We start from the raw sequence: 57671 nt of genomic DNA on the forward strand, positions 1-57671 counted from the left end.
ACAGATGTTGCCATGACCTTTTACAATAGCCTGTCGGGAAAAGTTCGGTATCAATTTATGCATACACTAAATGCTAAAGGTAATCCGGATACTTTATACATTGATCCACTTCAAAACTACGATATTACGATTCATACGATACCCGAAATTCATCGCGACAGCGTATCTATAGTTCCGGGAAAACATACTAAAATTGGATTCGATGCACCTCAGGGAATGTTAAAAATCGTATCGGCTCGCACCACATTATACAAAAACTTAAAAATTCTTGTAAAAAAATCCAATGAGATTATTAACACTCAAGATGTAAATAAAAGTATAAAATACTTAACAGGGAAATATGATTTAGAAATCCTTACCCTTCCAAAAATTATCATTTCGGATATAAAAATTGATCAAAGTAAAACCACTTCTATTATTATTCCACAACCCGGTATTGCCACAATTTTTAAACCTACTACAGGTCCATGCAGTATTTTTGTAGAACACAATGGAAAATTAGAGTGGATTTATAATGTGGATGAAAAAACCTTAAGAGAAACCATAACTCTTCAGCCCGGTATTTATCATGTTATTTTCAGAAATAAAAATGCCTCCCTATCTCAAAATTCGCGCAAAACAAGTTTTGAAATTATATCTGGGAAATCGATTCCTGTTCGTCTTTAATTAAAGGTATATATATTTAATTTAAACTACTTATGTAATTACAAGAGCATTTTTTAGCCTTTTAATTAAGTATCTTCTATTTAGATAAATTTCAACAATGCAAAACAGCCTTTTTTTATATCTTTGCATGCATTAATAAAACCTTACCAAGTTTTTATAATCTAAAATCTCATTTGTTAAAATGGATCTAAAAGAAATGAACAACCAAGCGGATCTGACAGTTACTGACAAGGCGTCGAATAATATTCGTATCCTTGCTGCTGCAATGGTAGAAAAAGCAAAATCGGGTCACCCAGGCGGTGCAATGGGCGGTGCTGATTTTGTAAACGTACTTTATTCTGAATTTTTAAATTTCGACCCTTCGGACAAGAACTGGATTAATCGCGATAGATTTTTCCTTGACCCAGGTCACATGTCACCAATGCTATACTCTATTCTTGCATTAACAGGAAATTATAGCATGGACGAACTAGCAAATTTCAGACAGTGGGGATCTCCAACTCCTGGTCACCCTGAAGTTGATATTACTAGAGGTGTTGAAAACACTTCCGGTCCATTAGGACAAGGACACACAATGGCTGTAGGTGCTGCAATTGCAGAACGATTTTTGGCTGCTCGTTTCGGCGAATGGATGTCTCACAAAACATATACTTTCATTTCCGATGGAGGTATTCAGGAAGAAATCGCTCAGGGTGCGGGTAGAATTGCCGGAACTTTAGGATTAAGTAACCTGATCATGTTCTACGATTCTAACAACATTCAACTTTCTACTAAAGTTGAAGAAGTTACTGTTGAAGATACTGCAAAAAAATACGAAGCATGGGGTTGGAATGTAATTTCAATCAATGGTAACAATGCATCTGAAATTAGAGAAGCATTAATATCAGCTAACAAAGAAACAGAATGCCCAACTATTATTATTGGTAAAACATTAATGGGTAAAGGTGCTGTTACTGCAGAAGGTGAAAGCTTCGAAAATATGGTATCGACTCATGGTCAACCTCTTGGAGCTGCCGGAGCTTCTCTTGATAAAACAATTGAAAATTTAGGCGGAAATCCTGAAGATCCTTTCCAGGTTTTCCCTGAAGTAGAAGAATACTATAAAGAAATTCTTAAAAAGAAAACAGAATATGCTGCTGCTAAAAAAGCTGAACAAGCCGAATGGGCAAAAGCAAATCCGGAGTTAGCTGCTAAATTAGAAAAATTCTTTAGCGGTAATGCTCCTGAAATTGATTACTCTGCAATTACACAAACTTCGGGTACTGCTACTCGTGGTGCTTCTGCTGCTGTACTAGCAGAATTAGCTCTTAAGGCTGAAAATATGATTGTTTCATCGGCTGATTTGAGTAATTCTGATAAAACCGATGGATTCTTAAAAAATACAAAAGCCTTGAAAAAAGGTGATTTCTCTGGAGCATTTCTTCAGGCTGGGGTTGCTGAATTAACAATGGCTGCAATATGTAATGGTATTGCTCTTCATGGTGGATTATATGCTGCCTGCGGAACTTTCTTTGTATTCTCTGATTACATGAAACCTGCAGTTCGTTTATCAGCTTTAATGCAAGTTCCTGTAAAATATATCTGGACTCATGATGCATTCCGCGTTGGTGAAGATGGACCTACTCATCAACCAATTGAACAAGAAGCACAAATTCGGTTGTTAGAACAATTGAAAAATCACTCTGGACAAATGAGTTTATTAGCTCTTCGTCCTGCGGATGCCGATGAAGCTACTGTTGCTTGGCAAATGGCTATGGAGAACACAAAAACTCCAACGGCTTTAATTTTATCTCGCCAAAACATTAAAGAACTTCCGTCAAACGGAAATCGTTACGAAGAAGCTCTTCAAGCTAAAAAAGGTGCTTATATTGTTGAGAAACCTAAATCAACTCCTGATATCGTTTTATTGGCTAGTGGATCGGAAGTGGCTACTTTGGTAGCTGGTGCTGAAATTTTACGCGCTAAAAAAGGATTGAAAGTACAAATCGTTTCTGTTCCTTCCGAAGGCTTATTCAGAACCCAATCTGCTGAATACCAAAACGAGGTAATTCCTGCTGGTATTCCCGTATTAGGATTAACTGCCGGATTACCTGTAACTCTTCAGGGATTAGTTGGTGCAAATGGTAAATCTGTTGGATTAGATCATTTCGGATATTCTGCTCCTGCAGGAGTTCTTGATGAAAAATTTGGTTACACAGCTGAAAATGTTGTAAAAGAAGTAGAAGCATTACTTCAAAAATAACAAGTTCACTATTCAAATATAAATCCGGAATCGAATTGATTCCGGATTTTTTTTATCCTTTAATTAAACCTTTTTAAAAGATTACAGTCATACCTTTCACAATGCAATAACAAATAGTTATTTTTAAACTTTAATAACAGAGTAGATATTAATGGATACTATATCTGACGAAGAAATATTAGCACTTTTTCAGGATAAAAAAACCAGAAGCAAAGCCTTTTCCCTATTGGTAAAAAAATATCAGGAACGACTTTACTGGCAAATTCGAAAAATTGTAATGTCGCATGATGATACCGATGATGTCTTGCAAAATACTTTCATAAAAATATGGAAAGGCTTGCAAAATTTCAGATCAGATGCCAGGCTTTTTACCTGGATGTATAGAATTGCGACTAATGAATCGTTAACATTTCTTGCTGACAAGAAAAAAAAGCATTTTGCTTATGCCAATGGTGAAATAGAAGACTTGCTGCTATCAAATTTAGAAGCCGATGAATATTTCGATGGTGATAATGCTCAATTAGAATTGCAAAAAGCAATCCTAAAATTACCAGAGAAACAACGTCTGGTTTTTAATATGAAGTATTTCGACGAACTAAAATATGAACAAATGTCAGAAATACTGGAAACATCGGTTGGAGCTTTAAAAGCTTCCTACCATCATGCAGTAAAAAAAATTGAATCTATTTTAAGTTTAAACATAGTTTAAATTAAACCAATAGAAATATTCACAGTCTAAAGAATATAGGTAATTATGAATAACCTGTCGAATATGAAAAAAGATAAACCTTTTAAAGTTCCTAACGATTACTTCGATAAGCTTAGTGATCGAGTACAGGAAAGAATCGAAAAAGAAGAAAACCCAACTAAACAAGGAGTTTTTCAACTTGTAAAACCATACTTGTGGATGGCTGCCAGTATTATTGGAATGGCTTTAATTATTAAAATAATTATTACCAATTCGGTTCCTACAGACTATCAAAATCCTCAAATATCACAAATTGAAGATACAAGTACTATTAACAATACAGAGGTAGAGTACGATTTATTTTTTGATAATATGTCAGAAACTACTTCGGATGAAATTATTGATTACCTGACCGATTACGATCTAGAAACAGATGATTTATTGGCAAACCTATAACATTTAAACTATGTATCGAATTATTATATCAATATCAATACTACTAAACTTCTGTTTTTCGGCCAATGCACAACAAGGCAGAGGAGAAAAACGTGGTAGAATGCACAAAGAAATTCAAGCGCAAAAAGTTTCTTATATCACCCAAAAACTTGCATTAACACCTGAGGAAGCCCAAATATTTTGGCCTGTTTATAATGAACTTGAAAGTAAAAAAGAAGCTTTAAGACAAGAAGATAGGTCGTTATTCAAAAAAATGCACTTTGGGTTAGATAATATTCCCAGCAACGAATTGGAAAGTATTAGCGATGCTATGGTTGAATCTCGAATTAAAGATGCTCAACTCAATAAAGAATATCATTTAAAATTTAAAAAAATACTTCCCATTAAAAAGGTACTGAAATTGTACCATTCAGAGAAACAATTTCAGGGAATGCTTCTAAAAAGAATTAAAGAAAAAGGCTTTCGCGAACACAATAAAAATAAACAAAACATTAAATAACACTAAAGGCTGAATCAATTGATTCAGCCTTTAGTATTTCATATTATTCTAGGCTCAGATAATTGCTTCTTGGCCCACAAATCTTCCTTCTTTTAAAAATTCTATTGCCGATTCAATATCCTTGTACATTACACGATCGTGTTCGTTAAAAGTAACTACCTCGCGAAATTGAGACAAGAAATCTTCAATAAATATAGAAGATTTTCCAGGACGACGTAAATCAACAGCTTGAGCAGCATTCATTAACTCAATAGCTAAGATACGTTCTACATTTTCTGCAACTTTTAATGTTTTGGTAGCCGCATTACCACCCATACTTACATGGTCTTCCTGCTCGTTCGACGAAGGAATAGAATCAACAGAACAAGGAGTACACAACTGCTTGTTCTGACTTACAATTGAAGCAGCAGCATACTGAGGAATCATAAATCCTGAATTTAAACCCGAGTTTGCAACTAAGAATTCAGGGTTATCACGATCACCCGAAATTAATCGATAAGTTCTACGCTCCGAAATACTTCCCAATTCGGCCATTGCAATAGCTAAAAAGTCGAGACTTAAAGCCAATGGTTGTCCATGAAAATTACCCCCTGAAAGAATCATATCTTCATCAACAAAAATTGTTGGATTATCGGTAACCGAATTAATTTCAGTTTCAACAACACCAGCTACATAATTAATCGCATCTTTCGAAGCACCATGAACTTGCGGCATACAGCGGAATGAGTATGGATCCTGAACATTTTTCTTTTCATTTTTAATAAACTCGCTTCCTTCCAGAAGAGTTCGAATGTTACGTGCAGTTTCAATTTGTCCACTATGAGGACGAGCCTCGTGAATTGGAGCAAGGAAAGGGTCGATTCTTCCATCGTAACCTTCCAATGATATGCTACCAATAATATCGGCATATTTTACCAGCTGAAATGCTTTTAGCAATGTATAAACAGCATGAGCGCTCATAAACTGTGTTCCGTTTAATAGAGCCAAGCCCTCTTTTGCCCCTAAAGCAAGTGGTTCCCATCCCAATTCGGCTAAAATTTCTTTAGATGGGCGCATCTCGTCTTCATAAATTACTTCACCCTCTCCAAATAAAGGCAGGAACAAATTCGCTAACGGAGCTAAATCACCCGAAGCACCTAAAGAACCTAAGTCACGTACAACAGGCAATACATTCATATTGTACATATCAATAATTCGCTCAACTGTTGCCAATTGAACACCCGATTTTCCCATCGACAATGCATGAGCTTTTAAAAGCAACATCAATCGAATTATATCTTTAGGAATAACATTACCAATGCTACAAGCATGAGACATTACCAAATTGCTTTGTAGCTGACTTAAATCTTCTTCGGATATTGATATTTTACAAAGTGAACCAAAACCAGTAGTTATACCATAAATTGGTTTAGTTGATTTTGCAATGGTTTCATCCAGATAATCTTTCGATCTTTGAATTAAAGTTTTCGACTCATCAGATAATCCTAATTTGTATTTATTCTCTAAAATTTCTTCAATTCTCTCGAAAGTTAATTTTTCCGGAGAAATAAAATGCATGTTAGCCATGTTGATATTGTGTTAAGTATTTGTTGTAAAAATCAAAAATAATGCACCACGAATTAATATCGCAGTTTGCAATCTTAAAATAAGCTATAAACACTCAAGGAAAACGAATGTCTCCCCCAATTGTCTCAATGGGTCTATCTTCTAAAAAAGCAAATATCATTATTAAATTATTTTCTAATACATAAAACCACAATAATAGTTTGTTATAATTTAGATATAAAATCGCCTGTAAAATTTATTATATCTAAATAACCGCAAGAAATTTTAACTACACAAATAGTATATTAAGCTAATTTCTCTATTAACTGATCAGGAGTTAGCTTTGTTTGTTCTCCCGAATCCATGTCCTTTAAACTAACAAGACCTTCCTCCATCTCGCTTTCGCCTACCATAATTACAAAAGGTATATTTTTATTATTAGCATAAGTCATTTGCTTCTTCATTTTCTGCGAAGCAGGATATATTTCGGCATTAACACCATTTTCTCTTAACTTGCCAAGTATTGGCAAACAAAATAGCTCTTCTTTTTCACCAAAATTGATAAATAAAACCTTAGTTGTTGCCGCTGTTTCTTTAGGAAACTTATCCATTTGTTCCAATACATCGTAAATACGATCAGCTCCAAATGAGATTCCAACACCAGAAACATCTTTTAAGCCAAAAATACCGGTTAAATCATCGTAGCGACCACCTCCGGTGATACTTCCAAATTCCATATCTTTCGATTTCACTTCGAATATGGCTCCTGTATAATAATTCAATCCTCGTGCAAGGGTTAAATCTAACTCCACTTCAGTTTTAACATCTAATTTACCCAAGTAAGAAAAAACGGTTTCCAGTTCCCCAATTCCTTTCATACCAACTTCAGAACTAGCTAATAATTCTTTAAGCTTAGCTATTTTTTCGCTATTTGTTCCGGCTAATAAAATTATTGGCTGTAAAGTTTCAATCGCTTTCGCTGATATTCCTTTTTCAACCAACTCTTTATTAACATTATCTAAGCCAATTTTATCTAACTTATCAATGGCAACAGTAATATCTACAATTTTCTCTGCTTCGCCAATAATTTCGGCAATTCCTGCTAAAATTTTACGATTATTCAACTTCACAATTACATTCAATTGCAATCTTCTGTATACTTCATCAACAATCTGAATTAGTTCAACTTCATTTAAAAGAGAATTACTTCCAATTACATCAACGTCACACTGATAAAACTCACGATATCGACCTTTTTGTGGTCTGTCAGCTCTCCAAACAGGTTGTATCTGATATCTTTTAAAAGGAAAACTAATTTCGTTGCGATGTTGCACTACATATCGTGCAAACGGAACCGTTAAATCGTAACGCAATCCTTTTTCACTAATTTTTGTGGTTAATTTTACAGAGTTTCTTTCCTGCAGTTGTTCCGGTCGAACTTTCGAGATAAAATCTCCAGAATTCAATACTTTAAAAAGTAATTTATCCCCTTCTTCTCCATATTTTCCCATAAGAGTCGAAAGATTTTCCATCGAAGGAGTTTCAATCGGCATAAATCCGTAAAGTTGAAATACATCTTTAATTGTATCAAAAATGTAATTTCTCTTCACCATTTCAACAGGTGAAAAATCTCTCGTTCCTTTAGGAATAGACGGTTTTTGAGCCATTTTAATTCTTTGTTTTGGTTATTTATCAGAATTACAAAAATATTAAATATTTTGAGAGTAACACAGCTTTAAGTCGAAAGCTAACGGTTAGTTAAAATTCTTAATTAAGAAGATAAAAATTATGTGTTTTGTATCCTTTTTAAAATATTCGCAAAAAAATCGAAAACTAAGGCTAAAACAAAAGGATAATACCATTCATTTAATTGAAATACAGTAAGTAAAACAACTGATATGAGTAATAATATATTTACCGATATTTTTAGATAATTAAATATAGCCCAGTTTTTTACAGATTGCTTTACAAGCAAAAATATTTGGATTCCGGAATACATTAGTATGCCAAGCGAAAATAAAACTACTCCATATTCCAGCTCTTTAAACATTCGGTAGGCTCCGAAAAAAATTAAGACAATCCCTATAAAGTAGATTGTCTTAAAAATAGATAATGAGTTCATTATTTTATAAATTCTATCGTCAACGGATATTGATAATCTTCTCCATTTAATGTTTTAACAATAGCTATAACTACGAATATGATAGTAAGTATTCCAAGTGCCAACAGTAAAACAATTCCTATGCCTACAAAAACCAATAGGCCCGAAACAAATAAGTAGATGCTCATTGATATTTGAAAATTAAGCGATTTTTTTCCTTCACGATTAACCAATTCCGAATCGTCTTTTTTCATAGACCATAAAATTAAGGGACCAATAATATGCCCAAAAGGTATTATAGCTCCTGAAAAAGCAGCTAAATGACAAAACATTGCCCAGTTTCTCTCGTCGTTTTGTGTTGCGAATTGACTCATTGATATTATTTTAAGTGTAAATATAAGCTTTAATAAGTTACAAAATTTCAGGGAAGATTCTTAATTTAAAACCTTCCCTGAATAAATTAGTCAGCAATTAATTTCTTATACCTAATACGCTTAGGTCCTTCATCGCCCATGCGTTTTTTTCTGTTTATTTCATAATCGCTATATCCTCCTTCGAAAAACTGGACATGCGAATTTCCCTCAAATGCAAGTATATGTGTTGCAATTCTATCAAGGAACCAACGATCATGAGAAATAACTACTGCACAACCTGCAAAGTTCTCTAAACCTTCCTCAAGAGCCCGAAGGGTATTCACATCGATATCATTGGTTGGCTCATCGAGAAGTAAAACATTTGCTTCCTCCTTTAAAGTAAGAGCCAGATGTAATCTATTTCTTTCTCCACCTGATAATACGCCACATTTCTTTTCCTGATCGGCTCCAGTAAAATTAAATCGACCAACATAAGCACGTGCATTCACAGTTCGTCCTCCAACATTAATTAAATCGCCACCGCCAGAAATTACTTCATAAACCGATTTTTCCGGATCGATATCAGCATGCTGTTGATCAACGTAACCTACTTTTACAGTATCACCAACCTCAAAAGTCCCCTTATCAGGTTGTTCTAAATCCATAATCATACGAAAAAGAGTGGTTTTTCCTGCACCATTAGGTCCAATTACTCCAACAATACCAGCTGGAGGCAATTCAAATTCTAAATCGTCGAACAATAATTTCTGTCCAAATGCTTTCGAAACTTCCTTAACCTGTATCACTTTGTTTCCTAAACGTGGTCCGTTAGGAATAAAAATTTCAAGTTTCTCTTCTTTTTGCTTAAGATCTTCATTCATCATGGTATCGTAAGCATTCAAACGGGCTTTATTTTTTGCCTGACGGGCTTTTGGTGCCATACGAACCCATTCTAATTCTCGCTCAAGAGTTTTACGTCGCTTACTGGCTGATTTCTCTTCCATTTGCATGCGTTGAGTCTTCTGATCAAGCCAAGAGCTATAATTACCTTTCCATGGAATTCCTTCTCCTCTATCTAATTCTAAAATCCAACCTGCTACATTGTCAAGAAAATATCTATCGTGAGTAATACTGATAACTGTTCCCTTATACTGTGCTAAATGTTGTTCTAACCAATCAATAGATTCTGCATCGAGGTGGTTGGTAGGTTCATCGAGAAGTAAAATATCTGGTTCCTGTAATAACAAACGGCAAAGTGCTACTCGTCTTCTCTCCCCACCCGATAAATGCTTTACATTCGTTTCTCCATCAGGACAACGTAACGCATCCATGGCTCTTTCAAGCTTAGTATCTAAATTCCAAGCATCGTAATGATCAATTTTCTCTTGGAGTTCCGCTTGCTCATCCATAACAGCCTGCATTTTATCAGGGTCTTCAAGTACTTCAGGATCTCCAAATTTTAAATTAACAGCTTCATAAGCATTTAGGGTATCTACAATTTCCTGCACGCCTTCTTGTACAATTTCTTTAACTGTTTTTGTATCATCCAAAATTGGTTCCTGAGCCAGATAACCAATATTGTGCTCCTTCGACCAAACTACATGTCCATCATACGAACCTTCTAATCCAGCAATAATTTTTAATAATGTAGATTTACCCGAACCATTTAAACCAATAATCCCAATCTTAGCTCCATAAAAAAAAGAAAGATTGATATTATTTAATACTTTTTTCTGCGATGAAAAGGTCTTACTTACTCTATCCATCGAAAAAATAATTTTCTTATCGTCTGACATTATATATTTTGTTTTAATTTCTCGAAATTGATTACTGCAAAAATAGAAAAATTGCAGTTCATTTAGATTTATTAGATATCTTTTAGCGGAATACTTTAAAAATTTCAATTTTTAATTGTTCTTAAAAATATCTATTTTTAAACATTAATCAGCATGGCATAAATAATGAACGGAACAATAAATACAAAGCTCTCCATCCTTCTCGAGGAAATAGGGATCGAAGCTAAAAAAAAAATATATTGGGAAGAAAATATAGACTCGAGTCAGATTGTAAAAACTCATCCTAATAAAACAAATATTGCAATTGAGAATGCAAAAATTCTCTTGGTAGAGGATCAACCAAGTAATAGAAAAACCTTAGAAGTATATCTTAAGCATAAGGTTGCGAAAGTTGATATTGCCGAAAATGGGAAACAAGCTGTTGAGCTATATGCGAAGGAAGAGTATGACATTATCTTAATGGATCTTCAAATGCCAATAATGGGAGGAATTGAAGCCTCTTTGCGAATTAGAAAAATTGAAGAAGAGAGGAAGATGAATCGTCCTACTCCGATTATTGCATTCACCGCAAATTACTATTCTGATGATAAAGAAATATCCATTGAAATTGGAATGGATGCTTATCTTTCAAAACCATTCCAATGTAAAACTATTTACAATCTAATTCAGGAATATATATAAAAAATATGGATGTAAAAAAAGGGATCTTAACAGATCCCTTTTTTATATATGAAATATGGATTAACATCCAAATTTAGCATTAGCTCCCAATTCTTCTTCAATACGAAGTAATTGATTGTATTTAGCCATACGATCTGAACGGCTCAAAGAACCAGTTTTAATCTGACCTGAATTAGTTGCGACAGCAATATCGGCAATAGTAGCATCTTCTGTTTCACCAGAACGGTGAGAAGTAACAGAAGTATAACCAGCACGGTGTGCCATTTCAATTGCATTCATAGTTTCTGTTAAAGTACCAATTTGGTTTACTTTAATTAGAATAGAGTTAGCAGCATTCAACTCGATACCTTTTGCTAAGTAATCAACGTTAGTTACGAATAAATCGTCACCTACAATCTGACACTTATCACCGATCTTAGCGTTCAATGCAACCCATCCGTCCCAATCACCTTCATCCATACCATCTTCGATAGAATCGATAGGATATTTAGCGATCAATTCAGATAAATAAGCAGCTTGTTCTTCAGAATTTCTTTTGGCACCATTTGGCTCAAAAATACTATAATCGTAAACACCATCTTTGTAGAACTCAGAAGCAGCACAGTCCATAGCGATAGAAACATCACCACCATCTTCTTTACGACCTGGTTTATATCCAGCGTTTTTAACAGCAGTTAAAATACACTCAATAGCTTCTTCAGTACCACCTAACATTGGAGCAAAACCACCTTCATCTCCTACAGCAGTAGAAAGACCTTTTCCTTTTAAAACTTTAGCAAGAGCGTGAAATACTTCAGCACCCATTCTTAAAGCCTCACGGAAAGTTGGAGCACCAATAGGACGGATCATGAATTCCTGGAATGCGATAGTAGCATCAGAGTGAGAACCACCATTAATGATATTCATCATCGGAACAGGAAGTACATTGGCATTAGTACCACCAATGTATCGATACAATGGCATACCTGAGTACTCAGCAGCAGCTTTAGCTGCAGCCAAAGAAACACCTAACATTGCGTTAGCACCTAACTTAGACTTCGTTTTAGTACCATCAAGCTCTAACATTTTAGTATCAATAGCAACCTGATCTGTTGCATCCATACCCAATAAAGCCTCAGCAATAACAGTATTTACATTTTCAACAGCCTTTAAAACACCTTTACCTAGGTAACGTGATTTATCACCATCACGAAGCTCTAATGCTTCATTTTCACCTGTTGAAGCTCCTGAAGGAACACCTGCACGACCAATGATACCACAGGCTAGAGTTACTTCTACTTCGATAGTTGGGTTTCCACGTGAGTCAAGAATCTCACGACCGTGAATCTTTGCAATTTCTGACATAACTTTCGTATTAAAAATTATAATAGTAACAATTTAACTTCTTTTGTTTCAGACCCTAAATTTCGTGAAATTAATGCAAAAAAACACAACAATTTCATTAAAACATATTGCCTAGATTTTACGCAAACGTTTCAAAACTTTTTAGGGCATTAAAAAAGGGATAAAGATTAACTTTACCCCTTTGATATATTAGTAAGGAAAACTATTCTTCCTTTTTGTCTGTTGCCTCGTCAGCTTTAGCCTCAACAGTTTCGGTAGTTTCAGCCTTAGCGGTCGATTTACCTCCACGTCTTCTTCTTGTAGACTTTTTAGCTTCAGCTTTCTTTTCTGTAGTATATGTTTCGTTAAAATCAACTAACTCCACAATACACATTTCAGCATTATCACCTAAACGGTTACCAGTTTTTAAAATTCTGGTATAACCACCATTACGATTAGTAATTTTTGGTGATATTTCTCTGAATAATTCAGTTACCGCTTCTTTTTGTTTCAAATATCCAAATACAACACGTCTAGAGTGTGTACTGTCAACTTTACTTTTTGTAATTAGCGGCTCAACATACATTTTTAAAGCTTTTGCTTTTGCTGTAGTAGTTGAGATTCTTTTATGCAAAATCAAGGAAGAAGCCATATTTGAAAGCATTGCTTTTCTATGAGCTACTTTTCTCCCTAAATGATTAAATTTCTTTCTATGTCTCATTTTCCCTTATTCCTTATCTAATTTGTACTTAGAAATATCCATTCCAAAAGTTAGATTTAATGATACTAATAGATCATCCAACTCTGTTAAAGATTTCTTACCAAAGTTTCTAAATTTAAGTAGATCGTTTCTGTTGTATTGTACCAAGTCTCCTAAAGTATCAACATCTGCAGCTTTCAAACAGTTCAATGCACGAACTGAAAGATCCATATCAACCAATTTGGTTTTTAATAGCTGACGCATATGTAATACCTCTTCATCAAACTCTTCATTTGCGAATTTCTCATCAGAATCAAGAGTGATCTTTTCGTCTGAGAACAACATGAAGTGATAAATCAGAATTTTAGCAGCTTCTTTTAACGCATCTTTTGGATGAACAGAACCATCTGTGGTGATTTCGAAAACTAATTTTTCGTAATCAGTTTTTTGTTCAACACGATAATTCTCAACTTCATATTTTACATTTTTAATAGGAGTAAAAATTGAGTCGATAGGAATCACACCAAATTCTGCATCTACAGGCTTATTCTCAACAGAAGGTACATAACCTCTACCTTTATTGATAGTTAAATCTAACTGCAATTTGGCAGAGCTGTCCATTCTGCAAATTACAAGTTCAGGATTCAACACCTCGAAACCGGTTAGGAACTTGTTAATATCGCCTGCTGTAAAAGTTTCCTGATCTGAAATGGTAACAGTAACCAACTCATTGTCCACTTCCTCAACTCTTTGTTTAAACCGAACTTGTTTCAGGTTCAGGATCATCTCCGTTACATCTTCGATGACGCCCGGAATTGTTGAAAACTCATGATCGACACCCTGAATCTTGATGGTTGTAATGGCAAAACCCTCTAGAGAAGAAAGTAATATTCTCCTTAAGGCGTTACCGATTGTAATACCATATCCAGGCTCTAATGGACGAAATTCGAATTTACCGAATCTTTCGTCAGCATCGAGCATGATAACTTTGTCCGGTTTTTGGAAAGCTAAAATTGCCATAAATTACTGATTAACTATTTATTACTTAGAATACAATTCAACGATTAACTGTTCCTTGATATTTTCAGGAATTTCTGTTCTTTCTGGTACGTTAAGAAACTTACCACTAAGAGAGGTTTGATCCCATTCCAACCATGAAGATTGGTTATATCTAGCAGCTGATAAAGAATCGGTAATAACTTCTAAGGATTTCGATTTTTCACGAATTCCAATAATATCTCCAGATTTTACCGAGTAAGAAGGGATGTTACAGATTTCACCATTTACAGTTACGTGTTTGTGGCTAACCAACTGACGTGCAGCTGATCTTGTTGGAGCAACACCTAATCTGAAAATAACGTTATCTAAACGACATTCAAGAAGTTGTAACAAAACCTCACCGGTAATACCTTTACTTCTCGCGGCTTTTTTAAATAAGTTTGAGAATTGCTTCTCTAATACACCATAAGTGTATTTTGCTTTTTGTTTTTCTTTTAATTGCACTCCGTACTCAGACATCTTTTTTCTTCTACGGCTGTTACCGTGCTGTCCTGGAGGGTAATTTTTGTTTTCAAATGCTTTATCAGGTCCAAAAATTGGCTCACCAAATTTTCTAGCAATTTTTGACTTTGGTCCTATATATCTAGCCATGCTTTCAAAATTTAAATTTTTCTAATAATAGAAACTTTGCAAATCCATTGAATTATTAAATCGCCGCGATAAAAGGAGGATTCAAAATTAATTCAAAAAAGTTTGCATTTTTTATTAAACTCTTTATCTATTAAACTCTACGTCTCTTAGGAGGACGACATCCGTTGTGTGGAAGTGGAGTTACATCTACAATTTCTGAAATATCAATTCCACATGAATTGATAGCACGAATTGCAGATTCACGACCGTTTCCTGGACCTTTAACAAATACTTTTACTTTTCTCAAACCTAAATCGTGAGCAACTTTTCCACAATCTGTAGCAGCTTGCTGAGCAGCATAAGGAGTATTCTTTTTAGAACCTCTAAAGCCCATTTTACCTGCTGAGGACCATGAAATAACTTGTCCGCTATTATTAGTTAAAGAGATAATAATATTGTTAAAAGATGAATGAACATGAGCCTGTCCAACAGCCTCAATTTTCACAACTTTTTTCTTTACTGATGTTGACTTCTTTGCCATAACTTAACAATTATTTAGTCGCTTTCTTTTTATTAGCAACTGTTTTTCTCTTACCTTTTCTAGTACGTGAGTTGTTTTTTGTCTTCTGTCCACGTACCGGCAAACCAATACGATGACGGATTCCACGGTAACAACCGATATCCATCAAACGTTTAATATTCAGTTGATTTAACGAACGCAACTCTCCTTCAACTTTAAAGGATGTGTTAATCGCTTGACGAATCTTAGCAGATTCCTCATCGCTCCAATCTTTTACCTTAGTCTCGTATGAAACGCCAGCTTCGTCTAATATTTGACGAGCAGCACTACGACCGATTCCGAAGATATAAGTCAAGCTAATCTCACCTCTCTTATTTTGAGGCAAATCAACTCCAACAATTCTAGCCATAAATTAAATATTTATCTATTACAAATTAACTAAATTAACCCTGACGTTGTTTGAACTTAGGATTTTTTTTATTAATCACATACAAACGTCCTTTTCTTCTTACGATTTTACAATCTTCAGAACGTTTCTTTACAGATGCTCTTACTTTCATTTTTATCGAAATTTAATTTTTGTATCTAAAAGTAATGCGCCCTTTAGTAAGATCGTAAGGTGACATTTCAACCTTTACTTTATCACCCGGTAAGATCTTAATGTAGTGCATTCTCATTTTACCGGAAATGTGAGCAGTAATCACATGACCGTTCTCAAGTTCTACACGAAACATAGCATTTGATAATGCCTCGGTAATAGTACCGTCTTGTTCTATTGAAGGCTGTTTAGCCATAAGCTCTATTATTTTTATTTGATTATTCTTCAATAAATTCAAAACCGGACAGAATTTGAGCCTTGCCTTTTCGAACAACAATAGTTTGTTCAAAATGAGCTGATGCTTTACCATCGGCCGTTACAATTGTCCATCCATCATCTTTGGTATAGATTTCTCTTTTCCCTAGATTAATCATTGGTTCAATTGCCAGTACTAATCCATCTCTCAATTTTAATCCTCTTCCATTTCTTCCATAATTCGGAACTTGAGGATCTTCATGAAGATCTTTTCCTATTCCGTGCCCTACCATTTCTTTTACTACAGAGAAATTATTTTTCTCAGCATGCTTTTGAATGGCAAAACCGATATCTCCTAAGTGACTACCATCAACTGCATTTTCTATTCCTTTTTGAAGTGCAGTTTTAGTAACCTTCAAGAGTTGCTGAATCTCCGAATCAATCTCTCCTATTGAAAATGTATATGCTGAATCACCATAAAAGCCATTCAAAATAGCACCACAATCACAAGATACAATATCTCCTTCTTTCAGCTCATAGGAAGATGGAATACCATGTACAACTTCATTGTTTATAGAAACACATAAAGTGTTAGGAAATCCATCATAATTAAGAAACGCAGGTAAACCCCCATTGTCTCTTATGTATTCCTCTGCAATTTTATCTAAGCATAAGGTAGAAATACCTGGAGCTATGACTTTAGATATTTCACCTAAAGTCTTAGCTACCAGATTATTACTTTTACTTAGTAGATTAATCTCTTCCTCTGTCTTGTAAAAAATCATTGCAAAGAAAGCAAAAATATTTTAATAAGCAGCAGCTCCTCCAGGAGTTTTACCTTTTATTCTTCCAGACTTCATCAATCCATCGTAATGACGCATCAATAAATGTGATTCAATTTGCTGTAATGTATCCAACACTACCCCGACTAGAATCAACAATGAGGTACCTCCATAAAATTGTGCAAATTGGTTATTCACTCCAGCAATCATTGCAAACGCAGGTAAGATTGCTACTAAACCAAGAAATAATGATCCTGGTAAAGTAATTCGCGACATAACTGTATCCAAAAAGTCGATTGTTTTCTTTCCTGGCTTAATACCTGGAATAAAACCTCCATTCTTTTTCATGTCCTCAGCCATCTGAGTAGGATTAACAGTAATCGCAGTATAGAAATAGGTGAACAAAACAATCATTACAAAGAATAAAGCATTGTACCAAAATCCGGTAAAGTTAGATAAAGCTGAAGCTACTCCTGTTAATGCATCCGAACTTGCATAGTTCACAAACGCCATAGGCAAAAACATAATTGCCTGAGCAAAAATGATAGGCATTACACCAGCAGCATTCACTTTTAAAGGAATATACTGACGAACACCTCCATATTGTTTGTTACCAACAATTCTCTTTGCATACTGTACTGGTATCTTTCTCGTTCCTTGTACCAACATAATAGTCACCACAAAAATGAAGAATAACATCACAATCTCTAAAACAAGTACGATTAATCCACCACCTTGTCCTTCAATTCTAGATCCTAATTCTGCAATAAACGAGAATGGCAATCTTGCAATAATACCTATCATAATAATTATCGAGATACCATTACCGATACCTTTATCAGTAATTTTTTCTCCTAACCACATAATAAACATAGATCCTGCTGCAAGTATTACCACAGAAGATATAGTAAAGAATGTACCTTTAAGAATAAAGGCTGCTTCAGGTAAAGTTGTATGTAAGTTTAATAAATATCCTGGCGCTTGAAGAACAAGTATAATCACTGTTAAGTACCGGGTAATTTGATTAATTTTTCTACGTCCACTTTCACCTTCACGTTGTAATCTTTGAAAATAAGGAACTGCAATTCCCATTAACTGGATTACAATAGAGGCAGATATGTATGGCATAATTCCAAGAGCAAAGATGGATGCATTTGCAAACGCTCCCCCTGAAAACATGTTTAACAAACCTAAAACTCCATCTGAAGTTTGTGATTTTAACGCTTCTAAATGAGCCGGGTCAATACCAGGCAAAACCACCTTAGCACCTAAACGGTAGACTAAAAGAAGACCCAGAGTAGTTAAGATACGTGATCTTAAATCCTCAATCTTCCAGATGTTCTTCAATGTTTCTATTAAACCTTTCATTATATAAACTTACAATTTAACAACTGTTCCTTCTACTGCTTCAATCGCTGATTGAGCAGATTTTGAGAATGCGTGAGCTTTAACTTCAAGCTTAGCAGTCAATGTTCCCTTACCTAAAATTTTAACATTTTCGTTTTTCGATGCTAAACCAGCATTTACGATTACGTCAAGATCAATAACAGTAATGTTATTTTTTTCTGCTAATGCTTGTAAAACGTCAACATTAATAGCTTTATACTCTTTTCTGTTGATGTTCTTAAATCCAAACTTAGGAACTCTTCGTTGTAAAGGCATTTGACCACCTTCGAATCCAACTTTCTTAGAGTATCCAGATCTTGACTTCGCACCTTTATGTCCTCTAGTTGAGGTTCCACCTCTACCAGATCCTTGTCCGCGACCTATTCTTTTATTTGTCTTTACAGAACCAGCTGCGGGTTTTAAGTTACTTAAGTCCATATCTATTTATTTCTAAATATTTACAATGATTTATTCTTCTACGGAAACCAAGTGTTGCACCTTCACTACCATACCTTTTATCTGAGGCGTAGCTTCGTGTTCAACAGTAGCATTGATTTTATTCAAACCTAATGCTTCCAAGGTTCTTTTCTGGCGATCGGTACTTCCGATTTTGCTCTTGATTTGAGTAATTTTAATCTTAGCCATTTCCCTAATTCTTAACCGTTAAACACTTTATCCAATGAAACACCCCTTTGTTCAGCAACAGTATGAGCATCTCTTAATTCAGCAAGAGCTTCGAAAGTTGCTTTTACAAGGTTATGAGGGTTTGATGAACCTTTTGATTTAGCAAGTACATCAGTTACTCCAACACTCTCTAGTACTGCACGCATTGCACCACCGGCTTTAACCCCAGTACCGTGAGAAGCTGGTTTAATAAAAACCTCTGCTCCACCGAATCTTGAAAGTTGCTCGTGAGGAATAGTTCCTTTGTAAACAGGTACTTTAATCAAATTTTTCTTAGCAGCGTCTACTCCTTTAGAAATAGCCGTGGTAACTTCATTTGCTTTACCAAGTCCCCATCCTACTAATCCATTTTCGTTACCTACAACAACAATTGCAGAAAAACTGAAAGTTCTACCTCCTTTTGTTACTTTGGTAACACGATTAATAGCAACCAGTCTATCTTTAAGCTCTGCATCGCTTGTCTTAACATTTTTGATATCTGCCATAATTATTAAAATTTAAGGCCACTTTTACGAGCAGCGTCCGCTAAAGATTTAACTCTACCATGGTATAGATAACCATTTCTATCGAATACAACACTAGTGAAACCAGCTTCTTTTGCTTTTTCAGCAATAGCTTGTCCTACTAATTCTGCTTGTTCAATTTTATTTACTGATTTTTCAGCAATCTCTTTGATTAATGAGCTAGTAGCCATCAAAGTTTTTCCTGAAAGATCATCTATCAATTGTACTGAAATCTGCTTATTAGAACGAAAAACTGACATTCTTGGTCTTTCAGCAGTTCCAGAAACAGACTTGCGAATTCTTCTTTTAATTCTTAGTCTTCTTTCTTGCTTAGTTAAAGCCATAATTTACTGTTTTAGAAATTATTTACCTGCAGATTTACCAGCTTTTCTTCTAAGCTGTTCTCCAACAAATTTAACACCTTTTCCTTTATATGGTTCAGGTTTTCTGAATGATCTGATTTTTGCTGCAACCTGACCTACCAATTGCTTATCGCAACTCTCAAGAGTAATGATAGGATTAGCACGCTTTTCAGTTACTGCTGTTACTTTAACCTCAGCAGCAATTTCCATGTGAATAAGGTGAGAATACCCTAAAGCTAACTCTAGAATCTGACCTCTAGAGGTAGCACGATAACCTACACCAACAAGTTCTTGCTCAATCTTATAACCCTCAGTAACACCAAATACCATATTGCTCATCAATGAACGATATAAACCGTGCATTGCTTTGTGTCTCTTCTGATCAGAAGGACGCTCAAGAACAACTTTATTTTCCTCTACAGAAACTTTAATTTCAGTGTTAATTTGTTGTGTTAATTCACCTTTAGGTCCTTTAACAACTACTGAATTATCTTTATTTACCGTTACGCTTACTCCGGCAGGCAAATTGATAGGTAATTTTCCAATTCGTGACATTTCTAATCCTCCTTAATTAATAAACGTAACACAATATTTCACCACCAACATGCTTCTGACGAGCTTCCTTGTCAGTCATAACTCCCTGAGAAGTAGAAAGAATCGCAATTCCTAAACCGTTAAGTACGCGAGGTAATTCTAGTGCTCCACAATATTTTCTTAAACCTGGCTTAGAGACACGTTTAAGATCCTTAATTGCTGAGATCTTGGTTTCTGGATGGTATTTCAAGGCAATTTTAATTACGCCCTGAACGCCATCATCTACAAATTTGTAGTTAAGGATATAACCTTTATCCTTAAGAATCTTTGTCATTTCTTTTTTCACGTTCGATGCTGGCACCTCAACCACTTTGTGGTTAGCCATAACCGCATTTCTTAAACGTGTAAGAAAATCTGCTATTGGATCTGTCATTATATAAAAAATTAAATTGATCCCGATTTCTCGGGACAATATTTAACAATATTCTGATAACAAAATTTTGATTACCAACTTGCCTTCTTTACACCAGGTATTAGACCAGAAGAAGCCATTTCACGGAAAGTGATACGACTAATCCCGAATTGTCTCATATATCCTTTAGGACGTCCGGTGATCTTACATCTGTTGTGTAAACGAACAGGTGAAGAATTTTTTGGCAAACGACTAAGAGCGATGTAATCGCCTTCCTCTTTTAGTTTAGCTCTTTTAGCTGCGTATTTTTCAACTAACTTTTGACGCTTAACTTCGCGAGCTTTCATTGATTCTTTAGCCATCGTCTTATTTTTTTAGATTTTTAAATGGTAATCCAAATTCTTTTAAAAGAGCATAAGCTTCTTCATCGGTTTTGGCAGTAGTAACAAAAGTAATATTCATACCCATAATTTTGTTGATTTCATCCAACACAATCTCAGGAAAAATAATTTGTTCTTCAATACCTAAAGTATAATTTCCTCTACCGTCTAATTTACTCTTAATACCTCTAAAGTCGCGAATACGTGGTAATGCCACACGAACTAATTTTTCAAGAAATTCATACATGTGCTCACGACGTAAAGTTACAGTAGTACCAATTGGCATACCTTTACGTAACTTAAAGTTCGAAATATCTTTAGAAGAGAAAGTCTGAACAGCTTTCTGACCAGTAATGGCAGTTAGCTCATTCACAGAGAATTCAAGCACTTTTTTATCAGCAATTGCCTGACCAACACCTTGATTAATTACTATCTTCGTTAATTTAGGTGCTTGCATTACAGATTTGTAATCAAATTCCTTCATTAATGTAGGAATGATTTCTTCTGTATACTGTTTTTTAAGAGTCGGTGTATAGCTCATTACTTAATCTCCTCCCCTGACTTTTTAGAGTATCTAACTAATTTATTGTTATCGCCCATTTTTCTACCAATACGAGTAGCTTTTCCTGTTGAAGGATCTTTCACATTCAAATTTGAAATGTGAATTGGGGCTTCCTTTTTAACGATACCACCCTGAGGATTCTCAGCATTAGGCTTGGTGTGTTTTGAAATCATGTTAACACCCTCAACGATTGCTCGCTGTTTGCTAACAAGTACTTCTAACACTTTACCTTCCTGACCTTTTGATTCCCCAGAATTAACAATTACGGTATCACCCTTTTTAATATGTAACTTCATTGTTCTTGGTTTACAAAGATTATAAAACTTCTGGTGCTAGAGAAACGATCTTCATATTAGTGTCACGTAACTCTCTTGCAACAGGTCCAAAAATACGGGTTCCTCTCATTTCACCGGCAGTATTCAATAATACACATGCGTTATCATCGAAACGAATATAGGATCCGTCTGGTCTTCTAATCTCTTTTTTGGTGCGAACAACAACTGCTTTTGTTACTGTTCCTTTTTTCATTTCGGAACCGGCGATAGCGTTCTTTACGGTAACCACGATTCTATCTCCAATTGAAGCATAACGTTTTCTGGTACCGCCCAACACACGAATACAAAGTACTTCCTTTGCACCGCTGTTATCAGCTACTAATAGTCTACTTTCTGTTTGTATCATGATTACTTAGCTCTTTCAATAATTTCAACTAATCTCCAACTTTTATTTTTACTTAAAGGTCGGGTTTCCATGATTTTTACGGTATCACCTTCATTACAGGTGTTTTCCTCGTCATGAGCAGTGAATTTCTTGGTTTTGTTCACAAACTTACCATAAATTGGGTGTTTCTCTTTTGTGTGAACTGCAACAGTAATGGATTTTTCCATTTTGCTGCTAACCACTACCCCGATACGCTCTTTTCTAAGATTTCTTTCCATCACTTTTTTACTTTTCAGTTAATTGCCTTTGACGTAACTCAGTCATAAGTTTGGCAATGTTACGTCGGGTTTCCTTAATTTGCAAAGGATTTTCCAAAGGTGAAATAGCGTGATTTAGTCTAAAGCGAGTTAACGCTGATCTTTCAGCATCCAACTTTTCTACTATTTCCTGTGTTGTTAACTCTTTAATTTCTGAATTCTTCATGATTAATCATTTGAATTTTCAACATAATCACGTCTTACGACAAACTTTGTAGTAACAGGTAGCTTTTGAGCAGCTAGACGTAACGCCTCTTTTGCTACTTCAAAAGGTACTCCTTCACACTCGAATAACATTCTTCCAGGTGAAACAGCAGCAACGAATCCTTCTGGAGATCCTTTACCCTTACCCATACGTACCTCTGCAGGCTTTTTAGTGATAGGTTTATCTGGAAATACTCTGATCCAAATTTGACCTTGTCTTTGCATATATCGAGTCACTGCTACACGTGCAGCTTCAATTTGACGACCAGTAATCCACTTTTCTTCAAGTGATTTGATCCCAAAAGATCCGAATGCTAATTCAGTACCGCGTCCTGCGTTACCTTTCATTCTTCCCTTTTGTTGTCTTCTAAATTTTGTCCTTTTTGGTTGTAACATCGTACTAATTCTTTAAAATTTAAAGACTACTTCTTTTTTCTTCTATTAAAACCACCTTTTCCTTTTGGACCTCGGCTATCTTTCATGCCGGCGTTAGGAGTTAAGTCACGTTTACCATAAACTTCTCCTTTACAGATCCAAACTTTAATACCAATTAACCCATAGGTTGTCAATGCTTCTGCCTGACAGTAATCAATATCTGCTCTTAAGGTGTGAAGCGGAGTACGTCCTTCTTTATACATTTCAGAACGTGCCATCTCAGCTCCATTTAAACGGCCGGAAATCTGAACTTTAATTCCCTCAGCACCCATTCTCATAGTAGAAGCAATAGCCATCTTAATTGCTCTTCGATAGGCGATACGTCCTTCGATTTGTCGAGCAATATTATTAGCAACGATTACAGAATCCATTTCTGGACGCTTAATTTCAAAGATGTTAATTTGTACTTCTTTGTCAGTAATCTTCTTTAACTCTTCTTTTAACTTGTCAACTTCCTGACCACCTTTTCCGATAATAATACCTGGACGAGCAGTATTGATAGTGATAGTAATTAATTTAAGAGTTCTTTCGATAATGATTTTAGAAATACTTGCCTTAGCTAAACGAGCGTTTAGGTACTTTCTAATTTTGGTATCTTCAACAAGCTTATCGCCGTAGTTTTTTCCGCCAAACCAGTTAGAATCCCATCCTCTGATGATTCCTAATCTATTTCCTATTGGATTTACTTTTTGTCCCATTCTAACTATTCTTTAGTATTATCGGCTTCAGCAGTTTTACTACCCAATAATATAGTTACATGATTTGATCTTTTCTTAATTCTATGTGCTCTCCCTTGAGGAGCAGGTCTAAGTCGCTTTAAAATACGAGCTGAATCTACACAAATTTCTTTAATGTATAACTCGCTTTCTTCGATTCTTTGACCTTCATTCTTCGCTTGCCAATTGGCAATAGCAGAAAGCACTAGTTTTTCTACGCGATTTGATGCTTCTTTCGGACTGAAACGAAGTACATCTAAAGCTCGGTTCACCTCCATACCTCTTACCATATCGGCAACAAGTCTCATTTTACGAGGTGAAGTAGGAACATTTTTCAAGCTAGCAAATGCTTTGCTCTTTTTTTCCTCCTTTATTTGGTTTGCTTTTATTCTTTTTCTTGCACCCATTTTTACAAATTCAAAATGTTAATTAAAACCTTTAAACATGCGATTAGCGTTTCTTCTTATCAGCATGTCCTCTAAAAGTACGAGTTGGCGCAAATTCACCTAATTTATGGCCTACCATGTTTTCAGTAACATAAACAGGAATGAATTTGTTTCCGTTGTGAACGGCAATTGTGTGCCCTACGAAATCCGGAGAAATCATAGAACGTCTTGACCAGGTTTTCATCACTGACTTTTTACCTGATTCGTTTTGCTCCAATACTCGTTTCTCCAATTTGAAATCGATAAAAGGGCCTTTTTTTAATGAACGACTCATAACAATCTAATTAATCAAATTACTTTTTCCTTCTTTCAACAATATACTTATTAGAAGCATTCTTCTTGGCACGAGTTTTAAACCCTTTAGCCAACACACCTGTTCTAGAACGAGGGTGTCCACCTGAAGACTTACCTTCACCACCACCCATTGGGTGATCAACTGGGTTCATTACCACACCACGAACGCGAGGTCTTCTACCTAACCATCTAGTACGACCGGCTTTACCGCTTCTCTCCAACGCATGGTCGGTATTAGAAACAGTTCCAATAGTCGCTTTACAGGTTACTAGAATCATTCGAACTTCACCAGAAGGTAATTTGATCATTGCATATTTGCCTTCTCTTGAAACAAGTTGAGCATATGCACCAGCGCTACGAGCCATCACAGCACCTTGAGAGGGTCTTAATTCAATATTATGAATTATTGTACCTAATGGGATATCAGATAATGGCATTGCGTTTCCGATTTCAGGAGTTACCTTTTCGCCAGAAAGCAAAGTTTGTCCAACTTCGAGTCCATTTGGAGCGATAATATAACGCTTCTCTCCGTCTGCATACACAAGTAATGCGATACGCGCAGTACGGTTTGGATCGTATTCAATCGAAACAACTTTTGCGGGAACCCCGTCTTTGTCTCTTTTGAAATCAATAACTCGATATCTTCTCTTGTGACCACCACCTATATATCTCATTGTCATCTTACCAGTGTTATTTCTACCACCGGTTTTCTTCATTGGTCTTAACAATGATTTCTCAGGTTTGTCTGTAGTTACCTGCTCAAAGGTATTTAAGATCTTATTTCTTTGACCAGGAGTTACAGGTTTTAATTTACGTACAGCCATTTTCTATTAAATATTGCTATAAAAATCTATATTATCACCTTCAACTAAAGTAACGATCGCCTTTTTAAAAGACGCAGTTCTTCCCTCAATCACACCTGCTTTAGTGAAACGGCTCTTCTTTTTACCTTGATAATTCATGGTATTAACAGACGCCACCTTAACATTGTACATTGATTCTACTGCTGCCTTAATATCGATCTTTGTCGCTCTACGATCCACAACAAAACCAAAGCGATTAAATTTCTCGCTTTGCTCAGTCATTTTCTCAGTAACGATTGGCTTAATTAAAATATCCATTTTTTTAAACTTAGTTTAGTTTAAACATTTCATCGAGCCCTTTTACTGAGCTCTCTACAAACACCAAAGTTGAAGCTTTCATAATGTCATAAGTTGCCAAGTCAGAAACACGAACAACTTTTACATTCTTCAAATTACGAGAAGACAAATATATGTTTTTATTATCTTCAGATAAAACTAAAAGTACTTTTTTATCAGATACTTTAAGGCTATTTTGAAGTGCAACAAAACTTTTTGTCTTTACAGTCTCGAAATTAAAGTCTTCAACTACCATTAAAGCTTCATTTTGAGCTTTAATTGTTAAAGCAGATTTACGAGCTAATTGCTTCAGTTTTTTATTCAATTTGAAACCGTAGTTTCTTGGACGAGGACCGAATACACGACCTCCACCTCTGAATACAGGTGATTTAATGCTACCAGCACGAGCTGTACCGGTACCTTTTTGCTTCTTAATCTTAGCAGTACTACCAGAAATATCAGCTCTCTCTTTTGATTTATGAGTTCCCTGACGTTGGTTTGCTAAAAATTGTTTTACATCTAAGTAAATAGCGTGCTCGTTTGGTTCGATGCCGAAAACTGAATCGTTGAATTCAATTTTTCTCCCTGTATCTTCTCCAGCTGTGTTTAAAATAGTTAATTCCATTACTTTTCAATAATTACGTATGAACCTTTAGACCCTGGAAGAGATCCTTTAACTAATAATAAGTTGTTCTCAGGAATTACCTTAAGAACTTGAAGGTTTTGAACCTTCACAGTATCCCCACCTGTACGTCCGGCCATTCTCATGCCTTTAAATACGCGAGCTGGGTAAGATGCAGCACCAATAGAACCAGGCGCTCTCAAACGGTTATGCTGACCGTGTGTAGAACCACCTACTCCGCCAAAACCATGACGTTTCACTACCCCTTGAAAACCTTTACCTTTTGACACTCCGCTTACGTCTACAAAAGACGACTCTTCAAAGATATCAACTGTAACAGCATCTCCTAATTTATAATCAGCTTCGAATTCAGAGAACTCAACAAGCTTCTTTTTAGGGGTTGTATTTGCCTTTTTAAAGTGCCCATCTAGCGCTTTAGTTGTTCGCTTTTCCTTTTTATCGTCAAAAGCCAACTGAAGTGCTTCATAACCATCAGATTCAACTGTTTTGATCTGGGTTACAACACATGGACCTGCCTCAATGACAGTGCATGGAATATTTTTTCCCTCGGCACTGTAAACGGAAGTCATTCCGATTTTTTTTCCAATTAATCCTGGCATTTCTCTTTACTTTTTAATAATAAATCTTACAGATTATCAAACTTTAATTTCAACTTCTACTCCACTAGGCAACTCTAGTTTCATCAAAGCATCAATTGTATTTGCAGTTGAACTGTAAATATCGATCAAACGCTTAAAAGAAGAAAGTTGAAACTGTTCTCTAGATTTCTTGTTCACGAAAGTTGAACGAAGAACAGTAAAAATTCTTTTGTGAGTTGGAAGTGGAATTGGACCGCTAACAACTGCACCTGTAGCCTTAACTGTCTTAACGATTTTCTCAGCTGATTTATCAACTAAATTATGATCGTAAGATTTCAGTTTAATTCTAATTTTTTGGCTCATCTTATTTATATATTATACGATGATTTAATTATAATAATTCTACTTTACCTTTTGCATTCTCTACAACTTCTTTGGCAATACCTTTTGGTACCTCCTCGAAGTGAGAAAATTCCATTGAAGAGTTTGCACGACCTGAAGATAGAGTTCTTAATACAGTCACATAACCAAACTGTTCAGACAATGGTACTTTAGCATTTACAACACGAGCTCCGTGTTTCGACTCCATACCTTCTACCTGACCACGACGTTTGTTCAAGTCACCAATAATATCTCCCATATATTCTTCTGGTGTAATAACCTCCATTTTCATGATAGGCTCAAGAAGAACTGGATTTGCTTTAGCACAAGCTTCTTTGAAACCTTGCTTAGCAGCCATCTCAAATGATAATTGATCCGAATCAACTGGGTGGAAAGATCCATCAACCAAAACAACTTTTAGAGTATCAACAGTATAACCTGCTAAAACACCATTTTTCATAGCTTCGGTAAAACCTTTCTGCACCGAAGGAACAAATTCCTTAGGAATATTACCACCTTTAATTTTATCAACAAATTGCAATCCTTCTCCTTCAAAATCTTCATCAACTGGAGATAATATGAATGAAATATCAGCAAACTTACCACGTCCACCTGATTGCTTTTTGAATACATGACGCAACTCAACAGTTCCTTTAATAGCTTCTTTATAAGCAACCTGAGGTGCCCCCTGATTACACTCAACTTTAAATTCACGTTTCAAACGGTCAATAATGATATCTAAGTGAAGCTCACCCATACCAGAAATTACAGTTTGACCTGAATCTTCGTCTGTTTTAACCTGGAAAGTTGGATCCTCTTCAGCCAATTTAGCTAAAGCCATACCCATCTTATCAACATCTTTTTGAGTCAATGGTTCAACAGCGATACCAATTACTGGATCTGGGAAATCCATTGATTCAAGTTCGATTGGAGTTTCTTTTTGACATAGAGTATCTCCAGTACGAATATCTTTAAATCCTACACAAGCACAAATATCACCTGCTTCAACACGATCGATAGCATTTTGCTTATTCGAATGCATTTGATACAAACGAGAAATACGCTCCTTATTACCTGATCTTGTATTGTAAACATACGATCCAGCATCAATAGCTCCAGAATACAAACGAGTAAATGCCAAACGACCTACGAATGGATCTGTAGCAATTTTAAATGCTAAGGCTGCCAATGGCTCATCAGCATCAGGCTTACGAGTCACTTCTTCATCAGTACCAGGAACAGTACCAACAATTGCTTCAACATCTAGTGGAGATGGCATATAAGTAATAATAGCATCTAGCAAACGCTGAACACCTTTATTTTTAAATGCAGAACCACATAGCATTGGTACAATTTTCATAGAAATAGTCGCTTTACGAATAACAGCATACATTTCTTCTTCAGTGATTGAATCAGGATCCTCAAAGAATCTCTCCATCAATTCTTCATCTTGCTCAGCAACTGCTTCTACCAATACTTCTCTCCACTCATTTGCATCAGCAACTAAATGATCTGGAATATCTTCCAATGTATAGTTTGTACCATTCTCATCATCGTACCATACAACAGCTTTCATAGTAATCAAATCGACTACACCACGAAAAGTATCTTCTGATCCAATAGGAATCTGAATAGGGATAGGATTAGCTCCTAATTTTTCTTTTACCTCGCGCACAGCTTTGAAAAAGTCAGCACCAGAACGGTCCATCTTATTTACAAATCCCATACGAGGAACTCTATATTTATCAGCTTGTCTCCACACAGTCTCAGACTGAGCCTCAACACCACCAACAGCACAGAAACATGCAACAGCACCATCCAATACACGTAATGAACGTTCTACCTCTACAGTAAAATCAACGTGGCCCGGTGTGTCAATAATATTAATCTGGTATTTACTTTTGTCGTAATTCCAGAAACAAGTTGTAGCTGCCGAAGTAATTGTAATACCTCTTTCTTGCTCTTGCTCCATCCAGTCCATTGTAGCAGCACCATCATGTACCTCACCAATTTTGTGAGACACCCCTGTATAATACAAGATACGCTCGGTAGTTGTTGTTTTACCGGCGTCGATGTGTGCCATAATACCAATGTTTCTGGTAAATTTTAAATCTCTTTTAGCCATTTTCTTTGTCTTCTACAAATTGCTTGAACAATTATTAAAATCTAAAGTGAGCGAAAGCACGGTTAGCTTCAGCCATTCTGTGCGTATCCTCTTTCTTTTTATAAGCTCCACCTTCTTCGTTGAAACCAGCTACAATTTCTGCAGATAATTTATCAGCCATAGATTTACCTGATCTCTTACGAGCAAAAAGAATCATATTCTTAATAGAAATAGACATTTTTCTTTCTGGACGAATTTCCATTGGAACCTGAAAAGTAGCACCTCCAACACGACGACTCTTCACCTCAACAGCTGGAGTAATGTTTTCTAAAGCTTTCTTCCAAATCTCAAGAGGAGACTTCTCTAACTTCTCAGTTTTAGCCTTAACGATATCCAAAGCATCATAAAACACTTTAAAGGCAAGATTTTTCTTACCATCCACCATCAAGTCATTTACAAATCTTGTTACCAAAACATCATTAAATTTTGGGTCTGGCAACAAAATCCTTTTTTTAGGTCTTGATTTTCTCATTTCTTTTAGTTTACGAGCTATTCGTATGTTAGCTGCCCAAAATGCGTCTTCAACAATCTCTCGACTATTTACTCAACTTAGTGGGAACAACACATAAACTATAACTCCTACAGTTACAAACTAGATTTCAACTACTTTTTCTTTGGTCTCTTAGTACCATACTTAGAACGACGCTGCATACGACCTTCTACTCCTGAAGCATCAAGAGCACCACGAACAAGGTGATATCTTACACCTGGAAGATCTTTTACACGACCACCTCTAATCAATACGATAGAGTGCTCTTGCAAATTGTGACCTTCACCTGGAATATAAGCATTCACTTCTTTTCCGTTAGTCAATCTAACACGTGCTACTTTACGCATAGCCGAGTTAGGCTTCTTAGGTGTAGTTGTGTACACACGTACGCAAACCCCTCTTCTTTGAGGACAAGAATCCAATGCCGGAGCCTTGCTTTTCTCTTGAAGCTTGGTTCTTCCTTTTCTAACTAACTGTTGAATTGTAGGCATATTAACAATTACTTTTTTTAATTAAATATATTTTAACAAATTGGTTTGCAAAGGTATTATTTATTTACTAAAAACAATAGCAGAACTGTTGTATTTTGTAAAAACCCCTTGAAATCAGCGCACAAAGGTATGAAAAGCCTTTAGAAAAGACAAGTTATTATCAACCAAAAAAATAACTATTCTAAAAAAAATTCCGAAACCGTTTATTCTCGTGGGAAAATTTAATGATAAAGTTAAAAAAACGAGCATTTTCAAAACTTAACAATTCTTTTTTAGCTTATTAACTCTAATGTGTATTGTATCTTATTAAAAAGTTAATTAAATTGGAAAGCCTTAAAACCAATCTAAACTAGATTCAATAAAATCTCAGTTTTTATTTTCAAGAGTAATAAACCCAAAAAAATATCATTATGAAAGTGTATCAATCAAATGAAATTAAGAACATCGCCCTCATTGGCAATGCCGGCTCGGGTAAAACTACCCTAGCCGAGTGTATGTTGTTTGAAGGCGGTGTTATTACAAGACGTGGAAATGTTGAAGATAATAACACCGTTTCTGATTATAACCCTGTAGAACATGAATATGAAAATTCTGTCTTTTCAACAGTTTTATATACAGAATGGCTTGGAAAAAAAATTAACTTTATTGATACGCCTGGGGCAGATGATTTCTCGGGCGGTGTTATTTCAGCCCTAAATGTAACAGACACTGGCCTAATGCTTATTAATGCCCAACAAGGTGTAGAAGTGGGGACCGAAATAATTGGAAGAAGGGCAGCTGCTTTAAACACTCCTCTTATTTTTGTCATAAATCAACTAGATCACGATAAAGCAAATTTTGAACAATCAATAGAATCTGCGAAGACAAATTTTGGAAATAAGGTTACAATTGTACAATATCCCGTAAACGTTGGCGTAAATTTTAATGCTGTTGTTGATGTACTAAAAATGAAAATGTATCAGTGGGGACCAGATGGAGGTGAACCTGAAATTTTAGATATTCCTGATACCGAAAAAGCAAAAGCAGATAATTATCACAATGAACTTGTCGAATCTGCAGCAGAGAATGAAGAAGCCTTAATGGAACTCTATTTTGACAAAGGAACTTTGACAGAAGAAGAAATGCGGGAAGGAATAAAAAAAGGAATGATTGCCGGAGATCTATTTCCTGTATTTTGTATTGCTGCTAAAAAAGATATGGGTGTTCGCAGATTAATGGAATTTATTGGTAACATCGTACCTTTCGTTACTGAAATGCCAGCAATCCCAACCATAAGTGGCCGAGAAGCTAAATGCGACCCCAAAGCCCCTACCTCATTATTTGTTTTTAAAACATCAATGGAACCACATATTGGGGAGGTAAGTTATTTTAAAGTTATCTCAGGAAGCGTAAAAGAAGGAGATGACTTAACAAATGTTAATAATGACACCAAAGAAAGGCTATCTCAACTATATTTGGTAGCAGGTCGAAACAGAGAAAGAGTACCTGAACTTGTTGCAGGAGATATAGGTGCTACAGTAAAACTTAAAAATACAAAAAACAACCACACATTAAATTGTAAAGATTGCGATTTTACATATAAAGAAATTGAATTTCCTGAACCAAAATACAGAACTGCTGTTAAAGCAAAAGAAGATGGCGATGACGAAAGATTAGGTGAATTACTTCATAGGATTCATGAAGAAGATCCAACAATTTTAATTGAATATTCAAAAGAGCTAAAACAAATTATTCTTCATGGTCAAGGTGAATTTCATTTAAATACACTTAAATGGAGATTGCTTCATAATGACAAAATGGAAATAGAATTCCTTACTCCGAAAATTCCTTATCGCGAAACTATTACTAAGCTAGCACAAGCAGATTATCGACACAAAAAACAATCTGGTGGATCGGGACAATTTGGTGAAGTACACATGATTATTGAGCCATTTGAGGAAGGAATGCCTGATCCTGTGATGTATAATATAAATGGTAAAGATCTTAAAGTTAACCTCAGAGGAAAAGAGGAGCATGAACTTAGCTGGGGTGGCAAATTAGTTTTCTGCAACTGTATTGTAGGCGGAGCCATTGATACACGATTTCTCCCTGCAATTCTTAAAGGAATTATGGAAAAAATGGATGAAGGACCACTAACAGGCTCGTACGCAAGAGATATTAGAGTTGTGGTTTACGATGGAAAAATGCACGCAGTAGACTCCAATGAAATATCATTTAAGCTAGCTGGACGCCATGCCTTTAGTGCTGCCTTTAAAAATGCTGGTCCTAAAATTCTCGAACCTATTTATGATATTGAAGTATTAGTTCCTGAAGATAGAATGGGTGATGTAATGAGTGATCTTCAAACACGCAGAGCCCTAATTATGGGAATGGAAGCAGAAAAGGGATTTCAAAAAATTATCGCCAAAGCACCTTTAAAAGAAATGAATAAATATTCTACTTCTCTAAGCTCTTTAACAGGCGGTAGAGCACAATTCACAATGAAGTTCGCAGAATATGAAAAAGTTCCTGCTGATGTTCAAAAAGAACTATTGGCAGCTTACGAAGAAGAAACTGCAGAAGTTTAAATACGACAGTAAAAATAAAACCGTCTCATTTATCTTGAGACGGTTTTATTTATTACAAAAAACAGTAAAGAGATCTATTCTTAGATCTTTATTTTCTTATGAGCATAAACGATCCTTTTTTGGTGTATTTTTTTGTTTGCTCCTCCCTGCCAACAGCAGTGATAACATAAAAATAAGTACCTGGAGTAGCCCATTTTCCATTTACTTTTCCATTCCAACCTTCATCAGGATTTTTCCATTCATAAACAACCCTACCCCAACGATTAAAAACAATAGCATGAAAACTTTTTAAAGATTGCGACTTCGCTCTCCAAACATCATTTTTGCCATCGCCATTTGGCGTGAATACATTCGGCACCTGAACTAAAGAAGTATCAACAACAATGGGAGTAGTTAAAATCATCTCATCAACACAAACATCAGGACCTTTATCGGATTTAACAATTAACTTAACAAAATAGTTTCCTGGATGCTGATACGTGTATGGATCTATATTTTCATCAATAAGAATATCATTTAATAACAAACTATCTTCAGTAATTAAAGCACCCTCATCAATCCTATCATAATCTTGATACAAGAACCACTCATAATCAGTAGCGTTCACTGTAGCATTTGTAAATTCCACATCAAGAGGTGCCTCTCCCGTTTCCGGATTTACTGCAAAATCAGCTTTTACAGCATAAGTAGGCGTACTTACAACATCTGAAGTAAACTCACAAGCATATTGATCTGAAACCAACATTAAATATGTGTCATCTCCCTCATAAGCCTCCGTATCAATAAAACTCTTATCAGAACCATCGTAATTACTTATAGGAGTAGACTGTACTATCGCACCATTTCTAGAAAGAGTAAAAATAATACGATCATCTACAGAAACATTTAATAAACTAGTTGATGGAATATCGAAATATTGCAGATTCTTCTTTGTAAAGGTTGATTTAAAATGCACCCCAACACAATCCAATAGATCCAGATTTAATATGGGATTCGAATTTGAATTATTCAAAACCCAAGCCTGATCCTCAACATCTGTCTCTCCGCTTTTGGAGATTAGAACTTTATAAAGTCCGTCTGAAAGATTAGTGATAATAGAAGACATGCCATTTTCAGTGATTATAATAGTTGTAAAGTCTGTTGCTGTCTCATCCCATTTAGTCCACGTAAAAGTCCAGCCAGATGTTCCATCAGGGGAGTCGGCTCTTAATTCGCCAACTCCAGTTCCAATTTTATCACAGAACACATAAATTGAATCCTGAGGTGAACTGGTATATTCAGATAAAGTTGAATAATCGGCATTTAAAGATGTAATCTGAGAAAACACCGAATTAGAAATTAACACTACCGATAATAAAAGAATAGATCGGAATATTTTTACAATTTGCAATAAATCAAACTTGAATTTCATCATTATTTACGACTGATTTTTGATACATCTTAATTTACAATATTAAAAAAATTTAAGCCGTTTTTTCCATAATAATGAATTATCTTACCGCTTAATTTAAAAAAACAAGGCAGAATTAAGCTACAAGTGTTATTTTTGAGCTTCGAAAATTACCGATAAATCAATTTAAGAGAATGGAATATTTAGATGAGTTAAACCCGGTTCAAAGAGAAGCCGTAGAAAACATTACGGGAGCATCACTTGTTATTGCAGGTGCAGGCTCAGGAAAAACAAGGGTTCTTACTTATAGAATTGCTCACTTATTAAATAAGGGTATCAAACCATACTCGATACTAGCCCTTACTTTCACCAATAAGGCTGCTAAAGAAATGAAGGATAGAATTAGTAGCATAGTAGGACCGCAACAAGCACAAAGCCTATGGATGGGAACATTTCACTCTATTTTTTCTAAAATTTTAAGGTACGAAGCAGAGCACCTTGGTTTCGATTCTAATTTTACAATTTACGACACACAGGATTCTCGGAATTTATTTCGGGCTATCATAAAAGAGATGCAGCTCGACGATAAAGTCTACAAAGCCAACGAGGTTCAAAACCGAATTTCCTCAGCAAAAAATAATTTGGTTACCGCAAATGCTTATGCACAAAATGACAAAGCACAAAAAGCAGATATGCAGTCTCGCCGTCCTTTAATTCATGAGATATATAAAAGATATAGCCATAGATGCCGACAAGCAAATGCGATGGATTTTGATGATCTACTACTCCAAACAAACATACTATTCAAAACCAAACCGGAAATTCTAGCCAAATATCAAGACAAGTTTAAATATGTGCTTGTTGATGAGTATCAGGATACCAATTATTCACAATATTTAATTGTAAAAAAATTGGCAGAAAATCATAAAAATGTTTGTGTAGTTGGTGATGATGCTCAAAGTATCTATTCTTTTCGAGGTGCAAAAATTGAAAATATCCTGAACTTCAGAAACGATTACCCTGATTACAAATTGTACAAACTTGAACAAAATTACAGATCTACACAAACAATTGTAAATGCAGCTAACAGTATTATTCATAAAAATAAAGGCCAAATAAAGAAAGTTTCTTTTTCGGAAAATGATATAGGAGATAAAATAAAGGTTGTTAAAGCCTTAACCGATCATGAAGAAGGATATTTAATTTCGAATGATATATTCGAAACCCGAATGCGGGAACATTGTTCCTATCAGGACTTTGCTATTCTATACAGAACAAATGCACAATCGAGAATTTTTGAAGAATCACTGAGAAAGCTTAATTTGCCCTATAAAATATATGGAGGCTTGTCCTTTTATCAACGTAAGGAGATTAAAGATTTATTAGCTTACTGTCGAATGGCCGTAAACCCTAACGACGAAGAGGCAATAAAAAGAGTAATTAATTATCCAAAACGAGGAATTGGAGCAACAACAATAAACAAATTACAGGATGCAGCGGCTCAGAATGCCTGCAGTATATGGAATATTATATGTGGATTACACCAGCGGCCTTATGGTTTAAATGCCGGAACAATCTCTAAAATTACAAAGTTTGCCAATTTAATTGCCGGTTTTCAAAGTAAATTAGAAACCGAGAGTGCTTTTGATATGGCCAGTGATATTGCTAAATCAACAGGAATTATAAAAGAACTTTATAATGACAGATCACCAGAAGGAGTTTCCCGACATGAAAATATTCAGGAACTTTTAAATGGTATTCAGGAATTTACACAAAATGCACTGGAAGAAGGTAAAGAATTACACTTGCCAAATTTTCTTGAAGATGTAGCCCTACTAACAGATCAGGACAACGAAAAAGATGAAGACCGCGAGAAAATTACATTAATGACAATTCACTCCGCAAAAGGATTAGAATTCCCTTATCTTTTTATTGTTGGCTTAGAGGAAGAATTGTTTCCATCACAAATGGCAAGTGGTACTTCGCAGGAGTTAGAAGAAGAGAGAAGATTATTTTATGTTGCCCTAACACGAGCAGAAAAAAGAGCAACTTTGTCTTTTGCAAGATCTAGATACAAATGGGGAAACATGAGCTATCCTCGTCCGAGTCGTTTTATTCGCGAAATAGATGAAAGATATTTGGAGTTTGGCTACGATGAAGCACCCGAATTTAGCGGAAATACAGCAAATCAGAACCAAAGTCATACAGAATATGAGATCCCTAGTGAGCCAACTAGATTTCAGCAAAAAAGAAATTTCTCATCAAAACCAAAACTTACAAAACCATTAGTTCGTACTAAAGTAAGTGAAAATAATGATCCGAACTTTAGCCCTTCGAATCCCGAGTTAATACAGGCTGGGATGGTTGTTGAACATCAGCGGTTCGGAAAGGGTAAAGTATTACAAATAGAAGGCAGTAAACCAAATATTAAAGCAAGCGTATTTTTTAAAACTGTAGGACAAAAACATCTCCTTTTAAAGTTCGCAAAACTTAAAATTATAGGATAATTTCCATCACAATTTGTAGGAGTACAAGAAAAAATATACATTTGCAATGAGTTCCAAGACTTTCTGGGCTTGTCGATTACCATATTAGGTACATAAAAATTTCATTATTCTTCAATAGTAATTTAACCGACAAGCTCTTAGTCACACCGAATAATTGAAAAACTGACTTCAATTTTTTTTTGTTATAAATGTGTTCTTTTGCCATAATTCGGTATAAAGTACCAGTTGGAATAAAATTATATTACCGAGAATTAATACAACGGATTAAATGGATTATAATTCAAACAGGAAACATCTTGTTCTTCCTGAATATGGACGAAACGTTCAGAAAATGGTTGACTTTGCAATGACTGTTGAAGACAAAGATGAAAGAAACCGTGTGGCAAAAAGTATAATTGCTGTAATGGGTAACATGTATCCACATTTAAGAGATGTTAGCGATTTTAGACATAAACTGTGGGATCATTTAGCAATCATGTCTAATTTCAGTATGGATATCGATTCTCCTTACGAAGCACCAACTAAAGAAAAACTGGCCGAAAGACCAGATAAAATACCGTATAATAATCAGCGAATTAAATACAAACATTACGGTAGAACAATAGAAGCTTTAATCGAAAAAGCAATTGAATTAGAAGAACCGAAAGAAAAGGAAGCTTTAATTCAGATGATCGCTAATCACATGAAAAAATCTTTTATCAACTGGAATAAAGATAGTGTACCAGACGATAAAATTTTTCAGGATCTTATTCACCTTTCAGATGGAAAGCTTCAAATTCCTGAAGAAATGAAACTCCGGGAAAGCAGAGATAAAGATTTTTCCAAAAAAAATATGAAAAGGAAAAACCCGCGGGATCATCGAAACGATAACAGAAAATTTCAAAAAAAGAGATAAACATAGCAAGCCGGATTTTTTCCGGCTTTTTTTTATTTGCAATACCATTAGTTTGAACCCATCTGAATGATTTTTATAATTATCTTTAACTTATCATTCACACCAAATTAATAAACAAATGAGCACATTTGAAATAACAGGAGGAAAATCTCTAAAAGGAGAATTAACTCCGCAAGGAGCAAAAAATGAAGCCCTTCAAATTCTTTGCGCTACCCTATTAACAAACGAAAAGGTTACGATTCATAATATTCCTAACATTCTCGATGTTAACAAACTAATCGAATTGCTATCTGACCTTGGAGTAAGTGTATCGCAGGAATCTAAAAATACATACTCATTCAAAGCAGAAAATATAGATCTTGAATATTTAAACTCTCCGGAATTTGCAAAAAAAGGATCTTCATTACGAGGTTCGATTATGATTATTGGACCTTTATTGGCTCGATTTGGGAAAGGCTATATTCCTCGTCCGGGCGGAGATAAAATTGGCAGACGAAGACTAGATACCCACTTTATTGGTTTCCAAAAACTAGGTGCCAAGTTCAATTTCAATCCTGGAGAAAACTTTTACCGAGTAGAAGCTAAAGAACTAACCGGGACTTATATGTTACTCGATGAAGCATCGGTTACAGGAACAGCAAATATTATAATGGCAGCCGTTTTGGCAAAAGGCATTACAACAATATACAACGCTGCATGCGAACCCTATATTCAGCAATTGTGTAAAATGCTAATTTCGATGGGTGCAAAAATCTCTGGTGTAGGCTCTAACCTTTTAAACATAGAGGGTGTTAAAAGCTTACATGCTTGCGAGCATAGAATACTCCCCGACATGATAGAGATTGGTAGTTTTATAGGCTTGGCAGTTATGACCAAATCGGAAATAACCATAAAAGATGTTGCTTACAATGAATTGGGCATGATTCCTAATGCATTTAAACGTCTTGGAATTAAAATGGAATTAAAGGGAGATGATATTTTTATCCCTAAGCAAGAAAATTACGAAATTGAGACCTTTATTGATGGCTCTATTCTAACCATTGCCGATGCACCCTGGCCAGGACTTACACCCGATTTATTAAGTGTTTTTCTAGTTGTTGCAACTCAGGCAAAAGGAAGTGTATTAATTCATCAAAAAATGTTCGAAAGTCGTTTATTCTTTACAGATAAACTAATAGATATGGGTGCACAAATTATTCTTTGCGATCCTCATCGTGCAACTGTTATTGGATTAAACCAGGAACAGCAACTTAGACCAACGACTATGGTTTCACCAGATATTCGAGCAGGAGTTGCCTTATTAATAGCTGCATTATCGGCCGATGGAAAAAGTACAATTCATAATATTGATCAGATAGACCGTGGATATGAAAATATCGACTTAAGACTAAATGCAATTGGTGCAAATATCAAAAGAATTGTTAATTAACTATTCATTAACACCTCAAACAAGTAGATATTTTTACTTTTAAATTGTAAAAATTAGAAAGTAATCATTAAAAATTATAGTGTTATGAAGAAATTAAAGGTCTTACTTATATTATTTGCATTCTCTTTTTCTGCCTTTACATCAAATGCAGCGCTCACAAAAGGTGAATCTGCAAAAGAAGGATTTAATGTTGGAGATAAATTACCTGACATCATAGCCAAATCGACAAGTGGAAAAGAAATAAAACTTAGCTCATTAAAAGGAAAAGTTGTTTTGGTCGATTTTTGGGCTTCGTGGTGTCCGCCTTGTAGAGCCGAAAACCCAAGAATAGTATCTGCATATAAGCAGTTTAAAAACTTAAAATTTAAAAATGGAAATGGTTTTACCATCTATAGTTTTTCTCTAGATAAAAAACTGGCCAGTTGGAAAGCAGCAATTTCAAAAGATAAATTAAATTGGGAATACCATGTTAGTGAATTAAAAGGATGGCATTCTCCTACGTCTAATAAATTTGGAATAAATTCTATTCCTGCAAATTTTCTTATTGATGGAAATGGAATTATTCTGGCGAAAAATCTTAGAGGGGAAAAATTAGAATTAGTATTACAACATTATCTAAAAAAATAAATTCTAATTATTAAAAATACTTAAACCGATTACTGAATTTTCCAGTAATCGGTTTTTTTATGCATAACGATATAAGATACATTATTACATATAATTTATTCAACAAAACATTTATACCTAAAGAAGAATATTCGCATGAAATGACAAAATATGAAAAACTTACAGTTTCAAATTCTATCTTTGTGTCAATTTGTCGCAAAGGAGTAAATTGGCAGGTTATTTGATCAAGAGAGCAAATAAAATTTAGAACAAAAAAAATCATTGAAAAATGACGAAAGATAAAAGCAAATCAAAAAAAGATAAATTGGAAGAGAAGGATTTGGAAACTACTGTAGAACAAACTGTAGAAGAACAAGAGCTTAAAGAGGAGCCTAAAGCAGAAAAAAAGAAGGAAAAGAAAAAATCTGCCAAAGAAAAAAAAGCAGATGAACTGGAAGAATTAGGACAAAAACTTCAGGATATTAATGACAAATACATGCGTTTATCTGCTGAATTTGACAACTATAGAAAAAGAACATTAAAAGAGAAAATGGAGCTTACCAAGTCGGCAGGTGAAAAAATTCTTGTTAATGTACTTCCTGTTATGGATAACTTTGAACGTGCCCTTCAATCAATGGATGATGCCAAAGATATCGAAGCTCTTAAAGAAGGAGTTAAATTGATATACAGTAACTTTAAAGATTTTATTAGCCAGAATGGCGTAAAAGAAATTGAAGCTGTAAACCAGGAATTTGATACAGATATCCATGAAGCAATCACAAAAATACCAGCCCCTTCAGAAGATTTGAAAGGAAAAGTTGTTGATTGTGTTGAAAAAGGATACACTCTAAACGAGAAAGTAATTCGTTTCTCAAAAGTTGTTGTGGGAGAATAAATATCTGATTCCTAAATCTAAGCTGAAAAAAAATGTCTAAAAGAGATTATTACGAGGTACTTGGGGTTTCAAAATCAGCCTCAGAAGCCGAATTAAAGAAAGCATATCGCAAAAAGGCAATACAATTTCATCCAGATAAAAACCCGGATGACAAACAAGCCGAAGAAAACTTTAAGGAAGCTGCTGAAGCTTATGAAGTGTTAAGCAATCCTGAAAAACGTCAGCGATACGACCAATTTGGTCATGCAGGAATGAGCGGAGCTTCCGGAGGTGGTTTCGGCGGTGGCGGAATGAATATGGAAGATATTTTCTCACACTTTGGAGATATTTTTGGTGGAGGAAGTTCATTCTTCGGCGGCGGTTTTGGCGGCGGAGGCGGTCGTAGCTCACGAAGAGTTAACCGAGGCAGTAACCTTAGAGTAAAGGTAAAACTAACTTTAAAAGAAATTGCCGAAGGAGTAGAAAAGAAAATCAAAGTCAAAAAATACATCGAGTGTAAATCGTGTAATGGCTCTGGAGCAAAAGATGGTTCCTCTTTCTCAACATGTACAACCTGTAACGGATCGGGTCAGGTAACAAGAATTCAGAATACAATTCTGGGTCAAATGCAAACTGCATCAACTTGTCCTTCGTGTAATGGTGAAGGTAAAATTATTACCAATAAATGTACTAGCTGTGCAGGCGAAGGAATTGTTCGCGACGAAGAAATAATTACCATTAATATACCTGCTGGTGTTGCCGAAGGAATGCAGCTATCGGTTAGCGGAAGAGGTAATGCCGCTCGCCGTGGTGGTGTAAATGGCGATCTTCTTATCTTAATTCAGGAAGAAGAACACCCAGATTTAGTGCGAGATGAAAACGACTTACTATATAACCTTTTCATTAGCATTCCTGATTCTATTTTAGGAACAGCTGTTGAAATTCCAACTATCGATAATAAAGTAAAAGTTAAGATAGACGCAGGAACTCAGCCTGGTAAAATTTTACGTTTACGTGGCAAAGGTTTACCTGATGTAAACGGATACGGCAAAGGTGATTTACTTGTTAAAATTAACGTTTGGATACCAAGCAACGTTTCAAAAGATGAAAAGAAAATTCTTGAGAAACTTCAAGCCTCTGATTCATTTACACCCAAACCAACAAATCACGAAAAAAGCTTTTTTAAAAAGGTGAAAAACTTTTTTGAGTAAAAGTAATTCTAAAATATAATTATCCTCAACCATTGGTTGGGGATTTTTTTTGTAAAACTTATACATCCATAAAAAACAAAATAAAAACCTGTATATTCTTTATTATGTCGATTTTGTACGTTGAGATTATTAAAATTCCGTACATTAGATTTCGATTTAAGTATGAGATGCATAAAACCTAAATAATTTTACATGATATTTTTCGAAGCAAAAGACGTTGTTAAGCAATATGCAGAACACAAAGCTCTTAATAAAGTAAGCATTGCTGTTCCTAAAGGCAGTATTTTCGGCCTTTTAGGACCAAATGGAGCCGGAAAAACAACACTTATTCGCATTATTAATCAGATTACAGGTCCCGATTCAGGACAAGTATTTTTTAATGGTGAACCCCTAAAACCTGAAGATGTAAAACGCATTGGATACCTTCCCGAGGAAAGAGGTTTGTATAAGAAAATGAAAGTTGGAGAGCAAGCTTTATATTTGGCACAACTAAAAGGTATGAGCCAAAAAGAAGCAACTACAAAATTAAAAACCTGGTTCGAAAAATTCGATATTCTTCAATGGTGGGATAAAAAAGTAGAAGAACTCTCGAAAGGGATGCAACAAAAAATTCAATTTATTGTTACCATTCTGCATGAACCAGAATTATTAATATTCGACGAACCCTTTAGTGGATTTGATCCTATTAACACCAATCTTCTGAAAAAAGAAATTCTCGAACTTCGCGATAAAGGTGCTACCATAATTTTCTCTACTCATAATATGGGTTCTGTTGAAGAAATATGCGATCATATAGCATTAATCAACAAATCGGAAAAGATTTTAGATGGACCGGTAGAACAAATCAAGAAAAATTACAGAACCAACACCTACGAAATAACTTACACAGGTGAATTCGATAAACTGAATCAAGTATTAAAATCAGATTTCGAAATTGTAGATCAGATAAAAGGCATTGAATCAAATAGTTTAAAAATAAAATTAAACAATGGTTCTACTTCCAACGAGCTACTTGCACAACTCTTACCTTATTTAAATATCATTTCATTCAGCGAAATAATTCCTAGTATGAACGATATTTTTATTAGAGTCGTTAACGAAAACAAAACAATCTAACCTATAGATCTATACCAATGAATAAAATTTTTATCATTATACAAAGAGAATATCTTTCTCGTGTAAAAAAGAAATCATTCTTGATATTAACTTTTCTTACTCCATTATTAATTGCTGGAATATACGCTTTTATGATATGGATGATGCTAAAAGATGATACCGAACAAAGAACCATTGCTGTTATTAACGAATCGCAACTAAGCGAGCCCGTAAAAAGCACCGAATACACAAGCTTTAATTATCTTGAGAATGCCAATTTTGAAGATGTAAAAAGTCAAATGGAAGACAAAGGCTATTATGCCATTCTTGTAATTCCAAATGACATTTTAGAAAAACAGACTGCAGAACTTTTTTCCTACAAACAAGTTACCATTGAAGTTAAATCGGAAGTAGGTTCTCAAATCAGGCAGCACATCGAAAAAATAAAACGATCTAAAATTATTGCAGAAGCCAACATGCCCGATTTAGAGCAGAAACTAGCAGCCACAAAAACCCCTATTTCAATGAAAACCATTAAGTTTGGAGAAGGCGGAGAGGTGAAACAAAGCTCTACCGAAATTGCAATGGGAATTGGCTTTGTAGCGAGCTTTATTATTTACATGTTTATTTTCCTTTACGGTGTGCAGGTAATGCGTGGAGTAATCGAAGAAAAAAGCAATCGTATTGTAGAGGTTATAATTTCGTCGGTAAAACCATTTCAGCTAATGATGGGTAAAATTGTTGGTGTTGCAATGGTTGGATTAACACAGTTTATTATGTGGGTTATATTATCGGGTGTAATTATTACCATTGGAACAGCTGTTATATTGCCTGGTATCGATGTAGATACTCTTCAGCAAGCCCAATCGATTACCGAACTACCCGAAGGAGCTGCAAACATGAATGTGGAACAATTTAAAATGGCACAAGAAATTTTCGGAACCTTCGACTTAGCTTACGTAGCAAGTATTTTAGGTGCCTTTGTATTCTTTTTCCTAGGCGGATATTTATTATACTCTGCCTTATTTGCAGCCGTTGGTAGTGCTGTTGATAACGAAACAGAAACTCAACAATTTATGATGCCAATTACAATACCGTTAATTTTGGCTTTATACATTGGCTTTGCAGTAGCAAAAAATCCTGAAAGCAGTTTAGCCTTTTGGGGATCAATTATACCATTTACCTCACCTATTGTAATGCTGGTAAGAATACCTTTTGGGGTACCAATATGGGAATTACTACTATCAATGACCTTATTAATAGGAACTTTCCTATTTATCACCTGGGTAGCGGCAAAAATATATCGTACAGGTATTTTAATGTACGGAAAAAAAGTTTCCTACAAAGAAATATGGAAATGGCTTCGATATCATAATTAAAATTCAGCAAGTTATATTTAAACAAATGCCTCAAAATAATTGAGGCATTTGTTATATTATATAAAAAAGGCATAATTTTTGGTAGAACCTTAATCGTACATAAACAGCGAGTAAATTCAATACTTTGATGAAAGAAATGAATCAAAAACAAAGTTTTTACTATCTTCGGTTATGAATAGATTATTGCGTACTTTTTTTAATGCAAGAATCATAATTCAAACTATCACTTAAGAAATAAAAATGCAAATAAAACGGATTTCTGTAATTGATTTAGGAACCAATACATTTAATTTATTGGTAGCAGAATATGGTGGAACAGAAAAACCAAAAATCCTGCATCGATCTAAATATCCTACTAAAATTGGGAAAGGCGGAATCAATAGTAATAGAATAACAGAAGAAGCCATTGACAGAGCAAAAAATGCTTTCGATAGTATCGATAAGATATCAAAAGCACATGATGTAGATAAGAGCATTGCCTTTGCTACTTCAGCCATTAGGACGGCCGAAAATGGAGCCGATTTTGTAAATATGCTTCAAAATAAATATAAGGTTACTATCGAAATTATTTCGGGAGACAGAGAAGCCGAATTGATTTATACAGGAACTAAAAATGCCATTGATTTAAATCATGAATCAATTGCTATTCTTGATATTGGTGGTGGAAGCAATGAAATAATTATTGCCAACGAAAAAAAGATATTCTGGAAAAAAAGCTACCCACTCGGAATGACTCGTCTGCTGGAAAAATTTAATCCTTCGGACCCAATTCAAAAAGGAGAAATAAAAACTATTGAAACTTACCTAAAAGAACAACTCACAGATTTAATCGAAGCCATAGAATTACATTCGGTAAAGACCTTAATTGGCTCGTCGGGTTCTTTCGATACTTTTAAGCAAATACTACTTGCCGAAGGACAACATTTAAATGGATTACCCGAAACACAATTTGAGATAAAACTGAAAGATTTTTTCAGATTACATCAAAAATTTATCAACTCAACTCTCGAGGAGCGACAAGTTATTAAGGGAATGGATCCCGTTCGAGTTGAACTTATGGTTATTGCAAGTATTTTTATTAATTATCTGGTAAAAGAAACTGGATTTAGTAAATTGTACCAATCATCGTATTCCCTAAAAGAAGGTGCATTATACGACTTTATAGAACAAAATATTAACTCGGCAGAAGTAAGTTCTACCCAAGTAAAATAACAAACATGTCAAAAATTCTTATCATCGACGACGAAAAAAGTATTCGCAATACATTAAAAGACATTCTTAGCTACGAAAATTATGAGATTAGTTTAGCCGAAAATGGAATTGAAGGTCTTGAAATAGCCAAAAATGATGAATTTGACGTGATTTTATGTGATATTAAAATGCCTAAAATGGATGGAATCGAGGTTCTTGAACAAGTTCAGGAGCTTGCTATCGACACACCCATTATCATGATATCAGGACATGGAAACATTGATACTGCAGTGGAATCGATAAAAAAAGGAGCCTTCGATTTTATTGAGAAACCTTTAGATCTGAATCGGATATTGATTACCATTAAAAATGCAATGGACAAATCGAAATTGATTACCGAAACCAAGGTTTTAAAACGAAAAGTGAATAAAAAATATGAGATGATCGGCGAATCGGATGCCATTAATAAGGTAAACGAAATGATCGACAAGGTTGCTCCTACCGATGCACGTGTTCTTATTACCGGCTCCAATGGTACTGGAAAAGAATTAGTAGCTCATCGTATTCATGAACAAAGCAATCGCTGCAAAAGTCCGTTTATAGAGGTAAACTGTGCCGCCATTCCTTCCGAATTAATAGAAAGTGAATTATTTGGTCACGAAAAAGGAGCTTTTACTTCGGCTCATAAACAACGCAAAGGAAAATTTGAACTGGCCGATGGAGGAACACTCTTTCTCGACGAAATTGGAGATATGAGCCTATCGGCACAAGCCAAAGTTTTACGTGCCTTACAAGAAAATAGAATAACGCGTGTTGGTGGCGATAAGGAGATTAAAGTTAATGTTAGGGTAATAGCCGCAACCAACAAAAATTTAGCTACCGAAATCGAAAACAATAATTTCAGAGAAGATTTATATCATCGCCTAAGCGTAATTTTAATAACAGTGCCATCTCTAAACGAACGCATTGAAGATGTTCCCTTACTGGCAAATCATTTTGTAGATATGATATGCGGGGAAATGGGCTTGCCTGTAAAAAAAATAAAGGAAGATGCTCTTAAAGAATTAAAGAAAATCAACTACACAGGAAACATTAGAGAATTTAGAAATATTATAGAAAGGCTTATTATTCTGGGACAGGAAAGTATTAGTGCTGATGATGTAAGATCCTATACTAAATCAGCAGATTAAATGAGAACCGAATCAGATTTTATAGGACAAAGAGAAATTCCAAAAAATGCACTTTGGGGAATCCATTCGCTTCGTGCAAAAGAGAATTTTCCAGACAATACTCCATTTCACAAAGAATGGTTTATGGCGGTAGGAATTGTAAAGCAAGCCTGCTACGCTACATATTTAGATTTTCTGCAAGGAATATCTAAAAAATACCCTAATCAGGATTTTCCTTTTCAATTAATCGATAAAAATCTGATTGAAATTCTTAAAAATGTAGCCTCAGAAATAAACCAAGGCAAGCATTTTGAAAATTTTATAGTCCCTGCAATTCAAGGTGGTGCCGGCACTAGTATTAACATGAATGTAAACGAGATTATCGCTAACAGAGCTCTTCATATTAAAGGCGAAAATTGTGGTGATTACGATAAAATTGATCCTTTCGAACATGCTAATATTTTTCAGTCTACCAACGATGTAATTCCAACTGCACTTAAAGTTGCAGCCATAAGATTATTACAAAATCTGGAAAACTCCATCAATAAATTAAGAACGCAGGTCGAAAAAACCGAAAAGGAAAATCGAAATATACTGCGACAGGGATATACACAAATGCAAGCTGCTGTTCCCTCCTCTTACGATAAACTATTTAGCACATATAACAATGCACTTTCTCGCGATTGGTGGAGAATTTCGAAATGCTTCGAACGAATAAAAGAGGTAAATCTGGGAGGTGGAGCAATTGGCACAGGCTTATCTATACCCCGTTTTTTTATTATAGAAGTTGTTCCCAATTTGCAGAAACTAACAGGGCTTCCCATTACCCGATCGGAAAATTTATCAGATGCAACAGCTAATCAGGATGCTTTCGTGGAAGTTCATGCCATATTAAAAGCACATGCTGTAAACCTCGAAAAAATGGCTTCCGATTTGCGACTTTTAGCTTCGGATATCTTTCATAACAAAGAAGTACATTTACCACAAAAACAAGTAGGTAGTTCAATTATGCCTGGCAAAATAAATCCTGTAATTCCCGAGTTCATTATAAGCTCGGCCCACAAAGTTTACTCCAACGATATGATGATTAGCAACCTGGCAGGACAAGGTTGTTTGGAATTAAATGCTTATCTCCCATCTATCGGACATGCGTTAATCGATAGCATAAAACTACTAATTGCTGCCAACGATACTTTGGCTAAAAATTTATTCGCCGATTTACAAATCAAAACAAATCATCGTTTTGAGAATGTATTGAAAAACCCATCGGTAGCAACCGCTTTATCTCCCTATATTGGATATCATCAGGCGGCAAAATTAGCCAACGAAATGAAGAATCATAAAATTACTGTTGTTGAAGCCAACACTAATTTAAAAATAATAAATTCTAAAATATTACATAAGCTCATTCAGCCCAAAGAACTTTTAAAAATGGGTTTCATAATAAGCGACACAATTAACAATGAGTAATTAACTATCTATTTAATGGGAAGAGAACGCCGACCACATATTGGAATTTTTGGAAGAAGAAATAATGGTAAAAGTACTCTGATCAACTTTTTAGCTGATCAGGAAATTGCAATTGTTTCGGATGTTGCCGGAACAACAACCGATCCGGTAAAAAAATCCTTTGAAATTACTGGTTTTGGTCCCGTAATTTTAATCGATACAGCTGGTATTGATGATACCGGAATACTTGGTGAAAAAAGAATTCTAAAAACCAATCAGACAATAAAAATTATCGATCTTGCAATTTTAGTAATTACCCATAATAAATTCGGAGAATTTGAACTATCACTCATTAAAAAATTTAAAAAACAAGATGTACCCTTTATTGCAGTTCACAATAAAGAAGATCTTGAACAAATAAATACAAATACCCGCAAATTACTCAATGTAGAAGGCTGCAAAGATATTCTTCCCTTTTCACAAATCAGTAGAAATACCGAAGACATAATAAAAAGTATAAAAAATACTATTCCCGAATCGGCATTCACAAACCCATCGCTTTTAGGCGATTTAATTTCTTATGGTGATATTGTTCTGTTAATTACTCCAATAGATATTGAAGCTCCCGAAGGGCGACTAATATTACCCCAAGTACAGGCAATTCGCGATATTTTAGATAACGATGCCGTTTCCATTGTTCTAAAAGAACGAGAAGTAGATGCTTTTCTCAGCAAAACAGGTATAAAACCCAAATTGGTTGTTACCGATAGTCAGGTTTTTCTAAAAGCTGCTGCCTCTATCCCTTCGGATATTGCACTAACCAGTTTTAGTATTATGCTCGCACATTTTAAGGGTAATTTTAGTGCATATCTGCAAGGAACACCAAAGATATCAGAATTAAAAGATAGAGACAAAGTACTAATTCTCGAAAGCTGCTCACATCATACCTCTTGCGATGATATTGGAAGAGTTAAAATACCGCGATGGATCTCAAATTATACAGGTAAGCAACTGGAATTTGTTGTAATTGCCGGCTTAGACGAAATTCCTGGCCAAATAACTGATTATGCACTATTGATTCAATGTGGTGGTTGCATGATTACTCCCAAGCAATTAAAAAACAGACTACAAGCAGCTATTGATGCTGGTATTCCTGTCACCAATTACGGAATGGCAATATCCTATGTGCAAGGAATATACAACAGAGCTGTAGCCCCGTTTTCTAAATCCGAGGACTCATCATTAGACTATCTGTAAAAAATTTGATTCCGAAATTGGACTTTACTTTAGGTTTATGATTACAATTGATAATTATTACCTTTAGTTTTTTAAATGCACACACAAAATCACAAAGACAATGAAAAAAATATTGTTTTTATTATTTATTAGCTTCCACACCATATTTCTTTCTTTAGCACAGGAAAAAGAATTTGTATTGCAAGGAATGATAGGAGGATTGCAGGAGAAAACCATTTATTTATACAAAGATAGTGGCGAAAACCTCGAATTAATTGACTCAATACAAACAAATAATGGCGAGTTTAAGTTTACGGGAAAATGTTCTCAGGCTTTTGCTGCCGAACTTCGAATATCAAGAGGGAGAAGGGGTAAAATATTTATATCGCCGTCGAGAATGAACCTTTTTGTTCATAAGGACAAAATGAAACATGGCTTTTTAATTGGAAAATTAAAAGGATCTCCCGCGCAAGACCGATACGAAGATTTTCAATTGCAGCTTGGCAAAAATAATAAAGAAAAACTTAAAATTGCCGATAATCTTGAAATCCCAGAAGTACAATCCGATTCTGTACAGAAAGCTCATTTTATGGCAGAATATGGTCGATTAAACCACTTTAAAGATGATTATTACTACAAATATGCATCGTCGCCAGTAATTCCTTATCTTATTTATCAGGAATATTTTGCAGCAAAAAAAAATCTGCAATACATTAAAAAACAACTAAAAACCTTAACCCTTGCCAATCCTAATGGCATGTACGTTAAAAACCTAAAAAAAAGAGTAGCAATTATCGACCGTCTTAAAAACCACGGACAGTTTCCTGATATCAAAGAAAAAACTCTTACCGGAAAACAGTTCGACTTAAATCAACTTAAAGGTGAATATGTGCTTCTCTATATTTGGCGCGCTTGGTTTCCCGAGCAAAACGAAAAATATTACCAATCGATTCAAGAGTTAACTACAAAATATCCACAACTCAATGTTGTAAGCATCATTAGAAATTCATCGTATAATATGATACGAATTCCAGGCACCAATAAAGGAGAACACTGGTCGCCTGAAGCCAGAACAGAATTAAACTGCATTGAAATCGAGAGCCTCGATAAAAGTGTTGAATTTGTAAAATATCTGGATAGAAATCTGCAAATTTTCCTTCTTGATAAACATGGCAAAATCCTTTTCAATCAAACTAAATTAAACTCAGAAAAACTCCATTCTCAACTTTCTAAATATCTTTAAAACTTAGCCTATTTAATTATATACTCAGTTTAACTATATTTATAACTTTGATTAAAGCAATAAACGTACTTCTCTATGCCTGATAATTTACTGAAAACCAAAGCTAATTTTGGCACCATGCCAGTTTTTATGACTGCTATTTCAACTATTCTAGGAGCTATTTTGTTCCTTCGATTTGGTTGGGCAGTAGGAAACGTAGGTTTTATTGGTGTAATTGGTATCATTATTTTAGGACATTTGATAACCATACCTACAGCAATGGCAGTAGCCGAAATTGCTACCAACCAAAAAGTACTAGGTGGCGGTGCGTATTACATCATTTCCCGATCGTTCGGATTAAATATTGGAGCTGCAATTGGAATCACACTCTACTTATCGCAAGCCATATCGGTAGCATTTTATGTAATTGCCTTTGCCGAAGCATTCGATCCACTTATACAATGGCTGGCAGATAATTACGGATGGTTGATATACGACAAAAGAGCAATTAGTATTCCCACTATGACCATTTTGTCGGTTCTTTTTCTTTATAGAGGAGCCAATGTAGGAATGAAAGCTTTATATGTGGTGGTAGCAACTCTTGGAGTTTCTTTGGTAATGTTTTTTATAGGAAGCCCTGCCGAAGCACCCAGCGAAATTGTATTAGATGCAACTGTCGAAAATCCTAAGAGTTTCTTTTATGTATTCACAATTGTATTTCCAGCATTTACAGGATTAGCTGCAGGCCTGGGCCTCTCTGGTGACCTGAAAGATCCGAGAAGATCGATTCCCAGAGGAACCATTTGGGCAACCATTGGTGGACTTGTAGTTTATATATGGGCAGCTTATAAATTTACCATTTCAGCAAGCCCAGAAGATCTAGTTGGTGATCAACTTATTATGAGTAGAATTGCCATTTGGGGACCGATTATTCCAATTGGTTTGGCTGCCGCATCTCTATCATCGGCCTTAGGCTCAATAATGGTTGCTCCACGTACCTTGCAAGCCATCGGTTTAGACGATATTTTCCCACAGAAAGGCTTAAACAAGTGGTTAAAATCAGAAAGTAAAAAAAATAACGAACCTATTAACGCATCAGCAATTTCTATTATTATAGCTTTTGTATTTGTATTTATTGGTGATGTTGATTTTGTAGCTCAAATTATCTCCATGTTTTTTATGGTTACCTATGGTGCTATTTGTATGATTTCCTTCCTGGAACATTTTGCAGCCGACCCATCGTACCGACCTACTTTCCGTTCCAAATGGTATTTTTCTTTAATGGGAGCTCTCCTTTCTTTCTGGATCATGTTTCAGATGAATATGAGTTATGCCATCTTGTCATTATTAATAATGGGCGGAATATACTATGGCATAAACGTAACCAGTAAAGAACATCGTGGCTTAGCAAAACTTTTTAGAGGAGTGGTTTTCCAACTAAGCAGACATCTGCAAATATTTGCCCAACGAGCCGAAAAAGGAGACAGGGAATTAAGCTGGAGACCATTTGCAATTTGTATTTCGCAAGATTCTTTTAAGCGCCGTTCCGCATTCGATCTGTTGCGCTGGATATCCTATAAATATGGATTTGGTACATACATTCATTTTCTGGAAGGATTCTTAAATGAGGATACCAACGACGAATCGAAAAAGGTGATGAACAGACTTATCAATCTGGCATCGGGAAGTAAAAACCGCGTGTACCTCGATACAATTATTAGCCCGTCGATGACCTCAGCAATTGCTCAGGTAATGCAGTTATCCGGAATATCCGGACACGGTTACAACTCCATTTTATTTGAATTCTCACGAACAGAACCCGACAGATTAAACTATGTAATCGACAATTATAACCTACTAGAATCTACACATTTCGATGTATGTATTTTAAATACTTCGTACAAAGGATTTGGCTATCAAAAAGAAATTCATGTTTGGATTGGAGCTAATGATCTCGAAAATGCGAATCTAATGATTCTTTTGGCCTACATTATCCAGGGACATCCCGATTGGAAAAAAGGAACCATTAAAATATTTGCCATTTACCCTGAAGATCAGCTCGATACCCAGAAGAACAAATTGTTGGGGCTTATTAAATCGGGTAGATTACCAATATCGCCAAGTAATATTGAACTGATTAATGCAAATTACGCCAATAAAAAACAGGTAATTATGCAAAACTCTATGGATGCCGATTTAAGTATTCTTGGATTTAACCACGAAGATATTGACCAGGAAGGAGTTGATCTATTTACAGGTTTCGAAGATATGGGGAATATTCTATTCGTAAGTTCATACAAAGAAATCAACATAAAATAATGAGCGATTTTATAAAAATAAGAGACGATTTAGGGAGAGAAATTAGTATTCCTTTTCCTCCAAAAAGAATTATTTCTACAGTTCCTTCAACCACCGAATTCCTATTCGATTTAGGCTTAGAAAACAATGTAATTTCGCGTACACGCTTTTGTAGGTATCCGCAGGAAAAGATAAAGAAATTACCAAATATTGGGGGGCCAAAAAATCTGTATTTAGATAAGATTCGGATGCTAAATCCTGATTTAATTTTAGCAAATGAAGAAGAAAACGATAAGGCTCAAATTGAATCCTTAATGGATAAATACCCTGTATATGTATCTAAAATTAGAAATCTTGATAATGCTTTAAACAACATTATTAATACAGGTAAAATAACAAATACAAGTCCGAAAGCCTTCGAAATTGCACATTCTATAAAAGCTAATTTTACAAAAATCCCGAAAAGGAACAAGAAAATAAAAAGCCTGTACCTTATTTGGAAAGATCCATACATAAGCGTTAGCAAAAATACATTCATTAATTCTATGCTCGATGTTTGTGGGTTTGAAAACGTAATTAAAGATTCTGAAAAAAGATATCCAAGGATTAGCGAAGAAGATATTCAAACTATAAATCCTGAATTAATACTTCTTTCGTCGGAACCATTCCCCTTTGAATCAATACATAAAGAACAACTACAACAAATTGTGCCGAATGCAAAAATCGAATTAGTAGATGGAGAAATGTTCGCCTGGTACGAATCGCACTTACTAAAAGCAAGTAGCTATTTTACCAAAATAATTTCTCAATTTCGCAAATAACAAAATTGTTATACAAAAGTAAGAATTAAAATGAAGGATGGATCTAAGCTAAAATTCTAGCCAATCCGATATTTCTTCCTATTTTTGCCCCGTACCTAAATACTTTTAAATGGAACGCATTGCTATTTTCCCGGGATCATTTGATCCATTTACCATTGGACACGAATCGATTGTTAGCCGGGCTTTACCTTTATTCGATAAAATTATTATTGCCATTGGATATAATTCTGAAAAGAAACAGTTTTTCCCAATCGAAAAAAGAATTCAATGGATAAAAGAAGCTTTTAACAACAATCCTAAAATTGAAGTGGAAACTTTTGCAGGATTAACGGTAAGCTACTGTCAGGAAAAAAACGCCGGTTTTATTTTACGCGGACTAAGAACTGCTGCCGACTTTGAGTATGAAAGAGCCATAGCACAAACCAACAAGAAAATGGCTTACGAAATTGAATCTGTATTTCTTTTAACAACTCCTGAACATACGATGATTACATCAACCATAGTTAGGGATATTATACGCCACGAAGGAGATGCTTCTCAATTTTTACCTAAAGTAGCTGACCCAGATGCATATAAACTAAATTTTTAAACATGTCACGAATAAGCAAAATTGTTTTAGTTATAGGAATTTTAGCTGCCGCCTGGATGATCATTGCACCCAATTATCTGCGTACAAGTCTAATATATTGGTATGCAAATATTGACGACTATAAAATTTTCGAAAATAAAGAAGTTTTAGTTGAAAATGGTATCGACTGGCCTGAAGCCGATTCTTATAACAAGCAAAAATTAGATCAGGAAGACAGAGAATATCTGGAATCGCACGAAACTGTTGCTTATTTAATAATACAAAACGGAAAACTAATTCACGAAGAATATTGGGACAATTACGCAAATGATTCCCATTCAAATATTTTCTCGGCAACCAAAAGTATTGTTAGCCTTTTAATTGGCATTGCCATTGACGAGGGCAAAATAAAATCGGTTGACGAGGAAATTGGAAATTACCTACCTGAATTTTCGGGAAAAGAAAGTGGAAAAATTACCATAAAAGAACTTTTAACAATGAGTTCAGGTCTCGATTGGAATGAGACCTACAGCAGCCCTACATCTATTACAACTCAAGCTTATTATGGAAAACACCTTAGAGAGGTAAGTACCCGCCAGCAGGTAATTGAAAAACCGGGAGTTCGATTCAGATATCAAAGTGGAAACACTCAATTACTTGCCTTTATCGTTGAGAAAGCTACTGGCGAAACCATAGCAAAATATGCCGAAAAAAAACTATGGAAACCAATGAATGCCGTTGAACCTGCCCTTTGGAGTGTAGACAAAAAAGATGGCGATGAGAAATCTTTTTGCTGCTTTAATACAAATGCAAGAGATGCAGCACGATTTGGTCAGCTAATTTTAAATAAAGGTCAGTGGAATGGTAAGCAATTGGTTTCACAAGATTATATTACTGAAGCCACAAGTGCGGCAGATTATCTGCTAAACGAAGAAAAAACTGCTCCTCTTAATTTTTACGGATATCAGTATTGGATTTTACCCTATAAAGGAATGAATATTCCTTATATGCGAGGTCACAGAGGACAATATATATATAGCATTGCAGAGAAAAATGCGGTTGTAGTACGCTTTGGAAAATTAAAAGACAAACAGCATAAAGGTGCAATTACAATGGATATTGAAAAATATATCGATATTGCTTTAAAGATTTTAAAATAAAAAAATACCAAGATCCCATTCTTATGAGAACATTAATGTTTTTACTGGTTGTTTTGAGCTTCCCGATTCAATCTATGGCTCAAAATGTTAGCATAAGTGGTAAAGCTCCTGCCTATGCAGGAAATCATTTAAAAGTAAAGTTTCACTCTGAAGTTTTTACCTATCAGGAACAAACAGTTTATGAATTCGATATAAATTCAGATGGAAGTTTTTCTGCTAATTTTAAAATAGAACAAACGCAATTATTTTTTATCCCTTTAGGAGTTTATAAAGGCTTTATTTTCCTGGAACCTGGTAAAAAATATGAAATTAAATTACCCCCCAAACAGGAACTAACACCAGCTCAAAAACTAAACCCTTTTTTCGAAGCCGAAGAATTAATGTTAGGTGTTGCCAATGCCGGTAAAGACGATTTGAATATTTTAATTCGCACACTAGATGATAATCTGGATGCATTTATAAACCAAAACTTTCACAAGATTTACCGAAAAAAAGAACTCTCTTTAGGAATTGAATTTTCGAATCAATTAAAGAATCAATACCACCCCATTAAAAATATTTATTTTAACGAATACTTAAAATATCGTTTAGGATTTTTAGAGTTTTTAGCCAGTCCCAATTCGTTTACAAAAATTGAAAATAAATATTTCCTGAACCAAAATTTTCAAACCAATAACCCAGCGTTTTTAAGCTTATATAAAAAACAATATGGGAATTTCTTTAACGGATATTTTAAACAAAAAGAATCGATAGAATTAAGCAAAGCATTTAAATCGGACGATACTTACAATCAAATTTCATTATTAATGCAAAAATATCCTGCATATAAAAATTTGCAGTTAAGAAATATAATTATTGCCAGCTCTATTTTCGATTCCTACACCCGAAAATTTATAGGAAAAGAAAAAACACTTTCAATTTTTAAAGATATCCTTAAATCAACAACTCATCCTTACAACAAAAAAGTATGCATTAATTACATTGCTAAAATTACGCACCTGCAAAAAAATTATCCTGCACCCAATTTTTCTATCAAAAATCATTCCTTAGCCAATTACAAAGGCAACTATTTATATCTGAATTTTTGTAATACTCAAAGCTATTCTTGTATTCAGGATTTTAAGGAAATTGAAAAATTAAAACAGCAATTTGGTAAATACGTTAATTTCCTGAGTATTGCTTGCGATTGGAACGAAGCAAGTGTGAAAGAATTTCTCAAAAAGAATAACTACTCCTGGCCCATTATTCCCATTGGCGAAGAACACCGATTAATTCATGAGTACAAGGTAAAAGCATTTCCAAGTTATGCTCTTATCGACCCCAAAGGAAATATTGTAAAAGCTCCTGCTGCTGGTCCTAAAGAAAATATACGCATGGAATTTATTAAAATTGTGAGAGATGCTACAAGAAAAACAAACAAAAATCACCACAATAAATAAGGGTGATTTTTGCTTAATACAACATTAAACCAATGTCTATTTTTTTTGTTTTAGTTTTAATTCTACCGGAGTTAAGTTTTTAATATTATCAGATACTGGACAACGATCTTCAATGGCTTCTAACCATTTCGCAAGTTCTTCATTACTGGCATCACAATCGGGCTCTATTGTAACTTTTATACCTTTATAACCGGCTCTTTCTTCAAATGATGTTCCAAACAATCGCTCTGGATTCAACTCTCCAGCCATTTTAATTTTTAACGAGCGCAGTTCAATGTTCATCTCATTGGCAATAACATGAGCCATTACATTAATACAACCACAATATGCAGCCAAAAGAAACTCAACAGGATTTGCACCTTCGTTGGTTCCTCCTAATTCTGAAGGTTCATCTATAATTAATTCAAATCCTCTTGCTTTAACAACGGTTTTAGTTGCACTTTCGCTATTCGCTTTAACTCTAAATTTCATATCTGCCATTTTGTTCTTGTTTTGTTGATTATTGCCATAAAAATGCAGCATCTTAGCTAGGATTAAAATTATTAGCTAAAGTATAGTTTCACTATATTTGATGTAATATTCCACCCCCTAATTATAATATCAAAGCAGG

General features: G+C 35.0%; 65 protein-coding genes (1 of these 65 cut by a window edge). 25 read left to right on the top strand and 40 right to left on the bottom strand.

Features of this window, described 5'->3' with window-relative positions; genetic code table 11:
• The 5 genes from ACT3CE_RS02335 to ACT3CE_RS02355 form a co-directional block, all read left to right on the top strand.
• Positions 1-666, top strand: partial view of a vWA domain-containing protein gene (locus ACT3CE_RS02335; RefSeq protein WP_444708160.1) — the 3' portion only. 711 nt of this gene lie to the left of the window's left edge; only the last 666 of its 1377 coding nucleotides appear in the window; its start codon lies off the left edge, out of view; it ends in the stop codon at positions 664-666.
• Between the two features lie 181 nt (positions 667-847).
• The gene (locus ACT3CE_RS02340) at positions 848-2908 is read left to right on the top strand and encodes a transketolase family protein (RefSeq protein ID WP_444708161.1); all 2061 of its coding nucleotides are present in this window, start codon (positions 848-850) and stop codon (positions 2906-2908) included.
• Between the two features lie 151 nt (positions 2909-3059).
• A complete protein-coding gene (locus tag ACT3CE_RS02345) occupies positions 3060-3617 on the top strand; it encodes an RNA polymerase sigma factor (protein WP_444708162.1) in 558 nt (185 codons plus the stop codon).
• 63 nt (positions 3618-3680) lie between these two features.
• Entirely contained in the window at positions 3681-4052 is a 372-nt protein-coding gene (locus ACT3CE_RS02350; RefSeq protein ID WP_444708163.1) for a hypothetical protein, read from the top strand.
• A 10-nt stretch (positions 4053-4062) separates the two neighbouring features.
• A complete protein-coding gene (locus ACT3CE_RS02355; protein ID WP_444708164.1) occupies positions 4063-4551 on the top strand; it encodes a hypothetical protein in 489 nt (162 codons plus the stop codon).
• Between the two features lie 54 nt (positions 4552-4605).
• On the opposite strand, the gene hutH is transcribed toward ACT3CE_RS02355, so the two are convergent.
• The 4 genes from hutH to ettA all read right to left on the bottom strand — a co-directional run bounded on the left by hutH (position 4606) and on the right by ettA (position 10346).
• The gene (hutH, locus tag ACT3CE_RS02360) at positions 4606-6117 is read right to left on the bottom strand and encodes a histidine ammonia-lyase (protein WP_444708165.1); all 1512 of its coding nucleotides are present in this window, start codon (positions 6115-6117) and stop codon (positions 4606-4608) included.
• Between the two features lie 284 nt (positions 6118-6401).
• Complete coding sequence (gene hisS / locus ACT3CE_RS02365; RefSeq protein ID WP_444708166.1) at positions 6402-7763, bottom strand: histidine--tRNA ligase; 1362 nt, start codon at positions 7761-7763, stop codon at positions 6402-6404.
• Positions 7764-8217: 454 nt separating this feature from the next.
• Positions 8218-8571 (bottom strand): DUF4870 domain-containing protein, encoded by a 354-nt coding sequence (locus tag ACT3CE_RS02370; protein ID WP_444708167.1) that lies wholly within the window; start codon positions 8569-8571, stop codon positions 8218-8220.
• A gap of 86 nt (positions 8572-8657) precedes the next feature.
• Positions 8658-10346 (bottom strand): energy-dependent translational throttle protein EttA, encoded by a 1689-nt coding sequence (gene ettA, locus ACT3CE_RS02375; protein WP_444708168.1) that lies wholly within the window; start codon positions 10344-10346, stop codon positions 8658-8660.
• A gap of 165 nt (positions 10347-10511) precedes the next feature.
• Between ettA and ACT3CE_RS02380 the strand changes: the two genes are divergently transcribed.
• The gene (locus ACT3CE_RS02380; protein ID WP_444708169.1) at positions 10512-11027 is read left to right on the top strand and encodes a response regulator; all 516 of its coding nucleotides are present in this window, start codon (positions 10512-10514) and stop codon (positions 11025-11027) included.
• Positions 11028-11087: 60 nt separating this feature from the next.
• Here the strand turns inward: ACT3CE_RS02380 and eno are convergent, their stop codons facing one another.
• The 34 genes from eno to rpsL all read right to left on the bottom strand — a co-directional run bounded on the left by eno (position 11088) and on the right by rpsL (position 30555).
• Complete coding sequence (eno, locus tag ACT3CE_RS02385) at positions 11088-12371, bottom strand: phosphopyruvate hydratase (RefSeq protein ID WP_444708170.1); 1284 nt, start codon at positions 12369-12371, stop codon at positions 11088-11090.
• Between the two features lie 202 nt (positions 12372-12573).
• The gene (gene rplQ, locus ACT3CE_RS02390) at positions 12574-13071 is read right to left on the bottom strand and encodes a 50S ribosomal protein L17 (protein ID WP_444708171.1); all 498 of its coding nucleotides are present in this window, start codon (positions 13069-13071) and stop codon (positions 12574-12576) included.
• Positions 13072-13077: 6 nt separating this feature from the next.
• On the bottom strand, positions 13078-14070 hold the full coding sequence (locus tag ACT3CE_RS02395; protein ID WP_320118292.1) for a DNA-directed RNA polymerase subunit alpha: 993 nt from the start codon (positions 14068-14070) through the stop codon (positions 13078-13080).
• A gap of 21 nt (positions 14071-14091) precedes the next feature.
• A complete protein-coding gene (gene rpsD, locus ACT3CE_RS02400; protein WP_320118291.1) occupies positions 14092-14700 on the bottom strand; it encodes a 30S ribosomal protein S4 in 609 nt (202 codons plus the stop codon).
• Between the two features lie 130 nt (positions 14701-14830).
• On the bottom strand, positions 14831-15220 hold the full coding sequence (gene rpsK / locus ACT3CE_RS02405) for a 30S ribosomal protein S11 (protein WP_444708172.1): 390 nt from the start codon (positions 15218-15220) through the stop codon (positions 14831-14833).
• Between the two features lie 10 nt (positions 15221-15230).
• Entirely contained in the window at positions 15231-15608 is a 378-nt protein-coding gene (rpsM, locus tag ACT3CE_RS02410; protein ID WP_444708173.1) for a 30S ribosomal protein S13, read from the bottom strand.
• 34 nt (positions 15609-15642) lie between these two features.
• Positions 15643-15759, bottom strand: coding sequence for a type B 50S ribosomal protein L36 (gene ykgO, locus ACT3CE_RS02415; protein ID WP_054714088.1), 117 nt, complete (start codon positions 15757-15759; stop codon positions 15643-15645).
• Between the two features lie 12 nt (positions 15760-15771).
• Positions 15772-15993 carry a translation initiation factor IF-1 gene (infA, locus tag ACT3CE_RS02420; protein WP_054714084.1) on the bottom strand — a complete coding sequence of 74 codons (222 nt, stop codon included), beginning with the start codon at positions 15991-15993 and terminating at the stop codon, positions 15772-15774.
• Between the two features lie 22 nt (positions 15994-16015).
• On the bottom strand, positions 16016-16777 hold the full coding sequence (gene map, locus ACT3CE_RS02425) for a type I methionyl aminopeptidase (RefSeq protein ID WP_444708174.1): 762 nt from the start codon (positions 16775-16777) through the stop codon (positions 16016-16018).
• Positions 16778-16798: 21 nt separating this feature from the next.
• The gene (secY, locus tag ACT3CE_RS02430) at positions 16799-18142 is read right to left on the bottom strand and encodes a preprotein translocase subunit SecY (protein WP_444708175.1); all 1344 of its coding nucleotides are present in this window, start codon (positions 18140-18142) and stop codon (positions 16799-16801) included.
• 9 nt (positions 18143-18151) lie between these two features.
• A complete protein-coding gene (gene rplO / locus ACT3CE_RS02435) occupies positions 18152-18598 on the bottom strand; it encodes a 50S ribosomal protein L15 (RefSeq protein ID WP_444708176.1) in 447 nt (148 codons plus the stop codon).
• A 30-nt stretch (positions 18599-18628) separates the two neighbouring features.
• On the bottom strand, positions 18629-18805 hold the full coding sequence (gene rpmD, locus ACT3CE_RS02440) for a 50S ribosomal protein L30 (RefSeq protein ID WP_320118286.1): 177 nt from the start codon (positions 18803-18805) through the stop codon (positions 18629-18631).
• An 11-nt stretch (positions 18806-18816) separates the two neighbouring features.
• Positions 18817-19329 carry a 30S ribosomal protein S5 gene (gene rpsE / locus ACT3CE_RS02445; RefSeq protein WP_152732742.1) on the bottom strand — a complete coding sequence of 171 codons (513 nt, stop codon included), beginning with the start codon at positions 19327-19329 and terminating at the stop codon, positions 18817-18819.
• Between the two features lie 5 nt (positions 19330-19334).
• Positions 19335-19691, bottom strand: a complete 357-nt coding sequence (gene rplR, locus ACT3CE_RS02450; RefSeq protein WP_444708177.1) for a 50S ribosomal protein L18 — start codon at positions 19689-19691, stop codon at positions 19335-19337.
• An 18-nt stretch (positions 19692-19709) separates the two neighbouring features.
• A complete protein-coding gene (gene rplF / locus ACT3CE_RS02455) occupies positions 19710-20264 on the bottom strand; it encodes a 50S ribosomal protein L6 (protein ID WP_444708178.1) in 555 nt (184 codons plus the stop codon).
• A gap of 16 nt (positions 20265-20280) precedes the next feature.
• On the bottom strand, positions 20281-20676 hold the full coding sequence (gene rpsH, locus ACT3CE_RS02460; protein WP_444708179.1) for a 30S ribosomal protein S8: 396 nt from the start codon (positions 20674-20676) through the stop codon (positions 20281-20283).
• Between the two features lie 71 nt (positions 20677-20747).
• The gene (rpsN, locus tag ACT3CE_RS02465) at positions 20748-21017 is read right to left on the bottom strand and encodes a 30S ribosomal protein S14 (protein WP_320118282.1); all 270 of its coding nucleotides are present in this window, start codon (positions 21015-21017) and stop codon (positions 20748-20750) included.
• Between the two features lie 4 nt (positions 21018-21021).
• Complete coding sequence (gene rplE / locus ACT3CE_RS02470) at positions 21022-21576, bottom strand: 50S ribosomal protein L5 (protein ID WP_444708180.1); 555 nt, start codon at positions 21574-21576, stop codon at positions 21022-21024.
• Positions 21576-21893 (bottom strand): 50S ribosomal protein L24, encoded by a 318-nt coding sequence (gene rplX / locus ACT3CE_RS02475; RefSeq protein WP_444708181.1) that lies wholly within the window; start codon positions 21891-21893, stop codon positions 21576-21578. The genes rplE and rplX overlap by 1 nt, the downstream gene beginning before the upstream one ends.
• A gap of 19 nt (positions 21894-21912) precedes the next feature.
• Complete coding sequence (rplN, locus tag ACT3CE_RS02480) at positions 21913-22278, bottom strand: 50S ribosomal protein L14 (RefSeq protein WP_444708182.1); 366 nt, start codon at positions 22276-22278, stop codon at positions 21913-21915.
• A 2-nt stretch (positions 22279-22280) separates the two neighbouring features.
• A complete protein-coding gene (rpsQ, locus tag ACT3CE_RS02485; protein WP_268188484.1) occupies positions 22281-22535 on the bottom strand; it encodes a 30S ribosomal protein S17 in 255 nt (84 codons plus the stop codon).
• Between the two features lie 7 nt (positions 22536-22542).
• Entirely contained in the window at positions 22543-22740 is a 198-nt protein-coding gene (gene rpmC / locus ACT3CE_RS02490; RefSeq protein WP_320118278.1) for a 50S ribosomal protein L29, read from the bottom strand.
• Between the two features lie 2 nt (positions 22741-22742).
• On the bottom strand, positions 22743-23174 hold the full coding sequence (gene rplP / locus ACT3CE_RS02495; RefSeq protein ID WP_320118277.1) for a 50S ribosomal protein L16: 432 nt from the start codon (positions 23172-23174) through the stop codon (positions 22743-22745).
• A 26-nt stretch (positions 23175-23200) separates the two neighbouring features.
• Entirely contained in the window at positions 23201-23911 is a 711-nt protein-coding gene (gene rpsC, locus ACT3CE_RS02500) for a 30S ribosomal protein S3 (protein WP_152732731.1), read from the bottom strand.
• Between the two features lie 5 nt (positions 23912-23916).
• The gene (gene rplV, locus ACT3CE_RS02505) at positions 23917-24336 is read right to left on the bottom strand and encodes a 50S ribosomal protein L22 (RefSeq protein WP_320118276.1); all 420 of its coding nucleotides are present in this window, start codon (positions 24334-24336) and stop codon (positions 23917-23919) included.
• A 43-nt stretch (positions 24337-24379) separates the two neighbouring features.
• Complete coding sequence (rpsS, locus tag ACT3CE_RS02510; RefSeq protein WP_152732729.1) at positions 24380-24649, bottom strand: 30S ribosomal protein S19; 270 nt, start codon at positions 24647-24649, stop codon at positions 24380-24382.
• A 19-nt stretch (positions 24650-24668) separates the two neighbouring features.
• Positions 24669-25493 (bottom strand): 50S ribosomal protein L2, encoded by an 825-nt coding sequence (gene rplB / locus ACT3CE_RS02515; RefSeq protein ID WP_320118275.1) that lies wholly within the window; start codon positions 25491-25493, stop codon positions 24669-24671.
• Positions 25494-25499: 6 nt separating this feature from the next.
• On the bottom strand, positions 25500-25790 hold the full coding sequence (rplW, locus tag ACT3CE_RS02520; protein WP_444708183.1) for a 50S ribosomal protein L23: 291 nt from the start codon (positions 25788-25790) through the stop codon (positions 25500-25502).
• A gap of 10 nt (positions 25791-25800) precedes the next feature.
• On the bottom strand, positions 25801-26433 hold the full coding sequence (rplD, locus tag ACT3CE_RS02525; RefSeq protein ID WP_444708184.1) for a 50S ribosomal protein L4: 633 nt from the start codon (positions 26431-26433) through the stop codon (positions 25801-25803).
• Positions 26433-27050 carry a 50S ribosomal protein L3 gene (gene rplC, locus ACT3CE_RS02530; protein ID WP_444708185.1) on the bottom strand — a complete coding sequence of 206 codons (618 nt, stop codon included), beginning with the start codon at positions 27048-27050 and terminating at the stop codon, positions 26433-26435. Before rplC ends, rplD begins: the two co-directional genes overlap by 1 nt.
• 36 nt (positions 27051-27086) lie before the next feature.
• Positions 27087-27392 carry a 30S ribosomal protein S10 gene (gene rpsJ, locus ACT3CE_RS02535; RefSeq protein ID WP_110361030.1) on the bottom strand — a complete coding sequence of 102 codons (306 nt, stop codon included), beginning with the start codon at positions 27390-27392 and terminating at the stop codon, positions 27087-27089.
• A gap of 28 nt (positions 27393-27420) precedes the next feature.
• Positions 27421-29535 carry an elongation factor G gene (gene fusA / locus ACT3CE_RS02540; RefSeq protein WP_444708186.1) on the bottom strand — a complete coding sequence of 705 codons (2115 nt, stop codon included), beginning with the start codon at positions 29533-29535 and terminating at the stop codon, positions 27421-27423.
• Between the two features lie 34 nt (positions 29536-29569).
• A complete protein-coding gene (gene rpsG / locus ACT3CE_RS02545) occupies positions 29570-30046 on the bottom strand; it encodes a 30S ribosomal protein S7 (RefSeq protein ID WP_444708187.1) in 477 nt (158 codons plus the stop codon).
• Positions 30047-30177: 131 nt separating this feature from the next.
• The gene (gene rpsL, locus ACT3CE_RS02550) at positions 30178-30555 is read right to left on the bottom strand and encodes a 30S ribosomal protein S12 (protein ID WP_054714004.1); all 378 of its coding nucleotides are present in this window, start codon (positions 30553-30555) and stop codon (positions 30178-30180) included.
• 410 nt (positions 30556-30965) lie between these two features.
• Here rpsL and ACT3CE_RS02555 point away from each other — a divergent pair, with 410 nt between their 5' ends.
• Positions 30966-33122 carry an elongation factor G gene (locus ACT3CE_RS02555; RefSeq protein WP_444708188.1) on the top strand — a complete coding sequence of 719 codons (2157 nt, stop codon included), beginning with the start codon at positions 30966-30968 and terminating at the stop codon, positions 33120-33122.
• A gap of 88 nt (positions 33123-33210) precedes the next feature.
• Here ACT3CE_RS02555 and ACT3CE_RS02560 read toward each other — a convergent pair whose 3' ends face one another.
• Entirely contained in the window at positions 33211-34536 is a 1326-nt protein-coding gene (locus tag ACT3CE_RS02560; protein WP_444708189.1) for a gliding motility-associated C-terminal domain-containing protein, read from the bottom strand.
• 170 nt (positions 34537-34706) lie between these two features.
• On the opposite strand from ACT3CE_RS02560, the gene ACT3CE_RS02565 reads away from it, so the two are divergent.
• From ACT3CE_RS02565 to ACT3CE_RS02650, 18 genes are all read left to right on the top strand, one after another.
• On the top strand, positions 34707-37019 hold the full coding sequence (locus ACT3CE_RS02565; protein ID WP_444708190.1) for an ATP-dependent helicase: 2313 nt from the start codon (positions 34707-34709) through the stop codon (positions 37017-37019).
• Between the two features lie 268 nt (positions 37020-37287).
• A complete protein-coding gene (locus tag ACT3CE_RS02570) occupies positions 37288-37914 on the top strand; it encodes a DUF4290 domain-containing protein (protein WP_444708191.1) in 627 nt (208 codons plus the stop codon).
• A gap of 118 nt (positions 37915-38032) precedes the next feature.
• Positions 38033-39343, top strand: a complete 1311-nt coding sequence (gene murA / locus ACT3CE_RS02575) for a UDP-N-acetylglucosamine 1-carboxyvinyltransferase (RefSeq protein WP_444708192.1) — start codon at positions 38033-38035, stop codon at positions 39341-39343.
• Positions 39344-39427: 84 nt separating this feature from the next.
• On the top strand, positions 39428-39970 hold the full coding sequence (locus tag ACT3CE_RS02580; RefSeq protein WP_444708193.1) for a TlpA family protein disulfide reductase: 543 nt from the start codon (positions 39428-39430) through the stop codon (positions 39968-39970).
• Between the two features lie 268 nt (positions 39971-40238).
• Positions 40239-40844: a nucleotide exchange factor GrpE gene (locus tag ACT3CE_RS02585; RefSeq protein WP_444708194.1), complete on the top strand. Its 606-nt coding sequence runs from the start codon at positions 40239-40241 to the stop codon at positions 40842-40844.
• 32 nt (positions 40845-40876) lie between these two features.
• A complete protein-coding gene (gene dnaJ, locus ACT3CE_RS02590; protein ID WP_444708195.1) occupies positions 40877-42034 on the top strand; it encodes a molecular chaperone DnaJ in 1158 nt (385 codons plus the stop codon).
• Positions 42035-42226: 192 nt separating this feature from the next.
• Positions 42227-43150: an ABC transporter ATP-binding protein gene (locus ACT3CE_RS02595; RefSeq protein ID WP_444708196.1), complete on the top strand. Its 924-nt coding sequence runs from the start codon at positions 42227-42229 to the stop codon at positions 43148-43150.
• Positions 43151-43167: 17 nt separating this feature from the next.
• The gene (locus ACT3CE_RS02600; protein WP_444708197.1) at positions 43168-44508 is read left to right on the top strand and encodes an ABC transporter permease; all 1341 of its coding nucleotides are present in this window, start codon (positions 43168-43170) and stop codon (positions 44506-44508) included.
• A gap of 240 nt (positions 44509-44748) precedes the next feature.
• Entirely contained in the window at positions 44749-45720 is a 972-nt protein-coding gene (locus tag ACT3CE_RS02605; RefSeq protein ID WP_444708198.1) for a Ppx/GppA phosphatase family protein, read from the top strand.
• Between the two features lie 5 nt (positions 45721-45725).
• Positions 45726-46889, top strand: coding sequence for a sigma-54-dependent transcriptional regulator (locus tag ACT3CE_RS02610; protein ID WP_444708199.1), 1164 nt, complete (start codon positions 45726-45728; stop codon positions 46887-46889).
• Entirely contained in the window at positions 46890-48338 is a 1449-nt protein-coding gene (locus tag ACT3CE_RS02615; RefSeq protein ID WP_444708200.1) for a lyase family protein, read from the top strand.
• 15 nt (positions 48339-48353) lie between these two features.
• Positions 48354-49574, top strand: coding sequence for a [FeFe] hydrogenase H-cluster maturation GTPase HydF (gene hydF / locus ACT3CE_RS02620; protein WP_444708201.1), 1221 nt, complete (start codon positions 48354-48356; stop codon positions 49572-49574).
• A 100-nt stretch (positions 49575-49674) separates the two neighbouring features.
• The gene (locus ACT3CE_RS02625; RefSeq protein WP_444708202.1) at positions 49675-50796 is read left to right on the top strand and encodes a DUF4369 domain-containing protein; all 1122 of its coding nucleotides are present in this window, start codon (positions 49675-49677) and stop codon (positions 50794-50796) included.
• A 75-nt stretch (positions 50797-50871) separates the two neighbouring features.
• Positions 50872-53094, top strand: coding sequence for an amino acid permease (locus ACT3CE_RS02630; protein WP_444708203.1), 2223 nt, complete (start codon positions 50872-50874; stop codon positions 53092-53094).
• Positions 53094-53894 carry an ABC transporter substrate-binding protein gene (locus ACT3CE_RS02635; protein ID WP_444708204.1) on the top strand — a complete coding sequence of 267 codons (801 nt, stop codon included), beginning with the start codon at positions 53094-53096 and terminating at the stop codon, positions 53892-53894. Before ACT3CE_RS02630 ends, ACT3CE_RS02635 begins: the two co-directional genes overlap by 1 nt.
• A gap of 109 nt (positions 53895-54003) precedes the next feature.
• Complete coding sequence (gene coaD / locus ACT3CE_RS02640; RefSeq protein WP_444708205.1) at positions 54004-54483, top strand: pantetheine-phosphate adenylyltransferase; 480 nt, start codon at positions 54004-54006, stop codon at positions 54481-54483.
• A 2-nt stretch (positions 54484-54485) separates the two neighbouring features.
• Entirely contained in the window at positions 54486-55622 is a 1137-nt protein-coding gene (locus ACT3CE_RS02645; RefSeq protein ID WP_444708206.1) for a serine hydrolase domain-containing protein, read from the top strand.
• A gap of 23 nt (positions 55623-55645) precedes the next feature.
• Positions 55646-57061, top strand: coding sequence for a TlpA family protein disulfide reductase (locus tag ACT3CE_RS02650; RefSeq protein ID WP_444708207.1), 1416 nt, complete (start codon positions 55646-55648; stop codon positions 57059-57061).
• A gap of 36 nt (positions 57062-57097) precedes the next feature.
• On the opposite strand, the gene ACT3CE_RS02655 is transcribed toward ACT3CE_RS02650, so the two are convergent.
• A complete protein-coding gene (locus ACT3CE_RS02655; RefSeq protein ID WP_444708208.1) occupies positions 57098-57541 on the bottom strand; it encodes an OsmC family protein in 444 nt (147 codons plus the stop codon).
• Positions 57542-57671: the final 130 nt, after the last annotated feature.

The sequence above is a fragment of the Marinifilum sp. RC60d5 genome, from assembly GCF_052400665.1.
Lineage (GTDB): Bacteria > Bacteroidota > Bacteroidia > Bacteroidales > Marinifilaceae > JBQTGK01.

Bases quoted from the DNA above. Each gene is read 5' to 3' on its own strand.
- ACT3CE_RS02340 (WP_444708161.1), top strand. From the start codon at position 848: ATGGATCTAAAAGAAATGAACAACCAAGCGGATCTGACAGTTACTGAC.
- ACT3CE_RS02345 (WP_444708162.1), top strand. From the start codon at position 3,060: ATGGATACTATATCTGACGAAGAAATATTAGCACTTTTTCAGGATAAA.
- ACT3CE_RS02350 (WP_444708163.1), top strand. From the start codon at position 3,681: ATGAAAAAAGATAAACCTTTTAAAGTTCCTAACGATTACTTCGATAAG.
- ACT3CE_RS02355 (WP_444708164.1), top strand. From the start codon at position 4,063: ATGTATCGAATTATTATATCAATATCAATACTACTAAACTTCTGTTTT.
- hutH (WP_444708165.1), bottom strand. From the start codon at position 6,117: ATGGCTAACATGCATTTTATTTCTCCGGAAAAATTAACTTTCGAGAGA.
- hisS (WP_444708166.1), bottom strand. From the start codon at position 7,763: ATGGCTCAAAAACCGTCTATTCCTAAAGGAACGAGAGATTTTTCACCT.
- ACT3CE_RS02370 (WP_444708167.1), bottom strand. From the start codon at position 8,571: ATGAGTCAATTCGCAACACAAAACGACGAGAGAAACTGGGCAATGTTT.
- ettA (WP_444708168.1), bottom strand. From the start codon at position 10,346: ATGTCAGACGATAAGAAAATTATTTTTTCGATGGATAGAGTAAGTAAG.
- ACT3CE_RS02380 (WP_444708169.1), top strand. From the start codon at position 10,512: ATGAACGGAACAATAAATACAAAGCTCTCCATCCTTCTCGAGGAAATA.
- eno (WP_444708170.1), bottom strand. From the start codon at position 12,371: ATGTCAGAAATTGCAAAGATTCACGGTCGTGAGATTCTTGACTCACGT.
- rplQ (WP_444708171.1), bottom strand. From the start codon at position 13,071: ATGAGACATAGAAAGAAATTTAATCATTTAGGGAGAAAAGTAGCTCAT.
- ACT3CE_RS02395 (WP_320118292.1), bottom strand. From the start codon at position 14,070: ATGGCAATTTTAGCTTTCCAAAAACCGGACAAAGTTATCATGCTCGAT.
- rpsD (WP_320118291.1), bottom strand. From the start codon at position 14,700: ATGGCTAGATATATAGGACCAAAGTCAAAAATTGCTAGAAAATTTGGT.
- rpsK (WP_444708172.1), bottom strand. From the start codon at position 15,220: ATGGCAAAGAAGTCAACATCAGTAAAGAAAAAAGTTGTGAAAATTGAG.
- rpsM (WP_444708173.1), bottom strand. From the start codon at position 15,608: ATGGCTAGAATTGTTGGAGTTGATTTGCCTCAAAATAAGAGAGGTGAG.
- ykgO (WP_054714088.1), bottom strand. From the start codon at position 15,759: ATGAAAGTAAGAGCATCTGTAAAGAAACGTTCTGAAGATTGTAAAATC.
- infA (WP_054714084.1), bottom strand. From the start codon at position 15,993: ATGGCTAAACAGCCTTCAATAGAACAAGACGGTACTATTACCGAGGCA.
- map (WP_444708174.1), bottom strand. From the start codon at position 16,777: ATGATTTTTTACAAGACAGAGGAAGAGATTAATCTACTAAGTAAAAGT.
- secY (WP_444708175.1), bottom strand. From the start codon at position 18,142: ATGAAAGGTTTAATAGAAACATTGAAGAACATCTGGAAGATTGAGGAT.
- rplO (WP_444708176.1), bottom strand. From the start codon at position 18,598: ATGGACTTAAGTAACTTAAAACCCGCAGCTGGTTCTGTAAAGACAAAT.
- rpmD (WP_320118286.1), bottom strand. From the start codon at position 18,805: ATGGCTAAGATTAAAATTACTCAAATCAAGAGCAAAATCGGAAGTACC.
- rpsE (WP_152732742.1), bottom strand. From the start codon at position 19,329: ATGGCAGATATCAAAAATGTTAAGACAAGCGATGCAGAGCTTAAAGAT.
- rplR (WP_444708177.1), bottom strand. From the start codon at position 19,691: ATGGCTTTAACTAAGCAAGAAAGAAGACTAAGAATTAAAAGAAGAATT.
- rplF (WP_444708178.1), bottom strand. From the start codon at position 20,264: ATGTCACGAATTGGAAAATTACCTATCAATTTGCCTGCCGGAGTAAGC.
- rpsH (WP_444708179.1), bottom strand. From the start codon at position 20,676: ATGACAGATCCAATAGCAGATTTTCTTACACGTTTAAGAAATGCGGTT.
- rpsN (WP_320118282.1), bottom strand. From the start codon at position 21,017: ATGGCTAAAGAATCAATGAAAGCTCGCGAAGTTAAGCGTCAAAAGTTA.
- rplE (WP_444708180.1), bottom strand. From the start codon at position 21,576: ATGAGCTATACACCGACTCTTAAAAAACAGTATACAGAAGAAATCATT.
- rplX (WP_444708181.1), bottom strand. From the start codon at position 21,893: ATGAAGTTACATATTAAAAAGGGTGATACCGTAATTGTTAATTCTGGG.
- rplN (WP_444708182.1), bottom strand. From the start codon at position 22,278: ATGATACAAACAGAAAGTAGACTATTAGTAGCTGATAACAGCGGTGCA.
- rpsQ (WP_268188484.1), bottom strand. From the start codon at position 22,535: ATGGAAAGAAATCTTAGAAAAGAGCGTATCGGGGTAGTGGTTAGCAGC.
- rpmC (WP_320118278.1), bottom strand. From the start codon at position 22,740: ATGAAGAATTCAGAAATTAAAGAGTTAACAACACAGGAAATAGTAGAA.
- rplP (WP_320118277.1), bottom strand. From the start codon at position 23,174: ATGTTACAACCAAAAAGGACAAAATTTAGAAGACAACAAAAGGGAAGA.
- rpsC (WP_152732731.1), bottom strand. From the start codon at position 23,911: ATGGGACAAAAAGTAAATCCAATAGGAAATAGATTAGGAATCATCAGA.
- rplV (WP_320118276.1), bottom strand. From the start codon at position 24,336: ATGGGTGCAAGAAAAAGAATAAAAGCAAACCAAATAAAGGAGGAAAAA.
- rpsS (WP_152732729.1), bottom strand. From the start codon at position 24,649: ATGAGTCGTTCATTAAAAAAAGGCCCTTTTATCGATTTCAAATTGGAG.
- rplB (WP_320118275.1), bottom strand. From the start codon at position 25,493: ATGGCTGTACGTAAATTAAAACCTGTAACTCCTGGTCAAAGAAATAAG.
- rplW (WP_444708183.1), bottom strand. From the start codon at position 25,790: ATGGATATTTTAATTAAGCCAATCGTTACTGAGAAAATGACTGAGCAA.
- rplD (WP_444708184.1), bottom strand. From the start codon at position 26,433: ATGGAATTAACTATTTTAAACACAGCTGGAGAAGATACAGGGAGAAAA.
- rplC (WP_444708185.1), bottom strand. From the start codon at position 27,050: ATGCCAGGATTAATTGGAAAAAAAATCGGAATGACTTCCGTTTACAGT.
- rpsJ (WP_110361030.1), bottom strand. From the start codon at position 27,392: ATGAGCCAAAAAATTAGAATTAAACTGAAATCTTACGATCATAATTTA.
- fusA (WP_444708186.1), bottom strand. From the start codon at position 29,535: ATGGCTAAAAGAGATTTAAAATTTACCAGAAACATTGGTATTATGGCA.
- rpsG (WP_444708187.1), bottom strand. From the start codon at position 30,046: ATGAGAAAATCAAGACCTAAAAAAAGGATTTTGTTGCCAGACCCAAAA.
- rpsL (WP_054714004.1), bottom strand. From the start codon at position 30,555: ATGCCTACAATTCAACAGTTAGTTAGAAAAGGAAGAACCAAGCTTCAA.
- ACT3CE_RS02555 (WP_444708188.1), top strand. From the start codon at position 30,966: ATGAAAGTGTATCAATCAAATGAAATTAAGAACATCGCCCTCATTGGC.
- ACT3CE_RS02560 (WP_444708189.1), bottom strand. From the start codon at position 34,536: ATGATGAAATTCAAGTTTGATTTATTGCAAATTGTAAAAATATTCCGA.
- ACT3CE_RS02565 (WP_444708190.1), top strand. From the start codon at position 34,707: ATGGAATATTTAGATGAGTTAAACCCGGTTCAAAGAGAAGCCGTAGAA.
- ACT3CE_RS02570 (WP_444708191.1), top strand. From the start codon at position 37,288: ATGGATTATAATTCAAACAGGAAACATCTTGTTCTTCCTGAATATGGA.
- murA (WP_444708192.1), top strand. From the start codon at position 38,033: ATGAGCACATTTGAAATAACAGGAGGAAAATCTCTAAAAGGAGAATTA.
- ACT3CE_RS02580 (WP_444708193.1), top strand. From the start codon at position 39,428: ATGAAGAAATTAAAGGTCTTACTTATATTATTTGCATTCTCTTTTTCT.
- ACT3CE_RS02585 (WP_444708194.1), top strand. From the start codon at position 40,239: ATGACGAAAGATAAAAGCAAATCAAAAAAAGATAAATTGGAAGAGAAG.
- dnaJ (WP_444708195.1), top strand. From the start codon at position 40,877: ATGTCTAAAAGAGATTATTACGAGGTACTTGGGGTTTCAAAATCAGCC.
- ACT3CE_RS02595 (WP_444708196.1), top strand. From the start codon at position 42,227: ATGATATTTTTCGAAGCAAAAGACGTTGTTAAGCAATATGCAGAACAC.
- ACT3CE_RS02600 (WP_444708197.1), top strand. From the start codon at position 43,168: ATGAATAAAATTTTTATCATTATACAAAGAGAATATCTTTCTCGTGTA.
- ACT3CE_RS02605 (WP_444708198.1), top strand. From the start codon at position 44,749: ATGCAAATAAAACGGATTTCTGTAATTGATTTAGGAACCAATACATTT.
- ACT3CE_RS02610 (WP_444708199.1), top strand. From the start codon at position 45,726: ATGTCAAAAATTCTTATCATCGACGACGAAAAAAGTATTCGCAATACA.
- ACT3CE_RS02615 (WP_444708200.1), top strand. From the start codon at position 46,890: ATGAGAACCGAATCAGATTTTATAGGACAAAGAGAAATTCCAAAAAAT.
- hydF (WP_444708201.1), top strand. From the start codon at position 48,354: ATGGGAAGAGAACGCCGACCACATATTGGAATTTTTGGAAGAAGAAAT.
- ACT3CE_RS02625 (WP_444708202.1), top strand. From the start codon at position 49,675: ATGAAAAAAATATTGTTTTTATTATTTATTAGCTTCCACACCATATTT.
- ACT3CE_RS02630 (WP_444708203.1), top strand. From the start codon at position 50,872: ATGCCTGATAATTTACTGAAAACCAAAGCTAATTTTGGCACCATGCCA.
- ACT3CE_RS02635 (WP_444708204.1), top strand. From the start codon at position 53,094: ATGAGCGATTTTATAAAAATAAGAGACGATTTAGGGAGAGAAATTAGT.
- coaD (WP_444708205.1), top strand. From the start codon at position 54,004: ATGGAACGCATTGCTATTTTCCCGGGATCATTTGATCCATTTACCATT.
- ACT3CE_RS02645 (WP_444708206.1), top strand. From the start codon at position 54,486: ATGTCACGAATAAGCAAAATTGTTTTAGTTATAGGAATTTTAGCTGCC.
- ACT3CE_RS02650 (WP_444708207.1), top strand. From the start codon at position 55,646: ATGAGAACATTAATGTTTTTACTGGTTGTTTTGAGCTTCCCGATTCAA.
- ACT3CE_RS02655 (WP_444708208.1), bottom strand. From the start codon at position 57,541: ATGGCAGATATGAAATTTAGAGTTAAAGCGAATAGCGAAAGTGCAACT.